This window comes from Mycobacterium sp. 4D054 (assembly GCF_052245755.1).
GTDB lineage: Bacteria > Actinomycetota > Actinomycetes > Mycobacteriales > Mycobacteriaceae > Mycobacterium.
Genome location: NZ_JBQQCF010000035.1, coordinates 1 through 56458 on the forward strand (window position 1 = coordinate 1; position 56458 = coordinate 56458).

General features: G+C 68.9%; 58 protein-coding genes (1 of these 58 cut by a window edge). 27 read left to right on the top strand and 31 right to left on the bottom strand.

The window, feature by feature from the left end; translation table 11 throughout:
• Nucleotides 1-612: 612 nt before the first annotated feature.
• Complete coding sequence (locus tag ACTWP6_RS21775; protein WP_443188736.1) at nt 613-801, top strand: excisionase family DNA-binding protein; 189 nt, start codon at nt 613-615, stop codon at nt 799-801.
• Nucleotides 802-808: 7 nt separating this feature from the next.
• Here ACTWP6_RS21775 and ACTWP6_RS21780 read toward each other — a convergent pair whose 3' ends face one another.
• Nucleotides 809-1966, bottom strand: coding sequence for a tyrosine-type recombinase/integrase (locus tag ACTWP6_RS21780; protein ID WP_443188737.1), 1158 nt, complete (start codon nt 1964-1966; stop codon nt 809-811).
• 322 nt (nt 1967-2288) lie between these two features.
• Here ACTWP6_RS21780 and ACTWP6_RS21785 point away from each other — a divergent pair, with 322 nt between their 5' ends.
• Together ACTWP6_RS21785 and ACTWP6_RS21790 are read left to right on the top strand one after the other, a co-directional pair.
• On the top strand, nt 2289-2582 hold the full coding sequence (locus tag ACTWP6_RS21785) for a hypothetical protein (RefSeq protein WP_260758075.1): 294 nt from the start codon (nt 2289-2291) through the stop codon (nt 2580-2582).
• Between the two features lie 271 nt (nt 2583-2853).
• Nucleotides 2854-3276: a hypothetical protein gene (locus ACTWP6_RS21790; RefSeq protein WP_260751840.1), complete on the top strand. Its 423-nt coding sequence runs from the start codon at nt 2854-2856 to the stop codon at nt 3274-3276.
• A 40-nt stretch (nt 3277-3316) separates the two neighbouring features.
• Here ACTWP6_RS21790 and ACTWP6_RS21795 read toward each other — a convergent pair whose 3' ends face one another.
• Entirely contained in the window at nt 3317-3634 is a 318-nt protein-coding gene (locus ACTWP6_RS21795) for a helix-turn-helix transcriptional regulator (protein ID WP_396884465.1), read from the bottom strand.
• Nucleotides 3635-3748: 114 nt separating this feature from the next.
• Between ACTWP6_RS21795 and ACTWP6_RS21800 the strand changes: the two genes are divergently transcribed.
• The 7 genes from ACTWP6_RS21800 to ACTWP6_RS21830 are packed head-to-tail and all read left to right on the top strand — an operon-like array spanning nt 3749 to nt 7636.
• On the top strand, nt 3749-4228 hold the full coding sequence (locus ACTWP6_RS21800; RefSeq protein ID WP_443188738.1) for an SRPBCC family protein: 480 nt from the start codon (nt 3749-3751) through the stop codon (nt 4226-4228).
• Between the two features lie 49 nt (nt 4229-4277).
• Entirely contained in the window at nt 4278-5000 is a 723-nt protein-coding gene (locus ACTWP6_RS21805; RefSeq protein WP_260751837.1) for a Clp protease N-terminal domain-containing protein, read from the top strand.
• Between the two features lie 35 nt (nt 5001-5035).
• Nucleotides 5036-5518 carry an RNA polymerase sigma factor gene (locus tag ACTWP6_RS21810; RefSeq protein WP_443188739.1) on the top strand — a complete coding sequence of 161 codons (483 nt, stop codon included), beginning with the start codon at nt 5036-5038 and terminating at the stop codon, nt 5516-5518.
• Nucleotides 5515-6138, top strand: a complete 624-nt coding sequence (locus tag ACTWP6_RS21815) for a methylated-DNA--[protein]-cysteine S-methyltransferase (RefSeq protein ID WP_443188740.1) — start codon at nt 5515-5517, stop codon at nt 6136-6138. Before ACTWP6_RS21810 ends, ACTWP6_RS21815 begins: the two co-directional genes overlap by 4 nt.
• An 8-nt stretch (nt 6139-6146) precedes the next feature.
• The gene (locus ACTWP6_RS21820; RefSeq protein ID WP_443188741.1) at nt 6147-6572 is read left to right on the top strand and encodes a PPOX class F420-dependent oxidoreductase; all 426 of its coding nucleotides are present in this window, start codon (nt 6147-6149) and stop codon (nt 6570-6572) included.
• 48 nt (nt 6573-6620) lie between these two features.
• Nucleotides 6621-7115 (top strand): hypothetical protein, encoded by a 495-nt coding sequence (locus tag ACTWP6_RS21825; protein WP_443188742.1) that lies wholly within the window; start codon nt 6621-6623, stop codon nt 7113-7115.
• Nucleotides 7100-7636: a GNAT family N-acetyltransferase gene (locus ACTWP6_RS21830; protein ID WP_443188743.1), complete on the top strand. Its 537-nt coding sequence runs from the start codon at nt 7100-7102 to the stop codon at nt 7634-7636. Before ACTWP6_RS21825 ends, ACTWP6_RS21830 begins: the two co-directional genes overlap by 16 nt.
• Here the strand turns inward: ACTWP6_RS21830 and zapE are convergent.
• Nucleotides 7612-8649 (bottom strand): cell division protein ZapE, encoded by a 1038-nt coding sequence (zapE, locus tag ACTWP6_RS21835; protein WP_260751830.1) that lies wholly within the window; start codon nt 8647-8649, stop codon nt 7612-7614. The genes ACTWP6_RS21830 and zapE overlap by 25 nt on opposite strands.
• A 34-nt stretch (nt 8650-8683) precedes the next feature.
• Here zapE and ACTWP6_RS21840 point away from each other — a divergent pair, with 34 nt between their 5' ends.
• Genes ACTWP6_RS21840 through msrB form a run of 4 tightly spaced genes read left to right on the top strand, consistent with a single transcriptional unit; the run spans nt 8684 to nt 12820 of the window.
• Nucleotides 8684-9472, top strand: coding sequence for a pyrimidine reductase family protein (locus tag ACTWP6_RS21840; protein WP_260751822.1), 789 nt, complete (start codon nt 8684-8686; stop codon nt 9470-9472).
• A 54-nt stretch (nt 9473-9526) separates the two neighbouring features.
• Entirely contained in the window at nt 9527-11086 is a 1560-nt protein-coding gene (locus ACTWP6_RS21845) for an alpha/beta hydrolase (RefSeq protein WP_260751821.1), read from the top strand.
• Between the two features lie 35 nt (nt 11087-11121).
• Nucleotides 11122-12390: an arabinofuranan 3-O-arabinosyltransferase gene (gene aftC / locus ACTWP6_RS21850; protein WP_443188744.1), complete on the top strand. Its 1269-nt coding sequence runs from the start codon at nt 11122-11124 to the stop codon at nt 12388-12390.
• Between the two features lie 10 nt (nt 12391-12400).
• Complete coding sequence (gene msrB / locus ACTWP6_RS21855) at nt 12401-12820, top strand: peptide-methionine (R)-S-oxide reductase MsrB (RefSeq protein ID WP_260751814.1); 420 nt, start codon at nt 12401-12403, stop codon at nt 12818-12820.
• A gap of 38 nt (nt 12821-12858) precedes the next feature.
• Here the strand turns inward: msrB and hemQ are convergent, their stop codons facing one another.
• Genes hemQ through hemE form a run of 3 tightly spaced genes read right to left on the bottom strand, consistent with a single transcriptional unit; the run spans nt 12859 to nt 16037 of the window.
• On the bottom strand, nt 12859-13563 hold the full coding sequence (gene hemQ / locus ACTWP6_RS21860; RefSeq protein WP_260751813.1) for a hydrogen peroxide-dependent heme synthase: 705 nt from the start codon (nt 13561-13563) through the stop codon (nt 12859-12861).
• A gap of 39 nt (nt 13564-13602) precedes the next feature.
• Complete coding sequence (locus ACTWP6_RS21865; protein ID WP_260751812.1) at nt 13603-14976, bottom strand: protoporphyrinogen oxidase; 1374 nt, start codon at nt 14974-14976, stop codon at nt 13603-13605.
• Nucleotides 14973-16037 carry a uroporphyrinogen decarboxylase gene (gene hemE, locus ACTWP6_RS21870; RefSeq protein WP_260751810.1) on the bottom strand — a complete coding sequence of 355 codons (1065 nt, stop codon included), beginning with the start codon at nt 16035-16037 and terminating at the stop codon, nt 14973-14975. Before hemE ends, ACTWP6_RS21865 begins: the two co-directional genes overlap by 4 nt.
• Nucleotides 16038-16122: 85 nt before the next feature.
• Between hemE and ACTWP6_RS21875 the strand changes: the two genes are divergently transcribed.
• A complete protein-coding gene (locus tag ACTWP6_RS21875) occupies nt 16123-16704 on the top strand; it encodes a DUF3000 domain-containing protein (protein WP_396884457.1) in 582 nt (193 codons plus the stop codon).
• Nucleotides 16705-16709: 5 nt separating this feature from the next.
• Entirely contained in the window at nt 16710-18005 is a 1296-nt protein-coding gene (locus tag ACTWP6_RS21880; RefSeq protein ID WP_443188745.1) for an HRDC domain-containing protein, read from the top strand.
• 61 nt (nt 18006-18066) lie between these two features.
• Here ACTWP6_RS21880 and ACTWP6_RS21885 read toward each other — a convergent pair whose 3' ends face one another.
• From ACTWP6_RS21885 to ACTWP6_RS21940, 12 genes are all read right to left on the bottom strand, one after another.
• Entirely contained in the window at nt 18067-20232 is a 2166-nt protein-coding gene (locus ACTWP6_RS21885; RefSeq protein ID WP_443188746.1) for a thiamine pyrophosphate-dependent enzyme, read from the bottom strand.
• Nucleotides 20233-20247: 15 nt separating this feature from the next.
• Nucleotides 20248-21441, bottom strand: coding sequence for an acyl-CoA dehydrogenase family protein (locus ACTWP6_RS21890; protein ID WP_443188747.1), 1194 nt, complete (start codon nt 21439-21441; stop codon nt 20248-20250).
• A 28-nt stretch (nt 21442-21469) separates the two neighbouring features.
• Nucleotides 21470-22705 carry an amidohydrolase family protein gene (locus tag ACTWP6_RS21895; protein WP_443188748.1) on the bottom strand — a complete coding sequence of 412 codons (1236 nt, stop codon included), beginning with the start codon at nt 22703-22705 and terminating at the stop codon, nt 21470-21472.
• Nucleotides 22706-23824: an FUSC family protein gene (locus ACTWP6_RS21900; protein WP_260751804.1), complete on the bottom strand. Its 1119-nt coding sequence runs from the start codon at nt 23822-23824 to the stop codon at nt 22706-22708.
• Nucleotides 23811-24329: a (2Fe-2S)-binding protein gene (locus tag ACTWP6_RS21905; RefSeq protein ID WP_260751803.1), complete on the bottom strand. Its 519-nt coding sequence runs from the start codon at nt 24327-24329 to the stop codon at nt 23811-23813. The genes ACTWP6_RS21900 and ACTWP6_RS21905 overlap by 14 nt, the downstream gene beginning before the upstream one ends.
• Entirely contained in the window at nt 24319-25197 is an 879-nt protein-coding gene (locus tag ACTWP6_RS21910; protein ID WP_260751802.1) for an FAD binding domain-containing protein, read from the bottom strand. Before ACTWP6_RS21910 ends, ACTWP6_RS21905 begins: the two co-directional genes overlap by 11 nt.
• Nucleotides 25194-27452 (bottom strand): xanthine dehydrogenase family protein molybdopterin-binding subunit, encoded by a 2259-nt coding sequence (locus ACTWP6_RS21915; RefSeq protein ID WP_260751801.1) that lies wholly within the window; start codon nt 27450-27452, stop codon nt 25194-25196. The genes ACTWP6_RS21910 and ACTWP6_RS21915 overlap by 4 nt, the downstream gene beginning before the upstream one ends.
• A 44-nt stretch (nt 27453-27496) precedes the next feature.
• The gene (locus tag ACTWP6_RS21920; protein WP_260751800.1) at nt 27497-28306 is read right to left on the bottom strand and encodes an ABC transporter permease; all 810 of its coding nucleotides are present in this window, start codon (nt 28304-28306) and stop codon (nt 27497-27499) included.
• A complete protein-coding gene (locus ACTWP6_RS21925) occupies nt 28303-29151 on the bottom strand; it encodes an ABC transporter permease (RefSeq protein WP_443188749.1) in 849 nt (282 codons plus the stop codon). Before ACTWP6_RS21925 ends, ACTWP6_RS21920 begins: the two co-directional genes overlap by 4 nt.
• The gene (locus ACTWP6_RS21930) at nt 29148-29948 is read right to left on the bottom strand and encodes an ABC transporter ATP-binding protein (protein WP_260751796.1); all 801 of its coding nucleotides are present in this window, start codon (nt 29946-29948) and stop codon (nt 29148-29150) included. The genes ACTWP6_RS21925 and ACTWP6_RS21930 overlap by 4 nt, the downstream gene beginning before the upstream one ends.
• A gap of 44 nt (nt 29949-29992) precedes the next feature.
• Nucleotides 29993-31000: an ABC transporter substrate-binding protein gene (locus ACTWP6_RS21935; RefSeq protein WP_260751794.1), complete on the bottom strand. Its 1008-nt coding sequence runs from the start codon at nt 30998-31000 to the stop codon at nt 29993-29995.
• A 344-nt stretch (nt 31001-31344) separates the two neighbouring features.
• Nucleotides 31345-32334, bottom strand: coding sequence for an LLM class flavin-dependent oxidoreductase (locus ACTWP6_RS21940; protein WP_260751793.1), 990 nt, complete (start codon nt 32332-32334; stop codon nt 31345-31347).
• A 100-nt stretch (nt 32335-32434) separates the two neighbouring features.
• Between ACTWP6_RS21940 and ACTWP6_RS21945 the strand changes: the two genes are divergently transcribed.
• The gene (locus ACTWP6_RS21945) at nt 32435-33037 is read left to right on the top strand and encodes an SRPBCC family protein (protein WP_443188750.1); all 603 of its coding nucleotides are present in this window, start codon (nt 32435-32437) and stop codon (nt 33035-33037) included.
• Here the strand turns inward: ACTWP6_RS21945 and ACTWP6_RS21950 are convergent.
• From ACTWP6_RS21950 to nhaA, 5 genes are all read right to left on the bottom strand, one after another.
• Nucleotides 33018-33482, bottom strand: a complete 465-nt coding sequence (locus ACTWP6_RS21950; protein WP_443188751.1) for a RidA family protein — start codon at nt 33480-33482, stop codon at nt 33018-33020. The two genes, ACTWP6_RS21945 and ACTWP6_RS21950, sit on opposite strands and share 20 nt — an antisense overlap.
• Complete coding sequence (locus ACTWP6_RS21955) at nt 33479-34243, bottom strand: GntR family transcriptional regulator (protein WP_260751789.1); 765 nt, start codon at nt 34241-34243, stop codon at nt 33479-33481. The genes ACTWP6_RS21950 and ACTWP6_RS21955 overlap by 4 nt, the downstream gene beginning before the upstream one ends.
• A gap of 101 nt (nt 34244-34344) precedes the next feature.
• Entirely contained in the window at nt 34345-35535 is a 1191-nt protein-coding gene (locus ACTWP6_RS21960) for an alpha/beta hydrolase family protein (RefSeq protein WP_443188752.1), read from the bottom strand.
• A gap of 2 nt (nt 35536-35537) precedes the next feature.
• Entirely contained in the window at nt 35538-37451 is a 1914-nt protein-coding gene (gene dxs / locus ACTWP6_RS21965; protein WP_260751787.1) for a 1-deoxy-D-xylulose-5-phosphate synthase, read from the bottom strand.
• Nucleotides 37452-37479: 28 nt separating this feature from the next.
• Nucleotides 37480-38793, bottom strand: coding sequence for a Na+/H+ antiporter NhaA (gene nhaA / locus ACTWP6_RS21970; protein ID WP_260758073.1), 1314 nt, complete (start codon nt 38791-38793; stop codon nt 37480-37482).
• A 228-nt stretch (nt 38794-39021) separates the two neighbouring features.
• On the opposite strand from nhaA, the gene ACTWP6_RS21975 reads away from it, so the two are divergent.
• Complete coding sequence (locus ACTWP6_RS21975) at nt 39022-41973, top strand: UPF0182 family protein (protein ID WP_443188753.1); 2952 nt, start codon at nt 39022-39024, stop codon at nt 41971-41973.
• Between the two features lie 7 nt (nt 41974-41980).
• Here the strand turns inward: ACTWP6_RS21975 and ACTWP6_RS21980 are convergent, their stop codons facing one another.
• Both ACTWP6_RS21980 and ACTWP6_RS21985 read right to left on the bottom strand, forming a co-directional pair.
• Nucleotides 41981-43165: a class I SAM-dependent RNA methyltransferase gene (locus tag ACTWP6_RS21980; RefSeq protein ID WP_443188754.1), complete on the bottom strand. Its 1185-nt coding sequence runs from the start codon at nt 43163-43165 to the stop codon at nt 41981-41983.
• Complete coding sequence (locus ACTWP6_RS21985) at nt 43162-45156, bottom strand: APC family permease (RefSeq protein ID WP_443188755.1); 1995 nt, start codon at nt 45154-45156, stop codon at nt 43162-43164. The genes ACTWP6_RS21980 and ACTWP6_RS21985 overlap by 4 nt, the downstream gene beginning before the upstream one ends.
• Nucleotides 45157-45256: 100 nt before the next feature.
• Between ACTWP6_RS21985 and ACTWP6_RS21990 the strand changes: the two genes are divergently transcribed.
• Both ACTWP6_RS21990 and ACTWP6_RS21995 read left to right on the top strand, forming a co-directional pair.
• Nucleotides 45257-45928 carry a potassium channel family protein gene (locus ACTWP6_RS21990; protein ID WP_260751780.1) on the top strand — a complete coding sequence of 224 codons (672 nt, stop codon included), beginning with the start codon at nt 45257-45259 and terminating at the stop codon, nt 45926-45928.
• A 129-nt stretch (nt 45929-46057) separates the two neighbouring features.
• Complete coding sequence (locus ACTWP6_RS21995; RefSeq protein ID WP_260751779.1) at nt 46058-46723, top strand: potassium channel family protein; 666 nt, start codon at nt 46058-46060, stop codon at nt 46721-46723.
• A 6-nt stretch (nt 46724-46729) separates the two neighbouring features.
• Here ACTWP6_RS21995 and ACTWP6_RS22000 read toward each other — a convergent pair whose 3' ends face one another.
• Nucleotides 46730-47431 (bottom strand): DUF3159 domain-containing protein, encoded by a 702-nt coding sequence (locus tag ACTWP6_RS22000; RefSeq protein WP_260751778.1) that lies wholly within the window; start codon nt 47429-47431, stop codon nt 46730-46732.
• On the bottom strand, nt 47428-47799 hold the full coding sequence (locus ACTWP6_RS22005) for an OB-fold nucleic acid binding domain-containing protein (protein WP_260751777.1): 372 nt from the start codon (nt 47797-47799) through the stop codon (nt 47428-47430). Before ACTWP6_RS22005 ends, ACTWP6_RS22000 begins: the two co-directional genes overlap by 4 nt.
• Before the next feature lie 144 nt (nt 47800-47943).
• Between ACTWP6_RS22005 and ACTWP6_RS22010 the strand changes: the two genes are divergently transcribed.
• Nucleotides 47944-48648: an alpha/beta fold hydrolase gene (locus tag ACTWP6_RS22010; protein WP_443188756.1), complete on the top strand. Its 705-nt coding sequence runs from the start codon at nt 47944-47946 to the stop codon at nt 48646-48648.
• Nucleotides 48649-48830: 182 nt separating this feature from the next.
• On the opposite strand, the gene ACTWP6_RS22015 is transcribed toward ACTWP6_RS22010, so the two are convergent.
• Complete coding sequence (locus ACTWP6_RS22015; RefSeq protein WP_396884446.1) at nt 48831-49643, bottom strand: DUF3710 domain-containing protein; 813 nt, start codon at nt 49641-49643, stop codon at nt 48831-48833.
• On the bottom strand, nt 49630-50094 hold the full coding sequence (gene dut / locus ACTWP6_RS22020) for a dUTP diphosphatase (protein ID WP_260751773.1): 465 nt from the start codon (nt 50092-50094) through the stop codon (nt 49630-49632). Before dut ends, ACTWP6_RS22015 begins: the two co-directional genes overlap by 14 nt.
• A gap of 25 nt (nt 50095-50119) precedes the next feature.
• Here dut and ACTWP6_RS22025 point away from each other — a divergent pair, with 25 nt between their 5' ends.
• Nucleotides 50120-50596 carry a DUF3093 domain-containing protein gene (locus ACTWP6_RS22025; protein ID WP_443188757.1) on the top strand — a complete coding sequence of 159 codons (477 nt, stop codon included), beginning with the start codon at nt 50120-50122 and terminating at the stop codon, nt 50594-50596.
• Between the two features lie 22 nt (nt 50597-50618).
• Here ACTWP6_RS22025 and ACTWP6_RS22030 read toward each other — a convergent pair whose 3' ends face one another.
• Entirely contained in the window at nt 50619-50921 is a 303-nt protein-coding gene (locus tag ACTWP6_RS22030) for a DUF4193 domain-containing protein (protein ID WP_260751769.1), read from the bottom strand.
• A gap of 178 nt (nt 50922-51099) precedes the next feature.
• Here ACTWP6_RS22030 and cei point away from each other — a divergent pair, with 178 nt between their 5' ends.
• Nucleotides 51100-51756 carry an envelope integrity protein Cei gene (gene cei, locus ACTWP6_RS22035; RefSeq protein ID WP_260751767.1) on the top strand — a complete coding sequence of 219 codons (657 nt, stop codon included), beginning with the start codon at nt 51100-51102 and terminating at the stop codon, nt 51754-51756.
• Nucleotides 51757-51759: 3 nt separating this feature from the next.
• On the opposite strand, the gene ACTWP6_RS22040 is transcribed toward cei, so the two are convergent.
• Nucleotides 51760-52608: an inositol monophosphatase family protein gene (locus tag ACTWP6_RS22040; protein WP_443188758.1), complete on the bottom strand. Its 849-nt coding sequence runs from the start codon at nt 52606-52608 to the stop codon at nt 51760-51762.
• A 137-nt stretch (nt 52609-52745) separates the two neighbouring features.
• On the opposite strand from ACTWP6_RS22040, the gene ppgK reads away from it, so the two are divergent.
• The 4 genes from ppgK to ACTWP6_RS22060 form a co-directional block, all read left to right on the top strand.
• Nucleotides 52746-53561 carry a polyphosphate--glucose phosphotransferase gene (gene ppgK, locus ACTWP6_RS22045; protein WP_260751765.1) on the top strand — a complete coding sequence of 272 codons (816 nt, stop codon included), beginning with the start codon at nt 52746-52748 and terminating at the stop codon, nt 53559-53561.
• Nucleotides 53562-53798: 237 nt separating this feature from the next.
• A complete protein-coding gene (locus ACTWP6_RS22050; RefSeq protein ID WP_260751764.1) occupies nt 53799-55238 on the top strand; it encodes an RNA polymerase sigma factor in 1440 nt (479 codons plus the stop codon).
• 34 nt (nt 55239-55272) lie between these two features.
• On the top strand, nt 55273-56238 hold the full coding sequence (locus tag ACTWP6_RS22055; protein ID WP_443188759.1) for a tyrosine-type recombinase/integrase: 966 nt from the start codon (nt 55273-55275) through the stop codon (nt 56236-56238).
• Nucleotides 56235-56458, top strand: the start of a protein-coding gene (locus ACTWP6_RS22060) for a hypothetical protein (RefSeq protein WP_443188760.1). Its footprint extends 298 nt past the window's final position; 224 of the gene's 522 nt are visible here — the first part of the coding sequence; it begins with the start codon at nt 56235-56237; the stop codon falls past the right edge of the window. The genes ACTWP6_RS22055 and ACTWP6_RS22060 overlap by 4 nt, the downstream gene beginning before the upstream one ends.

Here is a 56458-nt window from a genome sequence, read left to right on the forward strand (position 1 = left end):
CGACGAGCAAAGGACCCAGGAGCACCGGCGAGACGCAACGCCGGAACCCCAGGCCGCCCACGTCAGAACCGCCCACCCACGCCACGAAAAGACCTCAACTACCCGCCACGTGAAAGATCGAGGCTAGCGCGCCGGGGTCGTGTCCATGTCGTAGTGCGAGTTCGTCCTGATGGTGCAGACCGGCTGGCAGGGGAAGTCCATCTACGGGGTGATCTCGGACCCGATCCTGTCGTTGGCGATCTCGGACCCGGCCCTGTAGTTGGTGACCGAGAAGTAGTTGGTGACCGGGAAGTAGGAGAAGGTCATCTACAGCGGCGGGAGAAGGTGGTCTAGACGTTCCTCGGCGTGTCGACAGCACGGCGTGTCGCCACCCGTGGAGAAGCGTTGCCGCGCAGACGATTACCGTCAGGCGTTCGTCACTCGATGACTAAGGGCAAGCTGGTGAGCTGCGGATACCGGGTGCGTAGAGCGTTGCTAGAGTGCATCCGCTGATTGCCGGTCATGGACACGAAACCTGTTGGTGGACATATGCGTAACAAGATCAGCGAGCTAGTCGGGCGCGGTGTGTACGGTCGCGGCCATCAAGTTCCGCTAAAGCACCGGAGTTTCACAATGGCTCAGCGCCGATACGTCTCGATCCAGGACGCCGCGAAATATCTCGGCGTCACCGACCGCACCATCCGCGCCATGATCAGCGACGGCAGGCTGACCGGATACCGCAACGGCACCCGCCTCGTGCGGGTCGACCTCAACGAGGTGGACGCCAGGATGACGGCGTTCGGCGGCGGGGCGTCGGCGTAGGCAGTCGCTACTGCCCAAGCGCGATCTTGGAGAGCGCCGACGCGATGACCTGGTCGCGCCCCTGCGCCGCGTGCTGGTACCGCATCGCCGCCTGGGGCGTGGAGTGACCCAGACGGGCCATCAGCTCGGCCAGCGTGGCACCTGTGGCGGCAGCCAGTACGGCACCGGAATGCCGAAGATCGTGGAATCGAAGATCGCCACGGTCGGCGGTGTTGCGGGCCTTGTAGTAGTGCCGGTAGAACGTCGCGGGCGCTAGGTGCCCGCCATTCTTGGCGGGGAACAGCAGCGCGTTCGACCCGCCGTTGACATGCACCGCGAGGTGGTCGCGGATCACGGGCACGAGATGGGGCGGGATGGCTACGTCGCGGATTCCAGCGTCGGATTTGGGCGGTCCGATCTCGAATCCATTCTTAGTGCGACTCACGGCGCGTTCTACCCGAATAACCCCGGTGTGGACGGTCTCCCCCTCGGCATCCACGGTCGTCGTCAACACGATGTCTTTGCGGCGCAGCTCGGTCAGCTCACCGAAGCGCAGAGCGCACCACGACGCCAACAGAATCATGGCCTTGTACTGTTCGGGCATCTCCGTGGTGATCTTCTCGATCTCGGGCAGCGCGGCGGGCCTGATCTGCTTGACCCGCTTCGTGCTCCCTGCTCCTCGGATCGCGCACGGGTTGGCGCTGATCTTGCCGTCGCTTGCCGCAGTTCCCAGGATCGTGCGCAGCAGGCCGTAGGTGTGCGACCGCAATGTTGGGGTGCCGGTGGCGAACGTGGCGTACCAGGAACGCACATCGTCGACGGTGATCGAGGTCAACGGCAGCGACCCGAACGGCCCGATCAGGTGGCGCTCCAGCAGCACCTCGTAATGCTCGCGGGTGCGCTGCTTGATGTCGCGCTGCTTGATCCAGTTGCGGGCGTAGTCCGCGAACGTGGTTCGCGTGATCTTCGGCGTGGCCTCCGGTGGCGTCCACGCCTTGCTGATGATCTCGGCCTGGCGCAGCGACAACCAGCCGCGCGCATCGGCCTTCGCCAGGAACGTGGTCGGGGCCTTGTAGCGGCGTCCATCGGGGCCGTAGTACATGGCCCGGTAGCGCCCGCTGGGAAGCTGCTGGACCGTGCCGAAGGTTCCGGCCTGCCTCGTCTTGCGACCCTCACCGCGCGCCATGCTGACCTCCGTGAACTGACCCTCGTCTCGCGTGAACTGAGAGGAACCCAGTTCATCAGTTCATGCACTGAACGTGAACTGACACAGCACACTTTACTGCCGCGTGGTTCCGCATGGTTCCATTAGTCAAAACCTGTGTCAGCCCAGCTCATAGGCAGTTTTTGCTGCTTGCTTAGTACAATCGTAGCAAACGTGAAATAGGATTCAATCCCAGTATCGCGCACCACAATCGGCAACAGGCCCGGGCTCGTCCCGGGCCTTTTTCGTTCCCCGGTCCGACTGCCCTCCACCACATTTCGAACATATGATCGAAGGCGTGGCGATGCAGAAAATCGGGCATGGCGGTCAACCTCTCCGCCCGGTCTTCCGGCGCGTCCACCCCCCACGACCCGTCCTGGTCGACCTGGTCGCACTGTTCCCTCGCGAACCGCACTGCGAGGGTCGCTACCACCCGAACGGCCTGCAGATGGATTCGATCGTCGAGGGCCAGCTCAAGTGCTGGGGGCTCAGCGAGCAGGGCCGGTGGTGGGGACTGGTCACCTACCCCATCAAGCACGGCAGCGAGAAGGATCCGGTGACGCACTGGGTGCCGGCGTCGGTGCTGCGACTCAGATAGTAGAGGACAAGTCGAACTCACCGGTGTCGCCGGCTGAGTTTTCGAAGCAGAGACCTAACTGTCTATTAGGTCTCTCTCAGGTTCGGGCCATAGCTTCGTCAGTGTTCGGTTGATTCAACCGTCAAGACGAACCCGATACGCTCGGCCCGCCACCAACCCCCCGGGTGGCGGGCCGAGATCGTCGTCAGGACCGAAACCTCACAGCGCCCCCGCCCCACCCGCTAATCTCGCGGTACGCCGGTACGGTTTTCTGACGACCCAGGGGTGGAACATGATCCGCGAAACACTCGCAGCAGCCGCGCTCGGTGCTGCGGTCTTCGGCACCGCGCCGGCCGCCTCGGCGGAGCCGGGGCCGATGTATCCCGACAAGCCGGGCCGCTACGACACCGACGTACCGGGCATGGTCTACGACGCGCACCTCACCGCCCCGTGCACCAACATGGACCGCTTCACGTTCGGACGCGGCCCGGGCGGCGAAGCGTTGCAGTGCCGGTGGATTCCGAACCAGTGGCCGCCGATCTACACCGGTTTCTGGCAGATCAGCTACGAACTTGTCGGGGTCCGCGACATCGGCAGCCCCTGCCCCAAGCGGCAATCCGCCGCCCAGGCCCCCGACGGCCGCCCCCTGGTCTGCATGGGCACCCAGGGGTGGCAGGCCGGCAAGTTCAACGGGGTCGGCTTCACGCCGATGTGATCCCGATGGTGCCCTCCGCGCGTCTCCGCGGAGGCGGCCGTCACGACGAGCGCAGCGTGCGACTCGGCTCGATGCCGAACACCTCTTTATAAGCGCTACTGAACCGTCCGGGGTGGCTGAACCCGCACCGCCCCGCGATCGAGGTCACCGTGTCGTAGGCCGGATCGGCGGACTTCAGTTCGCGGTGCGCCCGCTCCAGCCTGATCCGCCTGAGGTATTCGAGCGGCGTGGTCGCCATGTGCTCGCGGAACGCGTATTGGATGGCCCGCGGCGTGACATCGGCCGCGGCGGCGATATCGCGAATCGTGATGTCGTACTGCGCGTTCTCGTGAATGAAGTCCAACGCCCGGCGCAGCATCCGAGGCTCTGTCGAAGATTTCTCGTTGGCCCTCATGGTGATCTCGGGTTCCCGGCTTGTACGCGGTGCGAAACACGAGAGTGACCCGTACCACTGGCATGGCACCATCGAGCGATGACCGATCGCATCGAGGTTTCCCGCACCATCGCCGCGCCCGCCGCCGACATATTCGCCGTCCTGTGCGATCCGCAGGGCCATGTCGCCATCGACGCCACCGGGATGCTGCAGGACGCCGACGGCGAGCCCGTCCGCGGCGCCGGGGACGCCTTCGTCGTGCACATGGACCGCGAGGCGCTCAACGACTATCCCGAACTGGGCCGCTACGACGTGACGGTGCGAATCACCGACTACGAGCAGGACCGATTGATCGCATGGACCATCCTGGGCCGGCTCAAACCGCAGATCGGCCACGTCTACGGCTACCGCCTGGAGCCCGCCGAGCAGGGCACGCTGGTCACCTCGTTCTACGACTGGTCCGACATTCACCAGCAGTGGCGGGACGCCGGCATCTTCCCGGTGGTGTCCGAGCTCGCTCTGCGCGCAACCCTGGGCATCCTCGACCGCACCGTGCGCCGCGGCTATCCGCACCGCTGATCGTCAACAACGGGTTGACGACAACGGTTCGTCAACCTACGGTTGACGCATGAGTGATGCCGCGAAGATCAGCCACCCCGTCCGTCTCGACGACCTCATCGACGTGATCACCCGGGTGCACGACGAGCCGCTTGACCAACTCACCGATGCGGTTCTGGCCGCCGAGGCCCTCGGCGAGGTGGCCGATCACCTGATCGGGCATTTCGTCGACCAGGCGCGTCGCTCAGGCGCGTCGTGGACCGAGATCGGCAGATGCATGGGCGTCACCAAACAGGCCGCGCAGAAACGGTTCGTCCCCCGGACCCCCACCGACACCGGCGCGCTGGACCCCAACGCCGGCTTCAGCCGGTTCACCGACCGCGCCCGCGCCGTGATCGTCGAGGCGCAGAACAGGGCGCACGCCGCCGGCAATCCGGAGATCCTGCCCGCACACCTGATCCTCGGCCTGTTCGCCGATCCGACCGGGCTGGCGGCGCGCCTGCTCGCCGGCCAGGGCGTCGACGTCGCCGTGGCCGCCGGACGTGTCACGCTGCCACCGGCAGTGGCCGACGTCCCGGCGCTGATCCCGTTCGACACCCGCGCCAAGAAAGCCCTCGAGCTGACCTTCCGGCAGGCACTGCGGCTGGGGCACAACTACGTCGGGACCGAGCACCTGCTGCTGGCCCTGTACGAAGAGGAGGACGACGACGGCGTGCTGCACGGCCTCGGCGTCGACTGGAACCGGTTCGAGCGCGAGCTCCGCGACGCGCTGGAGGCGTTCTCCGCGCAGTGATCTCACATCCGCGCCCGACGCGGCGTCTACATGATGTGAAGGTGCGACCGTTCGAAGAGATCGTGGCCCGCCACGGCGCCACCGTGTTGCGGGTGTGCCGAGCGGTCGTCGGCCCGGACGACGCCGAGGACGCCTGGTCCGAGACGTTCCTGTCGGCGCTGCGGGCCTACCCCGGCCTGCCTGAGGACGCCAACGTCGAGGCCTGGCTGGTCACCATCGCGCACCGGCGCGCTGTCGATGCCGGGCGGGCCCGCAACCGACGCGCCGTGCCCGTCGCCGCGCTGCCCGAGCGCGCCGACGTCACGGCCGACCTGGCACGCCGCGACGGGGATCTGTGGGCGGCGTTGCAGCGTCTCCCCGACAAGCAGCGGCACGCGGTGGCCTACCACCACATCGCCGGACTGCCGTTCAGCGAGATCGCCACCATCCTCGGCAACAGTCCCGCCGCGGCCCGCCGCGCCGCCGCCGACGGCATCCGGAACCTGCGGGCGCACTACCGAGAGGACGAAACCCCATGATCGCCACCATGTTCGACCTATCAGCCCCAGACGACGGCGACACGCTGACCCGCCTGCACCGCAGCCTGGCCTCGGCGGCCGATGCCGACGGAATCCTCGACCTCGCCTACCGCACGGTCGACTCCCCCGTCGGCACCCTGCTGCTGGCGGCCACCCCGGCCGGGCTGGTCAGGGTCGCGTTCGACGTCGAGATCCACGACGCGGTGCTGGCCAGGCTCGCCGAGACGCTGAGCCCGCGCATTCTGCACGCCCCGGCCCGGCTGGATCCCGTCGCCCGCCAGCTCGACGAGTACTTCGGCAAGCGGCGCACCAGCTTCGACCTTCCGGTGGACCTGCGCCTGACCGGCGGGTTCCGTCGCGACGTCATCGAGCACCTGCGCAAAATCGGATACGGGCACCGAGAAAGTTATGCCCAGGTCGCCGCCGCCGTCGGCAACCCTCGCGCCGTCCGGGCGGTCGGCACCGCCTGCGCCCGTAACCCCCTGCCCGTGGTTGTCCCCTGCCACCGCGTGGTGCGTTCGGACGGTGGCACCGGACAGTACGTCGGCGGCCCGCGCGCCAAGACCGCCCTGCTCGCGCTGGAAGCGGCCCGGGGAATGAAACCGGACCCCACGCCGTAGAACCGGGCATGAAACTCAACGACGCCGCCCGCGCTCTGATCGGCGACGGCGCGGACGCCACGCTGGTCACCCTGAATCCCGACGGTAGCCCGCAGGTCACACTGGTTTGGGTGGCGCTGCAATCCACCCCCGACGGAGACGAATTGGTCACCGCCCACCTCGCCGAGCACAAGAAGGTGCGTAACGTGCGGCGCGACGCGCGCGTCGCGGTCACGATCCTCTCCCGCGACGGCGTCGGGCAGGCGATGCGCCCGTATCTGTCCGTCAACGGCACCGCGCGCGTGGTCGCGGGTGGAGCACCCGAACTGCTCGCCGGACTCGCCCAGACGCTGGCCGCGCCCGGTACCCCGTTCCCGCCCGACGACGCGCCTCCCGGGTTCCTGACTCGGATCCGCATCGACAAGATCGGCGGCGTCGGCCCCTGGGCGTCCTGACGGGCAAGACCATCCAGTGCCCGGCGCCGGTGTGCGATCATGCCAAGCATGCGTCGCTGGCTCGTACTCCTGCTCGCCACCCTGGCGGCCCTGGGCGGTGTCGCCGCACCGACGGCGTCGGCGGCCGACATTCCGATCGGGCGTCTCGGTGAGACGCTGCGCGTCGAATACGAAGGCCTGGTCGCCGACGTATCGGTGAACAACATCCTGCCGTCGCCCCCGCCGCCCGGGTTCGGCTATCCGCCGCGCGCGCCGCGCTACCAGGTCTACCGGGCCGACATCACCGTCACCCCGATCCAGGTGCCGACGCCGTACGCGATGGCGATCACGTTCTCGTTCCGCGGCGTCACCCCGACCGGCGACGCCTACGAGTCGCGCAACAGCGACGCCCCCGACGCGCTGCAGCACATGATGCAAAGCGCCGTGGCGGGCCGGCCGTTCACCGGCGGAGTCTGGTGGGACTGCTACCGCGACCTGGTGTCCAACGTCGTGCTGCTGGACAAGATCACCGGAACCCGCCTGGCCCAATGGAACGTCGGCTGAGAGTCGAGCCCGCCGGCACCGATCGCGTCGCCGAACTCGCCGACGTCGCCGCGCGCACCTTCCCGCTGGCATGCCCGCCCTCGGCGGAGCCCGACGACATCGCGGCGTTCATCACCGAGAACCTGTCCCCCGAGCGGTTCACCGAGTACCTCGCCGACCCGCACCGAGCGGTTCTCACCGCCGTCGAGGACGGCGGGATTCTCGGCTACGCCATGATGATCCGCGGCGTGCCCGACGACCCCGACGTCGCGGAGGCGGTCACCGCCCACCCCACGGTGGAGCTGTCCAAGATGTACGTGCTGCCCGAGGTTCACGGCGCGGGCACCGCCGCCGCGCTGATGACCGCGGCGCTGCGGCACGCGGACACGCTCGGCGCGGCGTCCGTGTGGCTCGGGGTGAACCAGCGCAACGAACGCGCACAGCGCTTCTACGCCAAGCACGGCTTCGCCGTCGCGGGCACCAAGCGGTTCCGTCTCGGCGCCCATTGGGAGCAGGACTACGTGATGGTGCGGCCGGCCTGACCGGCCGCGGTCAGCGCCAGCAGGCGGGACGTGGCCCGCAGGTATTTCTTCCGGAAGCCGCCCGCGAGCATCTCGTCGCTGAAGATGGTGTCGAGCTTGGTGCCCGACGCGACAACCGGGATGCCCGCGTCGTAGAGGCGGTCGGTCAGCGACACCAGCCGCAGCGCCACGTTCTGGTCGTCGATCGGGTGCACCCCGGTGATGAACACCGCCGCCACGCCTTCGATCAACGTCAGGTACCGGGACGGGTGCATCGTGGCCAGGTGTGCGCACAGCGCGTCGAAGTCGTCGAGCGTCGCGCCCGACACCTCCGCGGCCCGCTCGGCCACCTCGGCGTCGGTCCGCGGCTCGGGCGCCGGCGGCAGATCGCGGTGCCGGTAGTCCGGGCCCTCGATCCGCACGGTGGTGAACATCGCTGCCAGCGTGTGGATCTCGCGCAGGAAATCCTGCGCCGCGAAGCGCCCCTCCCCGAGCTGCTCGGGCAGCGTGTTCGACGTCGCGGCAACCGACACGCCGCGCTCGACAAGCGCGGACAGCAGCCGCGAGATCAGCGTGGTGTTGCCAGGGTCGTCGAGCTCGAACTCGTCGATGCACACCAGCACGTAGTCGGAGAGCAGGTCGATGCACTCGATGAAACCGAACACCCCGGCCAACTGTGTTAACTCACCGAACGTCGCGAACGCCTTCTGGCCGGACACCGCGTAGTAGGACGAGGCCAGCAGGTGGGTCTTGCCGACGCCGAACCCACCGTCGAGGTACACCCCGACCCCGGGCAACACCTCCCGCTTGCCGAACAGCTTCTTCTTGCCGGCGCGCCGCTGCTCGGCCTGCTCGCAGAACTGCCGGCAGGTCTGCACCGCCGCGGCCTGCGTCGGTTCGGCTGGATCGGGGCGGTAGCTGTCGAAGCTCACGTCGGCGAATGTGGGCGGCGGGATCAGCTGAGCGATCAGACGTTCCGGTGTGACGCTGGGCTGCCGATCTACCAGATGTGCGACATCACTGGACCCGTGCATGCACGCACCCTATCGGCGTGCTGTGATTCTTCGTATGTCCGGCGACGCTGACGGGACGCAGTTCACACTGTTGGGCCGCGTGGGGGAACTCGGTCCGGCCGATCTCGCAGCGCGCTACACCTACCCCGACGGGCTGCGGTCCTGCTGGGTGCGCGCCAACATGATCGCCTCCGCCGACGGCGGCGCGACCAGCGGCGGTAAATCCGGCGAGCTCGGCGGTGCCGGGGACCGCGCGCTGTTCGCGGCGCTGCGCGAACACGCCGACGTCATCCTGGTGGGGGCGTCCACGGTGCGGGTGGAGAACTACTCGGGCGCGCAGCTCGGCGCCGCCGCGCGCCTCGAGCGGCAGCGCAGGGGTCAGTCGGAGGTGCCGCCGATCGCTGTCCTCACCCGCTCCGGGCAGCTCGACCATGACCTCAAGCTCTTCCACCGCACCGAGGTGACGCCGCTGATCCTGACGACCTCCGACGCACTCGACGACACCCGCCGGCGACTGGGCCGGCTCGCCGAGGTGCTCGACGCCTCCGGCGCCGACCCGCGATCGGTGGACCTGCGCACCGCGCTGCAGATGCTTGCCGAGCGCGGTCTGCTGCGGGTGCTCACCGAAGGCGGTCCGGCCATCCTCGGCATGTTCACCGAGGCGGACCTGCTCGACGAACTGTGCCTGACGGTCGCGCCGGTGCTCGTCGGCGGCGAGGCGAACCGGATCGTCACCGGCCCCGGCGAGGTGCACAGCGACATGGAACTGCTGCACGCGCTCACCGACGACCGCGGTTATCTGTACCTGCGCTACATCCGCGACCGGCTCGGCCGCGGCAGCTAGATTCGCGGCTCGGCCGCGGCAGCTAGATACCCGCCGGTCAGTACTGTGGTGCCCATGCGTCGTCTGGTGCCGGCTGTCGTGCTGTCGATGGCCGTCGTGCTCCCGCTGGCGGCCTGCTCCCCCGGCCTGGCCGCCAACCCCCGCTTCGCGACCGACTCCGGCGCCGGCCCCCAGGGTGAGCCGCAAACCAGCGACCAACCCGCCGGACCGCCCGCCGTCGAGGCTCCGAAGAACGACCTCTCCTGGCGGGACTGCACCTCGCGGGTGTTCGCCGCCGCGGCCGTGGAAGCGCTGCCGGGGGTGAAGCTCGACTGCGCCAGCTACGACGCGGACCTGGATCCGATCAACGGCGCCACCGGCACCGTGAGCATCGGCGTGGTGCGCGCGACGTCCGTGCAGACCCCCGCCGACGCCGGCCCGCTCGTGATGACCACAGGCTCGGACGTGCCGTCATCGGTGCAGCTGCCGGTATGGCTGTCCCGGGCGGGCGCCGACGTCCTCGCGAGCCACCCGATCGTGTCGGTGGACCGCCGCGGCATCGGCATGTCCGGGGCGCTGGACTGCCGCGACCTGTTCGACCGGCAGGAGATGTTCGAGCAGGCCCAGTTCCAGGCCGGCGACGATCCCGTCGCCAACCTGGCAGCGATCACCATGACCGCGACGACCAGCTGCACCGACACCATCGCCCCGGGTGACTCGGCCTACGACAACGCGCATGCCGCCGAGGACATCGAACGGCTGCGCACCACCTGGGACGTGCCCGCACTGGCCCTGCTCGGCATCGGCAACGGCGCCCAGGTGGCGCTGGCCTACGCGGGGTCGCATCCGAACAAGGTCGCCCGCCTGCTGCTGGACTCGCCGCTGCCGCTGGGAATCTCGGCTGAAGCCGCGACCGAACAGCGGGTCAAGGGCGAACAGGCCGCGCTCGACGCGTGGGCCACCCAGTGCCTGGCCACCAACTGTCCGGCCGGGCCCGATCCGTTGGGTGCGGTCGACGCGCTGCTCGCCGACGCGCGCGCGGGCCGCGGACCCGGCGGGGCGTCGGTGGCCGCGGTCGCCCACGCCATCTCGACCGCGCTGGGCTACCCGCGCGCCGGCCGCGTCGACGCGGGCAACGAGCTCGCACTGGCCGTCGCCGACGCCCGCAACGGCGACACCAACCGATTCAACAACCTCATCAACCAGGCCGAGACCCTGCGCCAGACCGACGGACAGTTCGTCAACACCTGCAGCGACGCACTGAACCGGCCCACCCCCGATCGGGTCCGGGAACTCGTGGTCGCGTGGGGCAAGATGTATCCGCAGTTCGGCACCGTGGGTGCGTTGGACATGGTCAAGTGCCTCAACTGGCCCAGCGGCAGCGCCCCGAAAGAGCCCAGCGGCCTGGAGATCCCGACCCTGCTGCTGGGCGTGCAGAACGACCCGATCGTCGGCAACGAAGGCGTCGCGGCCGTGGCCGCCACCGCCATCAACGCCGGCTCGGCGAACCGGCGGGTGATGTGGCAGGGCATCGGACACGGCGCGACGATCTACTCGCCCTGCGCCCTGCCCCCCGCGATCGAATACCTCAAGACCGGTCAGCTTCCGTCCACCGACACGTACTGCCCGGCCTGACGGTTCCCTGGGAACCCTGCGGTACGGTGCGGGGCGTGCGCGATCTTGTTCTGACGGTTTTCCGGCCTCGCACGACACCTCCCACCACGGCGTCGGTGCTGCGATCCATCCTGTGGCCGTTGGCCATCATGGCGGTGATCCACCGCAGCTACGTGCTCGTCTTCAACCGCTACATCACCGACGACTTCGCGCCCGTCTACCGGGCTGTCATCAACTTCAAGTTCGGCTGGGACATCTACAACGAGCACTTCGACCACGTCGACCCGCACTACCTCTATCCCCCGGGCGGCACGCTGATCATCGCGCCGTTCGGCTATTTGCCCGAGGTCGCGTCGCGCAACTGGTTCATCTTCTTCAATACCGTCGCGATCATCCTGGCCGGCTATTTCCTTCTGCGGCTGTTCAACTACACGCTGTCCTCGGTGGCGGCGCCGGCGCTGCTGCTGGCGATGTTCTGCACCGAAAGCGTCACCAACACACTGGTGTTCGGCAACATCAACGGCGTCATCCTGCTGCTGGAGGTGCTGTTCTTCCGGTGGCTGCTGGACGGCAACCGCAGCCACGAATGGTGGGCCGGGGTAGCCATCGGCCTGACCCTGGTGGTCAAACCGCTGATCGCGCCGCTGCTGCTGCTGCCGCTGCTGAACCGGCAGTGGCGGGCGCTGGTGACCGCGTTCCTGGTGCCGGTCGCGTTCAACCTCGCGGCCTGGCCGCTGATCAGCGACCCGATGAACTTCGTTACCCGCACGGTGCCGTACATCCTGTCCACCCGCGACTACTTCAACAGCTCCATCCTGGGCAACGGCATCTACTACGGCCTGCCGATGTGGCTGATCATGGCGCTGCGGGTCACGTTTGTGGTGCTCGGCGTGATCGCGCTGTGGCTGCTGTACCGCTACTACCGAACCCGCGATCCGTTCTTCTGGATGCTGACCTCGTCCGGAGTGCTGCTGGTGACCTCCTGGCTGGTGCTGTCGCTGGGGCAGGGCTACTACTACTCGATCGTGCTGTTCCCGTTCCTGATGACCGTGGTGCTGCCCAATTCGGTGATCCGCAACTGGGTGGCCTGGCTGGCTGCGTACGGGTTCCTGACCATGGACCGCTGGCTGCTGTGGCAGCTTCCGTCGACCGGGCGCGCACTGGAATACCTGAAGATCACCTTCGGCTGGTCGCTGATGGCGGTGGTGATCTTCTCCGTGCTGTTGTTCCGCTACCTCGACGCCAAACGGGACGGCCGCCTCGACGAGGGCATCGATCCGCCGTGGATGAAGCAGCTGGCCCCGGCGGTCAAGTCGTCCGAGTAGCCTGAAACCCATGACAGGTCCCAAGCTCGAACTCACCGACGACCAATGGCGCGAACGGCTGACGCCGCAGGAGTTCGCGGTGCTGCGGCGGGCCGGTACCGAGCGTCCGTTCACCGGTGAGTACACCGACACCAAGACCGAGGGTGTATACCAGTGCCGCGCCTGCGGCGCCGAATTGTTCCGCAGCACCGAGAAGTTCGAGTCGCACTGCGGCTGGCCGTCGTTCTTCGACCCGGCCGATTCTGACGCGGTGATCCTGCGGCGCGACGACTCGCTGGGCATGCGCCGGGTCGAGGTGCTGTGCGCCAACTGCCACAGTCACCTGGGCCACGTCTTCGAGGGTGAGGGCTACCCGACCCCGACCGATCAGCGCTACTGCATCAACTCGATCTCGCTGCGGCTGGTGCCGACGGAGTCACAGCAGTCCTGACACCTGGGCCGTCGTGACGGCGATGGCCGGCTGCCGCATCAGGGCAGCGCGGCCACCAGCTGCTCGACCGACACCCGCGGGCCGGTGAAGAACGGCGTCTCCTCGCGCACGTGACGGCGCGCGTCCGTGGCCCGCAGATCCCGCATCAGGTCGACGATGCGGTGCAGTTCCGGCGCCTCGAACGCCAGCAGCCATTCGTAGTCGCCGAGCGCGAACGCCGGCACCGTGTTTGCGCGCACGTCCTTGTAGCCGCGCGCGGCCATCCCGTGCTCGGCGAGCATGCGGCGACGCTCGTCGTCGGGAAGCAGGTACCACTCCAGGGACCGCACGAACGGGTAGACGCAGATGTAGGCGCCGGGCTCCTCGCCGGCCAGAAACGCCGGGATGTGGCTCTTGTTGAACTCGGCCGGCCGGTGCAGCGCCACGTTGCTCCACACCGGGGCGGACGCCCGGCCCAGCGCGGTGGTGCGCCGCAAATCCGAGTAGGTCTTCTGCAGAGCCTCGACGGTCGGCGCGTGGGTCCACATCATGAAATCGGCGTCCGCGCGCATCCCGGCGACGTCGTAGAGGCCGCGCACGACCACTCCCGAATCCTCCTGCCGTTTCAGGAAGGTCGCGGTCTCGTCGACGACGGCTGCCCGGGCGTCATCCGCGGTGTCGAGCACACCCGGTTTCACCGCGAACACCGAGAACATCAGGTAGCGGATCGTCGAGTTCAGTTCGTCGTAATCGAGCTTGGCCATGCGCCTATCGTGCCACGCACACGGCTGTGATCCAGCACGTCATCGGGCGGCGGGCGCTGGGCCGACCATCAGCGCGGCCACCGCCCGGGTCGCCGCCGCGACACACGCGGGCACACCGATGCCGTCCAGGTAGGCGCCGGCGACCGCGAGCCCCCTGGGCAGCCCGGCGCGCAGCTCGGCGACCAGCGCGGCGTGCCCCGGACCGTACTGCGGCATCGCGTCGATCCAGCGGACCACGCGCGCGTCGACGGGTTCCACCGTGATGCCGAACAACGTCGTCAGATCCTGCGCCGCCCAGGTCAGCAGGTCCTCGTCGCCAGTGCTGCCCGCGAGATCATCGCCGAAGCGGCCGTAGGACAGCCGCACCATCTCCACGTTGGCCCGTCGTCCCCACTTGCGCGACGACAGCGTGACCGCCTTGGTGCGCAACCGGCCGGGGCCGGCGACGAGCACCCCGGACTGTTCGGGCAGTGGGGTGCCGCCCGGCAGCGCCAGCGCCACGACCGCCGCCGACGCCACCGGGATCCGGCGGGCCGCCGCCGCGGTCTGCGGGGCGAGGTCGGCGATCAGCGCCGGCAGCCGCGGTGCGGGCACCGCGAGCACCACGGCGTCGGCCGGCCAGCGGACGCCCTCGTCGTCGACCACCTCCCAACCGCTGCCCGCCGGGCGCACGGTGTGCGCCGCGACCTGCGCCCAGTCCAGATCCGCCTGCCGCACCAGTTCGTCGACCAGCACCTGGTAGCCGCCGTCGATGGCGCCGAACACCGAGCCGGGCTGGGGCGGCGGCAGCGCCAGCGACACCGCCTCGGTCAGATTGCGCGCCCCGCCGTCGAGGGCCGCGGCGACCGTCGGTGCGCCCGCGCGGATGCCGATGGTCGCCGCGGAGCCGGCGTACACCCCGCCCAGCAGCGGGTCGACCGAGCGGATCACGACCTGCTCGCCGAACCGGTCACCGACGAGCTCCGCCACCGACGGGTCGGCGCCCTGCCGCCAGGTGAAGGGTCGCCGCGGCTCGTCGAGCATCCACCGGATGGTGGCGTCGTCGACCAAACCGGTCAACGCGGTCGGCCGCGACGGAATGCCCTGCACGGTGTCCGCGGGCAGCTGGTGCAGCCTGCCCCCGCTGTAGATCAGCGGCCGTGCACCCGAGGTGGCGATCTGTCGGCCGGCCAGCCCGAGCTCGTTGAGCAGAGCCGGCACTTCCGGTCGACGGGCGACGAACGCCTCCGCGCCGACGTCGAGGAGTTGCCCGCCGACACGTTCGGTGCGCAGCACCCCACCCAGCCGGTCGGCGGGGTCGAGCACCGTGATCGACGCATCGGGGCCTGCGGCGACGCGCAACCGGTACGCCGCGGCCAGACCCGAGATACCGCCGCCGACGACGCAGTACCGCAGCGGAGCCGCCGCGCTCACAGCTCGTGCACCAGCGCCACGGCGTCGGTGATCACGGCGGGATCGGTGGCCGGCAGCACGCCGTGCCCAAGGTTGAACACATGCCCGACCGCGCCGGCGTCGATCGCCCGCCTGCCGTCCTCCACCACCGCGCGCACCGCACGGTCGACCACGGGCCAGCCGGCCAGCAGCAGCACCGGGTCCAGGTTGCCCTGCAGCGCAGTTCCGGGCCGCACCCGCGTCGCGGCGTCGTGCAGCGCCGTGCGCCAGTCGACGCCCACCACGGCGGGCACTCCATGACCGGTGACAGCCTCGGACATGGCGCCCAGCAGCTCGGCGGTGCCGACCCCGAAGTGCGTCATCGGCACCCCGTACCCGGCCAGCGACGCGAACACGCGCGCGCTGTGCGGCAGCACGTACGCCCGGTAGTCCGCCAGCGACAGCGTGCCCGCCCACGAATCGAACACCTGGATGGCATCCACCCCGGCCTCGACCTGGGTGCGCAGGAACGCGATCGTGACGTCGGTCAGCGCGGCCATCAACGCGTGCCATGTGTCGGTCTCGCCGAACATCATCGCCTTGGTGCGTTCGTGGTTGCGGCTCGGCCCGCCCTCGACCAGGTAGGACGCCAGAGTGAACGGCGCGCCGGCGAACCCGATCAACGGGACGTCGCCCAGCTCGGCGACCAGCTGGCCCACCGCGGTGGCCACCGGAGCCACCTGGCCCGGTTCCAGCGGGCGGATCCCGGCGACGTCGCCGGCCGTGCGGATCGGATGCGCGATCACCGGTCCGACGTCGGGGACGATGTCGAGGTCGATCCCGGCGGCCCGCAGCGGAACCACGATGTCGGAGAACAGAATGGCCGCATCGACACCATGCCTGCGCACCGGCTGCAGCGTGATCTCAGTGATCAGGTCGGCGTCGAAACAGGCCTGCATCATGGTGTTCTTGGCCCGCAGTTCCCGGTACTCGGGCAGCGACCGGCCCGCCTGTCGCATCAGCCACACCGGCACCCGGAGCGGCTTGCGACCGGCGACGGCGGCCAGGTACGGGGATTCGGGCAGCTCACGGCGCGTGTTCATCGCCCACCATGCTGCCATGCCCGCTAATGCCCGAATCGGCGCGCCATGAGCACAGACCTGGCCGAATCCGCTAGCGTCAAACGACGTGACCACCGCCGAACCGGCTCCATTCCGTGAAGCGGTGGCGGCGATGAATGCCACCACCGTACGGCCGGAGATCGAGCTGGGCCCGATCCGGCCGCCGCAACGCCTGGCGCCGTTCAGTTATGCGCTGGGCGCCGAGGTCAAGCACGCCGAGACGGCGATCATCCCCGAACGTTCCGAGGGTGACGCATTCGGCCGGCTGATCCTGCTGCACGACCCCGAGGGCGCCGACGCCTGGGACGGCACGATGCGCCTCGTTGCCTACATCCAGGCCGACCTGGACTCCTCGGAAGCCGTTGATCCGCTGCTGCCCGAGGTGGCATGGAGTTGGCTCGTCGACGCGCTCGCCGCGCGCGGCGACCACGTCACCGCGCTGGGCGGCACCGTCACCGCGACCACGTCGGTGCGCTACGGGGACATCTCGGGCCCGCCGCGTGCCCACCAGTTGGAGCTGCGCGCCTCCTGGACTGCCACCGACCTCGAACTCGGCCCCCATGTGGAGGCGTTCTGCGAGGTGCTCGAACACGCCGCGGGACTGCCGCCCACCGGGGTGACCGACCTGAGTTCCCGCACCCGCGCCTGAACCATATGTCCGATTCCGACACGCCAGGCTCGTCGCTGGACGCCGACGACGCCCACCACACCGACGGCGCCGACGAGCAGGTCCCCGATGCCGAACCGCTGCTGACCCCCCGCGAGGGCGTGCCCGGGGTGTCCGTCAGCCGCTACGAGATCGCCGAGGCCGCGGATCGGCTGGCCGCCGGGCACGGACCCTTCGCGATCGACGCCGAGCGGGCCTCGGGCTTCCGGTACTCCAACCGCGCCTACCTGGTTCAGATCCGGCGGGCGGGGGCGGGCACGGTACTGATCGACCCGGTCAGCCACGGCGGCGACACCCTCGAGGTGCTCGCGCCCGTGGCGGAAGTGCTCGCCGACGCCGAATGGGTGCTGCACGCCGCCGACCAGGATCTGCCGTGCCTGTCCGAGATCGGCATGCGGCCCCCGTCGCTCTACGACACCGAACTGGCCGGACGGCTGGCCAACTACGAACGCGTGAACCTCGCGGCGATGGTGCAGCGCCTGCTGGGTCTGCAGCTGACCAAGGGCCACGGCGCGGCGGACTGGTCGAAGCGCCCGTTGCCCGACGAGTGGCTGAATTACGCGGCGCTGGATGTCGAAGTTCTCGTCGAACTGCGCCACGCGATCGACGAGGTGCTGCAGCAGCAGGGCAAGTCCGAGTGGGCGGCCCAGGAATTCGAGTTCCTGCGCACGGTCGAGCCCACTCCGACGCGCCGCGATCGCTGGCGGCGGACCTCGGGCATCCACAAGGTGCGCGATCCGCGCGCGTTGGCCGCGGTGCGGGAACTGTGGACCACCCGCGACCAGATCGCGCGGCGGCGCGACATCGCCCCCGGCCGCATCCTGCCCGACAGCGCGATCGTCAACGCCGCCACAGTGAACCCGGACAGCGTCGAAAAGCTCACGGCGCTACCGATTTTCGGTGGATCCAAGCAGCGGCGCAATGCTCAGGTGTGGCTGGACGCGTTGGCCCGGGCCCGGACCGGCGACCTGCCCGATCTCCAGGAGCCGTCCAACGGTCCCCCGCCGGCGTCCCGGTGGGCACGTCGTAAGCCCGAGGCCGCGGCCCGGCTGGAGGCCGCGCGCACCGAACTGTCCGCACTCGCGCAACAGATCTCGGTGCCGGTCGAGAACCTGCTGGCACCAGAGCTCGTGCGCCGGTTGTGTTGGGACTGGCAGCCTGTCGACGGGACCGAGGCCACCACCGCCGCGGTGGACGCTTTTCTGCGCGGATCGGCTGCGCGTCAGTGGCAGCGTGAACTGACCGTGCCCGTGCTGGCGAAGGCGCTCACGGCTGCCGGCTGACGACCGTGTCGACGTCGTCGACGAAGTGCCACCACCCCTCGTCCGGTGCTTCCAGGTGCGGTCAGCGGCCGGTCGACACCAGCTTGATCGCGGCCGCTTCCACGGTCTCCTCGGACAGCAGCACCTCCAACGCAGCGTCGCCGAGCGGAATGTAGCTGTCGTGGCTGGCCACCCGCGCCAGCGCGCCGGTGTAGCCGTGGTCGATCAATGCCGTCAAGATGCCCTCGCTGACGCCGCCGCTCTCGCGGGTCTCGTCGACCACGAGCACCCGACCGGTCAACTCGGCCTCGGCGAGCATGTCGGCCAGCGGAAGCGGTGCCAGCCAGCGCAGGTCCACCACCCGCACGTCGATGTCGCGTGCGGCGAGTCTGCGCGCGACCCGCAGGCTCATCCGCAGCCCGTTGCCGAAGGTGAGGATGGTCAGATCGCGGCCGGCGCCGTAGCCCCGCGCCCGTCCGATCGGCACCGCGCCGCCACTGTCGGGAGCAAGCCATCGATCGTCGCCGTCGTCGTGCAGGTCGCGGGTGTGGTACAGCGCGATCGGTTCGAGGAACAAGCACACCACGCCGGCCGCCCGCGCGGCCGCCACACACGTGCGCATCATCGCCGCGGCATCGTCGGGCCGGGCAGGTGACGCGACGATCACGCCGGGCAGGTCGCGGATCGCGGTGATCGAGTTGTCGTTGTGGAAGTGTCCGCCGAACCCTTTCTGGTAGCCGTAGCCGGCGATGCGCACCACCATCGGGTTGCGGTATTGCCGGTCGGAGAAGAACTGCAGCGTCGCGCCCTCACCGCGGATCTGGTCGGCCGCGTTGTGCAGGTACGCCAGGTACTGGATCTCGGGAATCGGCAGCAGCCCCGAGATGCCCGCGCCCAGCGCGAGCCCGAGAATCGACTGCTCGTCGAGCAGGGTGTCGAACACGCGGGCGGTACCGGCCCTGGCCTGCAGCCCGCGCGTCACGCCGTAGACGCCGCCTTTGCGGCCCACGTCCTCGCCGAAGATCATCGCCTCCGGGTACCGGGCCAGCACATCGGCCAGCGCCCGGTTGATGCCCTGGGCCACCGTCAGCGGCGCCGACTCCGTGCCGACGGGTTCGGCCTCCGCGGCGGCGCGCCCGGCCCGCACCGCCTCGTCGAAAGCGTCGGTCAACGGCGCCATCACCGCCCGCGGACTGTCCAGTTGCGGCAGGTCGGCGACCTCCTCGGCCACAGCGAGCACTTCGGCGCGCTTGGCCTCGCAGCGGTCCAGCACCTGCGCGGGGGTGAGCACGCCCGCCTCGACGAGGAGGCGCGCGGTGCACAACACCGGGTCGCGTTCGTAGTCGGCAGTGATTTCGTCGTTCTTGCGGTAGCCGGGCTCGTAATCCGAGCCGGCATGTCCCATCAGTCGCACGGTGCGCAGATGCAGGAATGCCGGACGGCGTTTGGCCCGAACGTATTCGGCGGCCTGCCCGGCGACGGTCAGCACCTCGGGCAGGTTCGTCCCGTCGGCGGTGAAGTACCTCAGGTCCTCGCGGCCGCGATAGGTGCGCGCGATCCAGCCCCGCGGGGTCTTGACGCTGATGCCGATGCCATTGTCCTCGCAGACGAACAGCAGCGGCAACGGCATGCCCTGGTAGGCGGTGTGCATCGCGGTGTTGATCGCGCCGACGGCGGTCGAGTGGTTGGCCGACGCATCACCGAAGCTGCACACCGCCAGCGCGTCGGCAGGCCATGCGCTGTCCGCCTGCAGCTTGCGCGCCCGCACGATCGCGAACGCCACGCCGACCGCTCGCGGCAGGTGCGAGGAGATGGTCGACGTCTGGGGGATCACGGCGAGGTCGTGTCGGCCGAACACCTTGTGCCGTCCGCCCGAGATCGGCTCGTCGGTGGACGCGACCATCCCGAGCAGCACGTCGCGCAGCGGATCGCTGCCCGGCACCTGCTGTGCGCGGGCCAGGAAGAACCCGCCGGAACGGTAGTGCAGCAGCGCCGGGTCGGTGGGGCGCAGCGCGGCCGCGACGGCGGCGTTGCTCTCGTGACCGGAGGAACCGATCGTGTAGAAACCCTTGCCCTGGGCGCGCAACCAGCGGGCGGCCAGGTCCAGATGCCGGCTACCCAGCTGCGCGTCGAACACGTCGATGCAGTCCTGGGCGCAAACCCCCTGCAACGCATCGTGTTTCCCGGCGTCCGGCGCGGTCAGCGACGAGACGACCGTGGTGAAATACTCGTCGATCGGTTCTGCCACAGCGACTCCTGGCGATCAGCGGAACGCGGCGACGCCGGTGAGGGCCTGCCCGATCATCAGCGTATGCATCTCGCTGGTGCCCTCGTAGGTCAGCACCGACTCCAGATTGTTGGCGTGGCGCATGACCGGGTATTCGGCGGTGATGCCGCTGGCTCCCAGAATGGTGCGTGAGGTCCGGGCGATCTCGATGGCCTCGCGGACGTTGTTGAGCTTGCCCAGGCTCACCTCTTCGGGGCGCAGACCGGTGGCGTCCTTGGCCCGGCCCAGATGCAGGGCCAACAGCAACGCCTTGCCGTACTCCAGCGTCATGTCGGCGAGCTTCTGCTGGGTCAGCTGGAAGCCGCCGATGGGCCGGTCGAACTGCTCACGCGACTGCGCGTAGTTCAGCGCGCTCTCCAGGCAGTCCCTGGCCGCGCCGACGGCGCCGAAGATGATGCCGAACCGGGCTTCGTTGAGGCAGCTCAGCGGCGCCCGGAGGCTGGTCGCGCCGGGCAGCCGGGCGCTGTCGGGAAGGCGGACACCGTCGAGCACCAGCTCGCTCGTGACCGACGCACGCAGCGACATCTTCGCCTTGATGGTGCGGGCGGTGAACCCCGGGGTGTCGGTCGGGACGGCGAATCCGCGGATCCCGTCCTCGGTGCGCGCCCACACGATCGCGACGTCGGCCACCGAACCATTGGTGATCCACATCTTGGTGCCGTCGAGGATCCAGTCGTCTCCCGAGCGGGTGGCGCGGGTGCGCATGCCCGACGGGTTGGATCCGAAGTCGGGTTCGGTCAGTCCGAAGCAGCCGATCTTGTGCCCGGTGGCCATCTCGGGCAGCCACTGCTGCTTCTGCTCCTCGCTGCCGAAGGCGTGCAGCGCGAACATCGCCAGCGAGCCCTGCACGCTGACCAGCGACCGGATTCCGGAGTCGCCTGCCTCGAGTTCGAGGCAGGCCAGGCCGTAGGCCACCGCCGAGGTACCCGCGCAGCCGTAGCCCTGCAGATGCATGCCGAGCAGTCCGAGGTCGCCGAGTTCTACGGCCAGTTCACGCACGGGCAGTTCGCCACGCTCGTACCAGGTCGCGATGTCCGGGCTGATGCGCGCTTTCACCAGCGCGCGCACGGTGTCTCGGATCTGGCGCTCCTCGTCGTCGAGCAGGCTGTCGACGCGCAGCAGCACATCGGGGGTGGTCGGACCGGTGTGCGGCGAAAGCTGGCCGGACATGGTGTCTCCTTACATCGTGGTGGGGTGGTCAGCAGCAGCCGGAGCTATGCGCTCCGACGGGCACGGGGCGCCCGGACTCTGGTCGTGGCCGAGTGCCTCGCCAGGTCACGGAGCGGCTCGGCGGCGGGGTCTGCTCGCTGCGGGTGGCGACCAGCGGGACGCCGTCGACCAGCACCGTCGCGATACCGGGAAGGTCGCCGAGGGCGAAGGACTCCAGCGCATCGGTGGCCATCGAACCCGTGATCGGGCCCAGCACCAGCAGATCGGCCGGTCGGCCCTCGGCGATCACCCCGGTGTCCAAGCCGTGGGCGGCCGCGGTCTGCCCGGTCGCCGCGGCGACGGCCGCCACCGGGTCGACCCCGCACACCGACGCGAGATAGCAGACCGCGCGCAACATCCCGCGCGGGATGACGCCGGTGCCGCCGGGGGTGTCGGTGCCGAGGGTGAGCCGGTCCAGCCTGCCGAGCCGCGTGAGTTCGTCGACGACGATCCCGGTGGCCCGGTAGTTGTTCGAACTGCAGACCTCGACGTGGGTGTCGGGCAGACGATCGATGATCGCCAGGATATCGGCGTCCGGTGGCGGGATGGGGCCGCCGGAGATGTGCCCGACAACGTCGGGACCCACGGCCGTCACCACGTCGGCGCCGGCGACCCGGCTCGACCCCGACCGAGACACGCCACCGGAGTGCAGCTTCACGGTCATTCCGCGCTCGTGCGCCCAGCGGACGTAGCGCTGGGCCTCGCCGTCGCCCAACCTGCTCCAGTCGTAGAAGATGAACTTGAGCTGGTCGATGCCCTCACGGTGGGCCCGGTCGAAGTGCTCTTCGGTCATCCCCGGCACCAGCAGCACCGTGCCCGCGTTCACCTTGACCCCGGACGGCCGCATCCTTCCGGTGGTGTGCTTGGACGTGATCGCGATCGACAGCACGAGTTCGGGGGTGAGGGCGTCGAGCGCCAGCCCGGGGATGTGCAGTTCGCCGGCCGAGACCATCGAGGTGGTCCCGCCGTGCAGATAGTTGTGGATCCAGCCGATCGCATCCTGGGCCGGCGTCCACTCCCCGAAAGTGGGGTGGACGTGCCCGTCGACCAGACCGGGCATCACCGTCAGCCCGCCCGCCGAGAGCACCTGGTCGGGTGCTGCGGCGCTGACCCCGATCCCGGCCACCACCCCGTCCTCGACGAGCAGGGTGGTGTCGCGCACCGGGGCGACCCGCGGGTCGCCGTGCACCAGGAGGCCGATGTCCTCCACGAGCAGGGTCGTCACCTAGCGCCTCCTTGATTGGATTTTGTATACACTATCGTCCTGCCCCGTCTTCTGGGAAGTCATCGTCGTCGCCCCCGTGCGGAATGTCCTGCGCGTCAACGCCGGAACGGCGAAGACCACCACCAGCACGATCACCGCGCCGGCCAGGTTCATCGCGAGCCGCACGCCTCCCTCGTACCAGGGGAAGAGCTCCGGGTACTCGCTGATCACCAGGAGCACCGGCGGACCCGTCACCGCCCACCAGGTGTAGTTCACCGGCCGCAGGGCCATCGCCAGCGTGAACAACACCACGCTGACGACCGCGACCATCGGTATCGACGGATGCGTCCCGAGCAGCACCGCCGCGATCAGGGCCCCCACGGCATTACCCGAAAGTCGCTGCGCCAGGCGCATTCCCGTGTCCCCAGCCGCGGGCTGCACGGTGAGCACCACGCTGGTGACAAGCCAGTGTCCGCCGACCAGGTCCTCGGGCAGCAGACCGGCGACGCTCACCGCCACCGCGACGGCCACCCCCACCCGCACCGCGTGCGGCCATGACTCACGCCAGCCCCGCTCGGCCGCGGGCGCCGTGGGGGCCGCCGTCCCGCGCCGCCGGCGCAGCGCCTCGGCACACACGAACCACGCCGTCCACGCGACGGCCACCACCAGCGCGCCGGCCGCATAGGGCAACAGCCGTTCCGCGCCACCGTCGTCAGGCACGTCGACCGCGACCAGCACCACCGCCAGCGCGGCCGTCGGGCCGACCCGGGCCAGCAGGCCACCGCACACCGCGGCCGCGACGGTCACGCCCGCCAGCGCCGTCGGGTGACCGACCGTCAGCACGGCCAGCGCCGCGCCGGTCAGCACCGCCAGCGCGCGGATCGCGATGGTCGCGAACGCCGCCCGCCACGTCGGCGGCAGCGACGGCACCGCGGTCAACACGAATCCCAGCCCCATCGCCGACCCGAGCTCGGCGTGTCCGACCGCCGCGGTGGCCACGAGGATCGCGCCGAGCCCGGCCGCCAGCCAGGCCGCCATCCCCCACCGGCTCGCGCCGACCGGCCTCAGCAGCTCGGCGGGTCGTCGACGCCGCAGGGCGGGCGGCACCGCCGAGGTGGGCTCACCGTCAGGACTCGGCACTGTCCGCGCCATCGGCGGGCGCCGCCGCGGCGTCCAGTACCGCCGCCACGATGCCCTGATAGCCGGTGCATCGGCACACGTTGCCCGACAACGCTTCCCGCACCGACTCGGCGGTCAGCGGTTTCTCCGCATCCGGGTCGCGGAGCAACTCGACGGCGCTGACCAGAAATCCCGGGGTGCAGAACCCGCACTGCAGCCCGCCGCAGCGGGTGAACGCCTGCTTGAGGCGCGCGGCCTCCTCGAACTGGTCGAGTCCCTCCACGGTGTCGACCCGCAGTCCGTCGGCCTGCACCGCGAGCATCAGGCACGCCCGTCCGGAACGACCGTCGATGAACACCGTGCACGCCCCGCAGACCCCGTGTTCGCAACCCAGATGCGTTCCGGTGAGCCCGAGTTCGTCGCGGAGGAAGTCGGCGAGTGTGAGCCGCGGCGCCACGGCGCGGGAGATCTGCCTGCCGTTCACGATCAACGAGATGGCCACCTGCGCGGGTGTGTCAGCGTGCATCGTGCTCCCTTCCGGCCGTGCAGGCGCGCCGGTGCGCAGCGGTCATCGCCTCGGTCAGTGCGGACGCGCAAAGCCGCCGCGCATAGTCGGTGTCGTCGGCGACCGGTTCGGTGCCGCCGGCCCACCGCCGGCCCAGCTGCTGCCACAACCGCTCGGACGGCAGCTCGCCGACGACGTCGTCGCCGCCGAACAGCAGCGGCCGGTCGGCCACGCTCAGCACGCCGGCACGCAGCGCCGAGACCCGCCCGTCCGGTCCGAGGGTGAGCATGCAGCCCGCGCCGGCCAGGCCGTAATCACCGTGCTGGTGGGCATATTCGATAAAACCCCAGCCCTGGTCCGGTCGGATCGCGGGCACCGAGATCCAGGTGATCATCTCGTCGGGCGCCAGCGCGCTGGTGTAGAACGACACGAACATCTCGTCCGCGCCGACCGTGCGCCGCCCGGACGACGACGACTCGACATGGAAGGTCGCGTCGAGAACCAGTGTGGCCAAGGGCATTTCCGCGGCAGGGTCGGCGTGCGCGACCGAACCGCCGATGGTACCGCGGTTGCGGATGCCGACGTGCCCGATGTGCCGCGCCGCCTCGGCCAGCAACGGGGCGCGCGCCGCGATCAGTGGGTCCACCTCGACGGTGCGGTGCGTCACCAGCGCGCCCAGGATCAGGTCGTCGGTGTCGTCGAAGACCCGGTTCAGCTCGGTCAGCCGGCCGATGTCGATCACCGCCGAGGGCCGGGCCAGGCGCAGGTTCATCAGCGTCAACAGCGACTGGCCACCCGCCAGCAGTTTGGCGTCGGGATCGGCGGCCAGCAGATCCAGTGTTCCGGCGACGGTTTCGGGCCGGTGGTAGTCGAAGGGCGCCGGCTTCACGACGCCACCCTCTGCATCGCCCGGCACAGCTCACCGGTCTGGATCGGCGTGCTGGTGACGTGCAGGCCACCGCCGACGGCGTCATCGACGGCCCCGGCCACCGCCGAGTACACGGCGATGGTGCCGCTCTCCCCCGCACCGCGCACGCCGAGCGGATTGACCGGGGTGGCGACGGGCAGGTGGTTCACGATCACGTCCGGCACATCGGTGGTCAGCGGAAGGTGGTAGGCCGCGAAGGTGGTCGACGTCGGCTCCCCGGTGGGCGAATACCGCCACGCCTCGAAGAGCGCACCGCCGATCCCCTGGGCCACGCCGCCGATGATCTGGCCCTCGACGATGCGCGGGTTGATCTCCCGGCCTCCTTCATGGGAAACCGCGTAGCGCAGCACCTTCACGATCCCGGTGCGGCGGTGCACACCCACGATCACCGCGTGCACCCCCATGGTCCAGGTGACCGTCTCGACCCGGTACACCGATGTCACGTCGAGCGCCGCACCGCCCTCGCCGGCACCCCCGACACGGCTCGCCGCGGCCAGCTCGTCCCAGCCCAGCACCTCGCGGCCCGCGGTGAAGCGGCCGTCCGCATAGTCGGCGTGCCCGACGCCCATCAGGTCCGCGGCCCGCGCCGCGCCGAGCGCGACCAGCTCACGGCACGCCTGGTGTACCGCCGAGCCCGCCAGGACTGCCGACCGGCTGGCGAACGTGCCCACCCCTTCGGGGAGGCGCTCGGTGTCCGAGGCCACGTAGCGCACCCGTTCCAGCGGGACCTCAAGCGCATCCGCGGCCACCTGCGCGAAGACCGTCTCGTGTCCCTGGCCCGCCGAGGCCGCCCCCGCCGTGACCTCGAACCGGCCGTCGGGCAGCAGCCGCACCCGCCCGGTCTCGTGCGGCCCGCGCCCGGTGGCCTCCAGGTAGGACGACAGCCCGTAACCGATGCGGTGGTCCGGATTTTGGAGGGCGCACACGTCGGCCTCCGACGGCGGCAGCGCTGCCAGGACCGACTCCAGGCACGCGAGGTAGTCGCCACCGTCGTAGACGATCGGGACCCCGTCGCGGTACGGGATGGGCCGCGGATAGGGCATGTCGGCGGCGGTCAGCAGGTTGCGCCTGCGGATCTCGGCGCCCGAGATGCCCAGCGCGGCGGCGGCCGCGTCGAGGCTGCGCTCCAGCGAGAACGTCGCCTCGGGCCGGCCCGCGCCGCGGTACTGCGCCACCAGCGTCTTGTTGGTCAGCGCGGCCCGGCCGCGCACGTGCATCGCCGGGACACGGTAGGGGCCCATCAGGTGCACCGCGGTGTTGGCCACGATGCCTGCGACCCAAAGACTTCCGGCGCCGAGGTCGACGACGAAGTCGACGTCCCAGCCCAGGATCCGCCCGGTCGCGTCGACGGCCAGCCGGACGCGGTGCGTCTGGTCCCGGGCCTGCGCGCTGGACACCAGATGTTCCTGCCGGTCCTCGACCCAGATCAGGCGGCGCCGAACATGTTCGGCGAGCACCGCGAGGACGACCTCCTCGGCGTACACGTTGGCCTTGGTGCCGAAGCCGCCGCCGACATCGGGCACGCTGACCTTCACCTGGTCGCGCGTCCAGCCCGTCACCGAGCAGATCGCGTTGCGCACCATGTGCGGGATCTGGGTGGACGTGGACACCTCCACACGCCCCGGTGTCGCGGCGTATTCAGCCAGCACACCGCGACATTCCAGCGGCACCGCACCGTGGCGCTCCATCCGGTAGGTGTCCTCGACCACGTGGGCGGCCGCCTCGAACGCCCGCCCGGGATCACCGAACCCGTACTCCAGCCGGGCCGCCTCGTTGTGGCCCAGGTGATCGAACAGCACGGGAGCGGCGGGGTCCAGCGCCGCCTCGGCGTCGACGACCGGCTCCAGACTCTGATAGGACACCACGACGTGCTCGGCGGCATCCTCGGCCAGATACCGGTCGTCGGCGACCACGACGGCGATCGGCTGGCCGACGAAGTGGACGTGGTCCGAGGCGAGGATCGCCAGCCGCTGCTGCGCGAGCACGAGGGAGGTGGCCGCGGTGAAGTCCGGATCCGGCGTGGTCAGCGACGGGATCGGCGTGTGCTCCAGGCCGAGGTCGGCGGCGGTGAAAACGCCGTGCACACCGGGCATCTGCTCGGCGACGGCGGTGTCGATGCCGGTGATCCGGGCGTGCGGTTGGGTGGACCTGATGAAAACGACATGCTTGGCGCCCGCCGCGTGATCGGCCAGGAACCGTCCGTTCCCGGCCAGCATACGGTCGTCTTCCCGGCGCCGTACCGAGCTCCCCACCGATCGGCTCAATGTAGCCGTTTCTCCCACTGCCACAAGGCGATCGAGATGCCGAACGAGATGGTGATCAGCAGCATGATGGTGGCCACCATCGACGGGTAATCACCGTGGCTGTAAGCCTGCAGCACCACCCTGCCCAGACCGCGCCGGGTGGCGAAGAACTCCGACAGCACGACGCCGACCACCGCGAGGCTGACGGCGAGCCGGATCCCGGTCAGCATCGGACGCCGGATGGCCGGGAAGATGATGTGGGTCAACATCTGCCAGGCATTCGCGCGGACCGAGCGTGCCAGTTTCCAGTAGACCTTCGGGATCTCCTGCACGCCGGTGGACACGTTGATCAGCACCGGGAACAGGGCGAACAGCACGCCCATCACGACCTTGGAACCCGACAGGCTGAAGATCGGCAGCAGCACCGGGTAGAGCACGATCTTGGGAATCCCGTTGAGCACGATGATGAGCGGTTCGAAGATCGTCCGCAGCCGGCTCGACAGGCCCAGCATCAGGCCCAACCCGCCGCCGGCGGCGGTACCGACCACGAACGCCATCAGCACTGACTGCGCGGTGACCCGCAGGTCGAACAGGTAGGCGGGGTCGGACAGATTCTCGAACAGCACCACGATCGTCTGCACCGGTGACGGGATCACGAACGTCAGACCGGACATCACCTGCCAGGCGAGCACCACCACCACCGCCAACAGGCCGGCCCCGACCGCCTGGCTGGCCAGCAGGGACCGCCACGAGAAACGGAGTGGCGCAACGGTTTCGGATGCGGTGTCCGTCGAGGTCGGTTTCGGGGCCGGCATGGTGGCGGTCACGCGTTCCTCCCTCGCAACAACACCCGCTCGACGGTGGCCAGCGCGACCGTGAGCAGGCACGAGAGCACCAGCACGACCACGATGTAGGCGAACATGCCGACGTTGTCGAAGATTTCGTAGAGATACCGGATGCGGTACCCCAATCCGGCCTGGGCCGTCGTGAACTCCATCGCGATGGTGCCGATCAGCGCGTACACCACCGCCAGCCGCAGACCGGCGACGATGAACGGCCCGGCAGCCGGGATGGCGATGGCGAACAGCGTCTGCCGCGGCGAGGCTCTCAGTGAGCGCGCCAACTTCATGTACACCGGCGGCATCTGATTCAGGCCCACGGCGGTGTTCAACGCCATCGGGATGGCCGCCATGATGGTGGCCAGGATGATCACCGACATCGAGTTGATACCGACGAGCACAATCATCACCGGATAGAACAGCACCAGCGGTACGGCATAGAACGAGACCAGGTAGGGCTCGAACACCCGGCCCAGCAACGGCACCTTCCAGAACAGCAGGCCCGCGGCGAACCCCAACAAACAGCCGAACAGGATCGACAGCGCCACCTCGATGCCGGTGCGCTGCGCATCAAGCCAAAACTGCGATTCGGTGAGCAGCACACCCAGCTCGGCGACGATCACCGACGGCGCCGGCATCACATGGTCGTTCCACCAGCCCGCGGCGGAACCGATCTCGGCGAACGCGGTGAACGCCAGCAGCAGCAGCACTGTCGACCCCGCGCTGTAGGCCAGCTTTCCGAACCGTCGCCCGCGGCGCTGCGGTCCAGCCGGCGTGCCGGGCGGCGTGGCCTCGGTGGGCAGGTCGTCGGTGGCTGCGAACGAGGTGCTCACGTGGCCGCCGTCTCCTGCTGCTGGAAGCCGCGCATCGACTCGGCCTGCAGGGATCCCCAGATCCGGTTGTGCAGCTCGTTGAACCGCGGCGTTGAGACCACCCCGGCGTCGCGCTCCCCCGGCAGGTCGATGTCGACGACGTCGATGATGGTGCCGGGACGGTAGGACATCACCCAGACCTGTTGCGAGAGCAGGATCGCCTCGGAGATGTCGTGGGTGACGAACATGATCGTCTGCTTGGTCCTGGCCCAGATCTGGCGCACCTCGGCACCCAGGAACAGCCGGGTCTGCTGGTCCAGGGCTGCGAACGGCTCGTCCATCAGCACCACCTCCGGCTGCACGGCCAGCGTGCGCGCCAGCGCGACGCGCTGCCGCATACCCCCGGAAAGCTGTGAGGGATAGGACTTCTCGAATCCGCTCAAGCCCACCAGGTCGATGGCCTCCTTGGCCCGCCTGCGCCGCGCCTCCTTCGCAACCCCGATCATCTCCATAGCGAAGCTGACGTTTTCCTCGACGGTGCGCCAGGGAAGTGTCGAGTCCTCCTGGAACACCACGCCGATCTTGGGGTCGGGGCCGGTCACCGGCTTGCCGGCGACGCTGACGGTGCCGGTGGTCGCCTTCTGCAGCCCCGCAACCACCGCGAGCAGCGTCGACTTCCCGCATCCGCTCGGTCCGACGATGGACACAAAGCTCGCATGCGGAACACTCTGGTCGATACCGGTGACCGCCGTGACCCGGCGGGCGGGAGTGTCGAATACGACTGACACTCCGGTCATCTCGATGCCTGGTGAGTTCAAGTCGCTACCTTTTCGCTCGGTCGTGGGCTGGAGTCGACGGTCGGTCAGAAGGTGGCGCGGTCGTCCTCGGGCAGGTACTGCTGGTCGAGCACGGTGGCCCAGTCCACGGGCTGGTCGATCTGACCGGCGGCCAGCATCAAGTCGGAGAGGTTGTTCAGGCCTTCGGGATCGACCTTGAGCGAGTAAGCCTTGGCCAGATCGGGGCTGTTGCGCAGGGCGGCCTGCATGACCTCCGGGGAGACCCCCACCAGCGGTCCGATCTCGGCGCCGGCCTCGTCGGGGTTGGACACGACCCACTCGTTGAGCCGGTCGGCGACCTTGAAGAACTTCTTCAGGTTCTCGGGGTTGGCCTCGGCGTAGTCGGTGTTGACTGCGACCAGGTCGGCCGGCAGGTCGCCCAGCACGTCGCGGGAGTTGATCAGGACCTCGGCGTTCTCGCTGGCCTGCTTCTCGGCGATGAACGGCTGCATCGCCCAGCCCGCGGTGATCTGATTGGCCTTGGCGGCGGTCCAGTTGTCACCCATCTGGCCGACGGCCTGGGCCCGGACGCCCTGGCCGAGTTCGCGTTCCAGGCCCTTGACCAGAAGCTCGGTCGACGAACCGGCCGAGCTGAAGCCCAGCACGGCGCCCTCGATCGAACGCCCGGGTGGGCTGATCCACGAGAAGTCATTGACCTGGAACCACGGCGCGACGACCTTGAGGTTCGAATTCGGTTGCTGCGCAGCCAGAAGTACCGAGCTGTTGCCCGCGATCGCCATGTCGGCGTCACCGCTGGTCACCACGCGCAGCGTATTGCCGCCGCCACCCCCGGAGAACAGGTCAACCTTGAGCCCCTCCTCCTCGAACCACTTCTTGTTGATTCCCGCGGTCAGGATCGCCATGAAGGGCAGGCTGTCGACGCCGGTCGCCGAGATGCTCAGCGTGTCGGTCGTGGCTCCCGCGCTGCCACCGGCGTCGGCCGGTCCGGCAGATTCGTCAGCGCACGCGGTGGCGCCGACGAGCAGTGCGGACGTTGCGACGATTGCACCGATGACCTTGGGAAACCGTGACATGTGGGACGCCTCCAGAAGGGGTTTGAATATTGGATACACTATACGAAGAAGTGTGATGTAGAGCAATATTTAGGGGCGATGTCGCCTGGATAACATTGCCGCCAATTCCAGCCCGGCCGCGACACCCAACAGCACCGAGGCAGCACGCAGACCGGATCCGTGCGCCGATTCCGCCGTCTGCTGCTCGCGCCGCACGTCAGCATATTGGGAGACGACCGGCGGTGCAGGCCGAGAGTGCACGACGCCATCGGCCGGGGTGAGCGCGCGCTTCAAAGCCGGCGGAGCCCCGGGCACGGCACTGCCAGGCGCCGGGTACGGGCGCAGATCCGCGGCGTCGGAGCGGCTCACCCCTGGCGGCCGCTGACGATGTCGGCGAAGGCGCGGATCGTGCCCTCGCGACTTTGCCCGGGCCGCACGAACGGCACGATCGACACCTGGTCGACTCCGAGCGACTCGATCTCCTTGAGTCGCTGGGCGCACTCTGCCCTCGTGCCGGCCAGCGCGAAGAGATCGACGAGTTCGTCGGGCACCAGATCGGCGTGCGCGGCCTCGGGGTTCATGTGCTCGTAGTAGTTGTACTGTTCCCTGATCCGGTCGATGGCCTTTTCCAGCGAGGGGTCCACCTTGGCCGGCAACGGGCGGATCGCGACCCGGGAGACGTGTGCGCGCACCAGATCTCGCGCCTCGGTGCTGTCTTCGCCGATCGCCGTCGGGGTCCACAGCACGATGTGGAGGTCATCGAGCGTGCGCCCACTCTGCCGCGCGCCCCGCTCGATGGTCCGCAGCGCACCCTCGATGAACTCGGGTGCCGTGCCTACCAGCACGATGACGCCGTCGGCGATGCGGCCGGACATCTCCAGGATCTTGGGCGCGGACGCGGCGATGTAGATCGGGATGTCCACCGGGCCGCTGAGGTAGTTGAGGTGGTACTCGGCCCCGCTGGTGGGTTCGGCGACCTTCTCGCCGCGGAACAGCGCGCGCAGGTCCGTGATGGACTTCTCCAGTTCGGCGAGCTTGAGCGGCTTGAGGCCCATCGTCCGCAACGACGAATCCCCGGTGCCGATACCGAGAGCGACTCGGCCGCCGGTGAACTCGGCCAACGTGGCCCACGTGGAGGCCAGTAGCGAGGGGTGTCGGGTGACCGCGTTGGTCACCCCCGTGCCGAACACGATCCGCTCGGTGCCGACCGCGGCGGCGCCCATCACCGTCGAGGACTCCCGCCAAATGTTCTGGGAATCGCCGAACCAGACATGGTCGTACCCGAGGTCCTCACAGAGCCGGACATAGGAACACATCGCCCCCGCCGGTTCGGTCGGGAACAGTCCTGCACCCATGCTCAGCATTCGGAAAGCCTCCTCGGGGCGAGTGTGCGATTGCTGTATATCGTATCCAATCGTAGGGTTAGGTGGTCGGAATCACAACCGGAGGCAGTGAATGAAACTCATGAACGAGTTCACGGTCGACGCGCCACTGGACGACGCATGGGCGGTGCTCACCGACATACCGACCGTCGTGCGGTGCGTCCCGGGTGCCGAGCTGGACCGTCACGAGGGCGCCGACTACCACGCCCGCGTCACCGTCAAGGTCGGACCGATCGGAATGACGTTGGCGGGCAAGGCGACTCTGGTCTCACAGGACGACGCGGCCAGGGAGATGGTGGTCTCGGGCACCGCCGCCGACCGCAAGGGCAACGGGTCGACCGAGGCCACGGTGCGCCTGGTGGCCCGCGAACAGGCGGGCCGTACGGTCGTCACCGTCACCACCGACGTCGAGCTCAGCGGCCGCATCGCGCAGTTCGGCAAGAGCGCGATCGTCCCGGTGAGCAACCGCATCATCGGCCAGTTCGTCGAGCGACTCGACGCGGTGATCGCCGGCGGTCCCGCGCCCGCGCCCGGCGCGACCGGCGAACGTCCGTCGCACCCGGCCCCGGTGCCGCTTCCGGAATGGATCACCTTGGCGGTCAACGGATTCGCTGGGCTCGCGCTGGGCCTGGCGATAGGGCGCTGGCTGGAGCGCCTCAGGCCGGTGCGACGCTGACCACGAGATCGAGCTCCACGCACGCCCCACCGGGCAACGATGCGACACCGATCGCGGTCCGCGCGTGCGCACCGACGTCGGCGCCGAACACATCGATCAACACCTTCGATGCTCCGTCGATGACCGCCGGGTGAGCGTCGAACTCGCCGACCGCGCGCACATAGCCGCGCAGGTGGATCACTGTACTCACCGCGTCCAGCCCCACGGCGGCCTCGATCGCGCCGAGAAGATTCAGCGCGGCCAGCGCCGCCTGCTCCCCGGCAGTGTCGACGGTCACGTCGTCGCCCACGACCCCGCGCAACGCGGGCACGCCGGCGCGGCGGGCCGTCGCTCCGGAGACCCAGAGCTGGTCGCCGCACCGCCGGCTCGGGGAATAGGCACCCTTCGGGGGCGGCGCTGCAGGAAGTGACAAGCCCAGCTCGCGCAGCCGGTCGGCGACCGTCACGCCGGCGTGTCGGGTTCGGAATCGAAGATCCGGTGGATCGGCTCGATCGCGTGGGCGCGGTGCTCGTGGTTGAGCGCCACCATCCGTTCGACGTCGCGGGCGGCCATCGCCTCGATCATCGCCACATGCTCGTGGCAGACCTTCGGCATGTCGAGCAGCGGCGAGTACATCGGCCGGTAGGCGTCAGCGGTGTTCCACAACTGGGTGACGATGCGCTTGGTGCGGGCCATCCCACTGGCGTGGAAGGTCAGGAAATGGAACTGCCGGTTGAACACGCCCACCGAGATCAGATCGCCGTCGGCGAGCGCTTTGTCCATTTCGGCGTTACAGCTGCGCATCTCGTCGACGATCTGGTCGGTGACCCCGGGCATCGCATCCCGGATCAGCGCCTCCTCCAGGATGGCGCGTAGCGTGAACACCTCGACCAGGTCGCCCAGGCTGAGTTTGGTGACGCGGTAGCCGCTGTGCGGCACATAGGTGATGTACTCCTCGGCCTCCAGCGTCTTGAGTGCTTCGCGGATCGGGATGCGCGACATGCCGAACTGTTCGGCCACGGCCTCCTGCACGATCCAGCTGCCGGGTGCCAGCTTGCCGGTCGTGATGTCGTGCCGCAGCGCCTCCACGACAGCCTGCTGGGCGGTTTTGGGGCGGACGAAGTCCGACCGGCGTCCGCGGTCGGCACCCGCGGCCGAGGCCGTCGACGCGTCGCGCTCGTCGTTGTTCCGCGATGCAGAACGTTTGGTTGCGGTGCGCGGTGACATCGGCTCTCGCTTTCAGGTGATTGGATACACTATGCGATCACCTGGGCCGACGAGTCAAACCCCGGCCGGCATACCGCGGTTCGGCCACTGACGGGCGGCGCTCAGGCCAGCGCCCGTGCCAGGAACGGCGTCGAGTCGGGAATCGAGGCCAGCACGGTGCCGCTGTGGTCGGAATCCGGATACACCTTCAGCGTCACGCCCTGGCCGTTGTCGGTCAGCCGTTCGGAAAACCGCAGCGTCAGGTTCGGCGGGACGTCACGGTCCTGCATCCCGACGCCGAGGAACACCGGGCGGTCGTATCCCGTTGCGGGGACGCCCATGTACGCGTCGATCGCCTCAGGGGCGCCGGGGATCGACGCGATCGGCGCGGTGAAGAACTCCGGCACTTTCAGCCCTTCGAGTGCACCGGGAAGCTCTGCGGCGCAAACAGTTTCGGCCTTGTCCGCGGCGGCCCGGCCTTCCGGGGTCAGCACCTGGTCCAGATCGAGGTCGGGACGGGCCTCTCGCAGCGCGGCGACGATGTAAGCGGTGTAGGCGCTGCCCATCGGGCCCAGTTCGGGCGGGACGGCCATGTCGGGGCCGGCCTGTTTGACGATGTTCTCGACGTTGGCCGGGGTGCCGGTCGCGACGACGCCGCGGTAGTCCAGCCCGCGACCGGCGCTGAACTCGGTGGCCCACCGGGCTGTCGCGACGGCGGCTCCCCCGCCCTGCGACTGTCCGACGACGGCCCACTTCGGCGACAGATCGAGATCCATCTGGCGGGCCGCGATCACCGAGTCCACCACGGCGCGTGCAGTGCTCCGGCTGTTCAGATAACTCATCAACCCCGGTGTGCCCAGACCGGTGTAGTCGCTGCCCACCACCGCGTAGCCCTGGTCGAGCCAGTGCGACAGATACTCCTTGTCGCGGCCGCTGCGTGGCAGCGCCGACGGGGTGCAGTCGTCACCGAGCCCGACGGTGCCGTGTGCCCACGCGATCACCGGCCACCCACCCTGCGGGGCAGCGATGCTGGGGGTGAACACCACCGCGGTGCTGACCGCGGGGCGGTCGTGTTGGTCGATGGTGGAGTACAGGATGCGGTAGGCGGCGCCGGCCCCCGGCACCGACAGCGCCGGGTCCAGCGGCACGGTGTCCAGCAGGGTGCCGGGTGACGCGGCGGGCACCTCCAGCGCCCGGGCGTCCAGGCCGGACCACATGGGTGTGGCGGCATCCGCGGTCGGAGCACAGCCCACCAGCGCAGCGATCGTCAGCACGGCGCCCGCCGTGAGGCGGGCGGAGTGGGTTTTCGCCATCGTCAGTCGACGCGCTCGCTGACCTCGCTGTCACCGGCGGCGGCGCCGAGCGCGGCCACCCAGCCGGTGATCTGGCGGGCGATGCTCTGTTCGGTCAGCCCGACCTCGGCGAGCACCTCACCCCGCGAGGCGTGGGCGAAGAACTCCTGGGGCAGCGCGGCGTCCCGGCACGGCACATCGATCTCGTTGCGACGCAACGCACTCGACACCGCCGATCCGACCCCACCGTGACCGCCGTTGTCCTCGATGGTGACGACGAGCTTGTGCCGGTCCGCCAGGGTCGCGATCTGCTCGGGCACGGGCAGCACCCACCGCGGGTCCACCACGGTCACACCGATGCCTTGGTTGCGCAGTCGTTCGGCGACCGCCAGCGCCATCGCGGCGAACGGACCGACGGCCACCACGAGCACATCCTCGGACATCCCCTCGGCAGGAAGCGTGAGGATGTCCACCCCGTCGCGACGTTCGATCGCCGGGATGTCTTCGCCGACATCGCCTTTCGGGAACCGTACGGCGGTGGGGCCGTCGTTGACCTCGACAGCTTCGCCGAGTTCCTCCCGCAGGCGCGCACCGTCGCGTGGTGCGGCGACCCGCATGCCGGGCACGATGCCCAGGATCGACAGGTCCCACATGCCGTTGTGGCTGGCGCCGTCCGGTCCGGTGATCCCGGAGCGGTCCAGCACCATGGTCACCGGCAGCTTGTGCAGCGCGACGTCCATCAGCATCTGGTCGAACGCGCGGTTGAGGAACGTCGAGTAGATCGCCACCACCGGGTGCATGCCGCCCATGGCCAGCCCCGCGGCCGACGTCATCGCGTGCTGCTCGGCGATACCGACGTCGAAGAAGCGATCGGGGAAGCGTTCCCGGAACGCGCTCAATCCGGTGGGTCCGGGCATCGCGGCGGTGATGGCGACGATGTCTCGGCGCTTGCTCGCCAGCCGGATCAGCGCCTCGGAGAACGTCGACGTCCAGCCGGGCCCGGGCACCGAGGTCGCCAGACCGGTTTGGGGGTCGATGACACCGCACGCGTGCATCTGATCGTCGACGTCGTTCTCGGCGGGCGCGTAGCCCATGCCCTTGCGGGTCACGACATGCACCACCACCGGGGCGTTGAACGCGCGGGCGTGCCGCAGCGCGCTTTCCACGGCGTGCTCGTCGTGACCGTCGATGGGCCCCACGTACTTCAGGCCGAGATCGGTGAACATCACCTGCGGTGACAACGCATCCTTGATGCCGGCCTTGATGCTGTGCATGCACTGGTAGCAGAACTCGCCGATCATCGGCACGCCACGGACCGCCTTGCGGCCCTCCTCCAGGAAGCGCTCGTAGCCGGGCTGCAGCCGCAGGCCGGCGAGGTGTTCGGCGAAACCGCCGATGGTCGGCGCATAGCTGCGGCCGTTGTCGTTGACCACGATCACGATCGGGCGACGCGACGCGGCGATGTTGTTCATCGCCTCCCAGCACATGCCCCCGGTCAGCGCACCGTCCCCGACCACCGCCACCACGTGCCGGTTGCGGTGCCCGGACAGCTCGAACGCCTTGGCCAGACCGTCGGCGTAGGACAGCGCTGAGCTGGCGTGGCTGGACTCGACCCAGTCGTGCTCACTCTCGGCGCGCGACGGATAGCCGGACAGGCCGTCCTTCTTGCGCAGCGAATTGAAGTCCTGGCTGCGACCCGTGAGCATCTTGTGCACGTAGGCCTGGTGCCCGGTGTCGAAGAGGATCGGGTCGTGCGGGGAATCGAAGACCCGGTGCAGCGCCAGCGTGAGCTCGACAACGCCGAGGTTGGGTCCCAGATGCCCACCCGTCGCCGCGACCTTGTGGATCAGGAAGTCACGGATTTCGCGGGCCAGGTCCTCCATCTGCGCCTGCGACAGGTGCTGTAGATCTGCGGGACCGCGGATCTGTTCAAGCATCCCGTCAGTCTACGCACGGCCGAGATGGTCAGTCCTGTCGAGTCTGGTAGACATCGGGCACTCCGTCGCGGTCGGCATCGGCCGTTTCTTCCTGGTATATCCGCCGGTAGACACGGTTTCTGGTGAGCAGGATGCCGGCCGCCAACGTGGCCGCCAGCAGCGAGCCGGACAACACACCGATCTTCACAAATTCGTCACGTTCGGACCCCATGCCGTAGGCCAGGTCGCCGATCAACAGCGACACGGTGAACCCGACGCCGGCCAGCATGGACATCCCGAGCACGTCCACCCACCGCAACGACGAATCCAGGCTGGCCCGCGTCACCGCCGACAGGACACGGGTGGTGAGCAGGATCCCGATCGGCTTGCCCAAGACCAGGCCGAGCACGATTCCCAAGGTGATCGGATCGCCGAGTGCCCGGGTCAGCCCGCTGAGACCACCGATGCTCACACCGGCGGCGAAGAAGGCGAACACCGGAATCGCGACGCCGGCCGAGATCGGACGGAACCGGTGTTCGAAATACTCGGCCATACCCACCCGGTGCTCCGGCTCGACTTCACGTCCCCGCTGTGTCGCCGATCGCCGCACCGGAACCGCGAAACCGAGCAGCACGCCGGCCACCGTGGCGTGCACACCCGACTCGTGCACCAGCACCCACACCGCCACCGCCAGAGGGACGAGCACCCACCACTTCTGGACGCCGCGCTGGACGCACACTGTGAAGAGCGCCAGCGGAACCACCGCCAGGGCCAACGCCCACCCGTTGATCTCCTGGGTGTAGAACACGGCGATGACGGTGATCGCCAGCAGGTCATCGATGACGGCCAGCGTCAGCAGGAACGTCCTCAGCGCGGACGGCAGATGGGTGGCGATCACGGCGAGCACCGCCACCGCGAACGCGATGTCCGTGGCAGTCGGGATCGCCCAGCCGCGCAACGCCCCGTCCCCGGTGTTGAGGTTCACCAGGACGAAGATCAGCGCGGGCACCACCATGCCGCCGACCGCGGCAGCGATCGGCAGCGCCGCCCGACTCGGATCCCGTAGATCGCCGGCAACGAACTCCCGCTTGAGCTCAAAGCCGACCACCAGAAAGAAGATCGCCAGCAGCCCGTCGGCGGCCCAGGCCCCCAGCGTGAGGTTCAGGTGCAGCCCGAACCATTCGCCTCCCAGCTCGAGATCGCGCAGCGCGAAGTAGCTCTGCGCCCACGGGGAATTCGCCCAGATCAACGCCGCAGCGGCGGCCACCAGGAGGATGGCGCCGCCGACGGTTTCCTTGCGGAGAATTTCGGTGACCCGGCGGGTCTCCGCCCAGGAACCTCGTGAGAAGACCGGGCGGCGCATCGGCGAGAACGGGCTGGTTGCCAAATCGAGAGTCCCATCATTTGTGGTCGTCAAAGCAAGGCCGACCAGACTTCCCGGCACACCAACTACGATCAATGTAGGCCATTCGCCACTCGCGCACTCGCCGAGCCGGGTCCGACCTCTGTCGGCGTTCTGCCGGGAGACTGGCCGCACCGGTGCCTCGGTATGCCCGGATCGACGGCACATCACCGCGATCGGAGCGCCCTGATGAAGACTGCGCCGTCGGCCAGGTTCGCACACCTCCCCCGCCGCACCCGCGCCGCGTTGTTCGTCGCTGCGGGGTGCGTGACGCTGCTCATCGTCGGCCCCCGCGCTGTCGACGCCTACGTCGATTGGTTGTGGTTCGGAGAAGTCGGCTACCGATCGGTCTGGGTGACGGTGTTGCTCACCCGGCTGGGGATTTTCATCGCCGCCGCGACATTGGTCGGGGGTGCGGTGATGGCCGCTGCCCTGCTGGCCTACCGCACCCGCCCGGTGTTCGTGCCGGCTGAGATCAGGTCAGAACCGCTCGATCCGTACCGCGCGGCCGCGATGGCGAGGCCCCGGCTGACCGCGTTCGGCATCGCGGCCATTGCGGGTCTGCTCTGCGGACTGATCGCCCAGCTGCGCTGGACGACGGTGCAACTGTTCCTCCACGGCGGCGCGTTCGGCATCGCAGACCCCGAGTTCGGCCACGACATCAGCTTCTACGTGTTCGATCTGCCGTTCTACCGCATAGTGCTGAACTGGTTACTCGTGGCCTGCGTGATGGCGCTGCTGGCCAACCTGGCCGCGAACTATCTGTTCGGAGGGCTGCGCATCGGCGCCGGCAAGGGCACGCTGACCCAGCCGGCACGCGTGCAGATCGCGGTCCTCGCGGGCACGGCGATCATGCTCAAAGCGGTGGCCTACTGGTTCGACCGTTACGAACTGCTCTCCGCGGACCGCAAAGAGCCCACGTTCACCGGCGCCGGCTACACCGACATCCACGCGGCGCTGCCGGCCAAACTCGTGCTGTTGGCGATCGCCGTGCTGTGTGCCGTGTCGTTCTTCGCCGCGGTCTTCCTTCGCGACATGCGGATTCCGGCGATGGCCACCGCGCTCCTGGTGCTCTCGTCGCTGTTGGTGGGCGGCGCCTGGCCGATGTTGATGGAGCAGTTCTCCGTGCGGCCCAACGCCGCCGATCTCGAAGCGCCCTACATCGACCGCAACATCGATGCCACCCGCGCGGCCTTCCGACTCGGCCGCGACCATGTCGAATACCGCGACTACCCCGGTATCGGCACCACCTCTCCCGTCGACGTGCCGGCGGACCGGACCACCATCGCCCAGGTGCGCCTGCTGGACCCCAACATCCTGTCGCGGACTTTCACTCAGCAACAACAGCTGAAGAATTTCTACAGCTTCCCGGAGGCCCTGGACATCGATCGTTACCGCATCGACGGTCAGGTGCAGGACTACATCGTGGGTGTGCGTGAACTGTCCCCGGATTCGCTGACCGGCAACCAGACCGACTGGATCAATCGCCACACCGTCTACACGCACGGCAACGGGTTCGTCGCCGCGCCCGCGAACCGGGTCAATGCCGCGGTGCGTGAAGCCGCCGAGGCCTCGGAGAGCAACAGCGGCTACCCGATCTACGCCGTCAGCGACATCGCCACGCAGGCGTCAGGCCACCAGGTCATCCCCGTCGAGCAGCCGCGCATCTACTTCGGTGAGGTGATCGCCCGAGCCGATCCCGATTATGCGATCGTCGGCGGCGCCCCGGGGGCGCAGCCTCGCGAGTACGACACCGACACCTCGACCTACACCTACACCGGAGCCGGCGGCGTTCCCATCGGAAACTGGTTCAACCGCAGCGTTTTCGCCGCCAAGTTGACCGAGCGCAACATCCTGTTCTCGCGGGCGATCGGCGCGGAGTCGAAGTTGATCCTTCACCGGGATCCCAAGAAGAGGGTCGAGCGGGTGGCGCCGTGGCTGACCACTGACGCCAACACCTACCCCGCGGTCGTCGATGGACGCATCGTATGGGTCGTCGACGCCTACACCACGCTGGACCGGTATCCGTACGCCGCCCGCGCCTTGCTGGAACAGCCGGCGCTCACCCCGAGCGGGTCATTCCGGCAGGGCAATGCGGTGGGGTACGCCCGCAACTCGGTCAAGGCGACCGTCGACGCGTATGACGGAACCGTCACGCTCTATCAATTCGACACCGACGACCCGGTCCTGGCGGCGTGGATGCGCGCGCTGCCAGGCACCGTCACGAGCGCAGACGACATTCCCGACCAGCTGCGGGCGCACTTCCGCTATCCGGAGGACCTGTTCCGCGTGCAGCGCGATCTGCTGTCGAAGTACCACGTGGACGAGCCCCGAGAATTCTTCACCACCAACGCTTTCTGGTCGGTCCCGAGCGATCCCACCAAAGACGCCACCTCGGCGCAACCACCGTTCTATGTGCTCATCGGCGACGAGGAGACCGCAGAGCCGTCGTTCCGGCTGGCCACGGCGATGGTGGGCTACAGCCGGGAATTCCTGTCGGCCTACATTTCCGCCGGCTCCGACCCGCACGATTACGGGAAGCTCTCGGTACTGCAGCTACCGACCGACACCCTCACCCAGGGCCCGCAACAGATCCAGAACTCGATGATCTCCGACACCCGGGTGGCTTCCGAACGAACCCTGCTGGAGCGGTCGAACCAGATCCACTACGGCAACCTGCTCACCCTGCCGATCGCCGACGGCGGCGTGCTGTACGTCGAACCGCTCTACACCGAACGCATCTCGACGAATCCGAACAGTTCGACCTTCCCGCAGCTGTCCCGGGTGCTGGCGAGTTTCCGCGAACCCGGAGGCGGCGGCGTGCGGGTCGGGTACGCCCCGACCCTGTCTGAGGCGCTGGACCAGATCTTCGGTTCGGGTACGGGCCGTGTCGCCACCGCGCCGGGCGGAGATGCCGCCTCGGTCCCGCCTCCCTCTGCCCAGCCGCCTTCGGCCCCGGGACCGACCGATCCGCTCCCAGCACCCGAAACCGCGCCGGACGCGCAACGCGCGGTTCCGCTTCCCCCGGGCTCCGACGGTCCGATTTCGGCGACAGAGCTTCGCGAAGCGCTCGATCAGATGCGTGAGGCCCTCGACCGGATGGAACAAGCCGTCGATGCTCTGGAGCCTGCGCAGCCCTGAACCTGTCTCACCTGCGCAGCACGGCGACGCACTCGACATGGTGGGTCAGCGGGAACGAGTCGAACACGCGCAGCTGCTCGACCGCATACCCGTGCTCCACGTAGAGACCTACATCGCGGGCGAACGACGCTGCCTCGCAACCGATATGGACGATGCGCGGCACCTCGGCACCGGCCAGCAAACCGATCACCTCGCGGCCGGCGCCGGTGCGGGGCGGATCCAGCACCGCGACGTCGGCGCGCCGGCGCTGCCCGCTCAGCGCGCGGCGCACCGAATCCGTCAGCACGGTCACGTTGCCCAGGTCCGCCAGTGCCGCGCGTGCCGACCGCGACGCGCCCCTGGAGGTGTCCACGGTCAGCACCGAGCCGGTGTCGCCGACCTCGCGGGCCAGCGCCGCGGCGAAAACCCCTGCGCCGCCGTATAAGTCCCAGGCGGTCATGCCCGGTTCGAGCGCGGCCCACTGCGCTACCAGCCCGCTGTAGAGCGCGGGTGCGTCCCGGTGCGCCTGCCAGAACGCGGTGACCGGCACCCGCCAGGACCGCCCATGTACCCGCTGCACCGCCTCGTAGTCGCCTTCCACGACGGTGGTGCGGCGGCCGCGCCCGGCATGCGCGACGTGCCGGTTACCGTCGTCGTCGATGACGACGTGGACGGCGGCCCCGGCCGGCCAGCGGGTGTCTGCCAGCCCGTCGAGCATGCCTGCGGGCAGCTGTGCGCAGTCGAGCCGATGCACCAGCTCGGCGCTGTGATAGCGGTGGAAACCGACGCGGCCGTCGGGCGAGGTATCGAGGCGTACCCGGGTCCGCCATCCGGTCGCGGCACCGTCGCCGACCGGCTCGGCGGAGGCCTCCGACTCGTCTAGCCAGCGGTGATTGCCAAGCCGGACAAGTTGATTGGCGACCACAGCACCCTTGATCCGGCGCGCCGCGGCGGGGTCGGCGAACGCGAGGTCGCAGCAGCCGGAACCACCTGCGCCCGCGATCGGGCAGAGGGTGTCGACGCGGTCCGGCGACGGTTCGAGCACCTCGACCGTCTCGGCGTTCCAGTACGACCCGCGCTCGTCGACGAGCCGGGCGCGGACCGTCTCCCCCGGCAGCGCGTAGCGCACGAACACCACCCGACCGTCGTGGCGCGCGACACAGCTGCCGCCGTTGGCTGCCGCGGTGGTGGTCAGCACCAGGTCGTCACTCAATCCAGGAACCCCTTGCGTGCGTCTCCGGGTGCGGACTGCGGCGCCAGCTTCTTCAATCGCTCCGACGAACTCAGCTGCCAGGGCACCGACGTCACCATCACGTTGGGTTCGAACAGCAGGCGGCCTTTCAGCCGCAGCGCACTCTGGTTGTGCAGCACCTGTTCCCACCAGTGGCCGACGACGTACTCGGGGATGAACACGGTGACCACCGTGCGGGGCGAGTCCTTGCTCACCCTCTTGACGTAGTCGAGCACGGGGCGGGTGATCTCCCGGTACGGCGAGGCGATCACCTTCAGCGGCACGTTGATGTCGCTGTGCTCCCACTTGTGCACCAGCTGGCGGGTCTCGGCATCGTCGACGCTGACGGTGACCGCTTCCAGCACGTCGGGTCTGGTGGCCCGGGCATACGCAAGCGCGCGCAGCGTGGGCATGTGGAGGTTGGAGACCAGCACGATCGCGTGGTTACGGCTGGGCAGCACGATGTCCTCGGTCTCGGCGGCCTGGGCGTCCAGCTCCTGGCTGACCGCCGCGTAGTGCCGGTGGATCAGCTTCATGATCCCGAACAGCGCGGCCATCGCCAGTATCGCGATCCACGCCCCGACGAGGAATTTGGTCACCACGACGATCACCAGCACGGTTCCGGTGCAGACCAGCCCCACGGTGTTGATCACCCGCGCCCGCATCATCCGTCGGCGCGCGGCCGGATCGGTCTCGGTGCGCAACAGCCGGGTCCAGTGCCGGACCATCCCGACCTGGCTGAGGGTGAACGACACGAACACCCCGACGATGTAGAGCTGGATCAGCGCGGTGACCTGGGCCTGGAACGCCACCACGAAGGCGATCGCGCCGAACGCCAGGAACAGGATCCCGTTGGAAAACGCCAGCCGGTCACCGCGGGTGTGCAGCTGACGCGGCAGGAAGCGGTCCTGAGCCAGAATCGATCCCAGCACCGGGAAGCCGTTGAACGCGGTGTTGGCGGCCAGCACCAGGATCAGTGCGGTGACGCCGGCGATCAGGTAGAGCCCCAGCGGGAAGCCATGGAACACCGCCTCGGCCAGCTGCGCGATCAGTGTTTTCTGGTGATAGTCGGGCGGCGCGCCGACGAGTTGTTCATGGGGACGTTCGGCGATCTTCACGCCGGTTGCCTTGGCCAGCATGATGATGCCCATGAACAGTGTGATCGCGATCACGCCGAGCAGCAGCAGCGTGGTTGCGGCGTTGCGCGACTTCGGTTTACGGAACGCGGGCACACCGTTGCTGATGGCCTCGACACCGGTCAGCGCCGCGCTGCCGGACGAGAACGCACGGGCCACAAGGAACACCAGCGCGAAGCCGACGACGTCGCCGTGCTCGGAATGCATCTCGAAGTCGGCCGACTCCGCCCGCAGCGGGATGTCCAGCGCGTAGATCTGGACGAAGCCCCACACCAGCATCAGGTACATGCCGATCATGAACGCGTAGGTGGGAATCGCGAACGCGGTGCCGGACTCGCGGATACCCCGCATGTTCAGTGACGCGAGCAGCAGGATCGCGATGACGGCGAACAGCACCTTGTGGTCGTTGACGAACGGTATCGCGGACCCGATGTTCGACATCGCCGAGGACATCGACACCGCGACGGTCAACACGTAGTCGACCAACAGCGCGCTGGCCACCGTCAGCCCGGCGGTGGGGCCGAGATTGGTGGTCACCACCTCGTAGTCGCCGCCGCCGGACGGGTAGGCGTGCACGTTCTGCCGGTAACTGGCGATCACGACCAGCATCACCGCGGCCACGGCCAGCCCGATCCACGGCGCCATCGAGTAGGCGGCCAGGCCGGCCACCGACAGCACCAGGAAGATCTCCTCGGGCGCGTACGCCGTCGAGGACAGCGCGTCGGAGGCGAAGACCGGCAACGCTATCCGCTTGGGTAGCAGGGTGTGCGACAGCTTGTCACTGCGGAACGGCCGGCCCAGCACCAATCGCCGGGCGACGGTCGAAAGCTTGGACACGAGTGCCAAGAGTAAGCCCGACGGCCCGCAACCGTCGGAAAGCGGTAGCGTTCCGCGTGCATGGGTTTTGCAGCGACCTCGGCCGGGAAAGGACCGTCAGGTGCGTGTAGTGGTGATGGGGTGTGGCCGTGTCGGCGCATCGCTGTCGGACAGCCTGGCCAGGATCGGCCACGACGTCGCGGTGATCGACCGCGACGCCACCGCATTCCACCGGCTCTCCGCGGAATTCCCGGGTGAGCGGGTGCTCGGCATGGGTTTCGATCGCGATGTGCTGATCCGGGCGGGTATCGAGGGCGCCTCTGCGTTCGCTGCGGTGTCCTCGGGCGACAACTCGAACATCATCTCCGCGCGGGTGGCGCGCGAGACGTTCGGCGTGCAACGGGTGGTGGCGCGCATCTACGACGCCAAGCGCGCGGCCGTCTACGAGCGGCTCGGCATCCCCACCGTGGCGACCGTGCCGTGGACCACCGATCGGCTGCTCAACGTGCTAACGCGGGAGACCGAGACCACCAAGTGGCGCGACCCTACCGGCAACGTCGGGGTCACCGAGCTGGCGCTGCACGAGGACTGGGTGGGCCGCCGCCTCACTGAGCTGGAGTCCGCGACGTCGGGCCGGGTGGCGTTCTTGATCCGCTTCGGCGCCGGGCTGCTGCCCGACGCGAAGACCGTCATCCAAGCCGGAGACCAGGTTTACATGGCCGCGGTGTCGGGGCACATCGCCGAGGCGCTGGCGATCGCCGCGTTGCCGCCCAGCGAGGACCCGGAGGGCTGATGCGGACGCGAGGAGCAGTTTCACTGATGCGGACGCGATGGAGCAGTGTGATGACGCGGACGCGATGGAGCAGTGTGATTACGCGGACGCGAGGAGCAGTGTGATGACGCGGACGCGAGGAGCAGGGTGATGAAGGTCGCGATCGCCGGGGCAGGCGCGGTGGGCCGGTCCATCGCGCGCGAGCTCGTCGAGTCCCACCAGGTCACGCTGCTGGAGCGCAATCCCGATCACATCGACGTCGAAACCGTTCCGGCCGCGGTCTGGCGCCTGGGCGACGCGTGCGAGCTGAGCCTGCTCGAATCGGTCAAGCTGGAGGAGTTCGACGTCGTCATCGCCGCCACGGGTGACGACAAAGCCAACGTTGTGGTCAGCCTGCTGGCCAAGACGGAGTTCGCGGTTCCGCGTGTGGTGGCCCGGGTGAACGACCCGCGCAACGAGTGGCTCTTCGATGAGTCCTGGGGCGTCGACGTCGCGGTCTCCACGCCGCGCATGCTGGCGTCGCTCGTCGAGGAGGCGGTGTCGGTCGGCGACCTGGTGCGGTTGATGGAGTTCCGTAAGGGCCAGGCCAACCTGGTCGAGATCACGCTGCCCGACGACACGCCGTGGGGCGGTAAGCCGGTCAAACGTCTTGACCTGCCCAGGGACGTGACGTTGGTGACGATCCTGCGGGGTCCCCGGGTGATCGTCCCGGAGCGCGACGAGCCGCTCGAAGGCGGTGACGAGCTGTTGTTCGTCGCGGTCACCGAAGCCGAAGACCAGCTGCGTGAGTTGCTGCTCAATCCGCAGCAGCGGTGAGTTCTGTCAGTTCGGCTCGTGGGCCGCGTCGTCGCGGGGTTCGGGGGTGGCCGGCTCGTGCAAGCCGCGTTCCCGTAAGGCTCGCTGAGCGCCCCGTATCGCGATGTAGGTGACCACCGCGGCGACCGCCGTCAGCGGCCATCCCATCGCGATCCGCGCGACGCCGAGCCAGCCCGTCTGATCGGCGTCGTAGAGATGCTGCTGAACCACGAACCGCGAGGTGAACACCGCCGCCCATACCAGTGTGGCGACGTCGAACGCACGCACCGCCCGGCGCTCCTCGCGCCAGCGCCGGTCGCCGGTGTGCACCCAGCCCCAGATGTAGCCGACGACCGGGCGACGGATCACCACCGACGCCGTGAACACCACGGCCCAGAACAGCGACGTCCAGATGCCGAGCAGGAAGTACCCCTTCGACGCACCGACGAGATAGGCGATCAGCGCGCTGATCCCGACGGCGAAGAACCCGGAGATCGCCGGCTGGGCGGTCTCCCGGCGGACCAACCGCCAGATCAGGATCACGGTGGCCACCCCAAGCGCGGCAGCGATTGCGGGCATCAGCCCGAAAAGGGAAGACACCGGGACGAACACCACGACGGGCAGCGAGGAGTAGATCAGGCCGCTGACGCCGCCCATCTGTTCCAGGACGGCGGCGCCGCGTGCCGGAGGGGTCTGGTGCGTACCCGGATCGGTGCCCGGGTCGCTCACTTCTGGATCTCGTAGTGGGGGTTGTAGATCGCCTTGGATCCGTTGTCCAACTTGCCGACTCGGCCGTGCACCTTGAGGGTGCGGCCCGACTCGATACCCGGGATGCGACGCTGCCCCAACCAGACCAGCATCACCGAGTCAGTACCGTCGAACAGTTCCGCCTTCACCCCGCCGGCGCAGCTCTTGCCGTTGCACTCAACGCTGCGCAAGGTGCCGATCATCGTGACTTCCTGACCGCGCTGACAGTCGATCGCCTTCTGGGCGCCCGTACCGGCGGCTTCGTCGTTGAGTTCTTCGACGTCGAGTTGTTCAGGATCTTCGGTCAACCGGCGGGTGAGCCGGCGAAGATATCCCTCGGCCGTGGCCATGGCCTCTCCTGACCTTCTGCCAATCCAAATGGATGCTGTTAAACCAACGCCACGGTAGACCTCTTGGTTCCCAGATGCTAACTACAGCGCGAGTGGTGTTGGGGTCGCGTCGATGTGAGTTCCACGACAGGGCACGATCAAAACATGACGGTCACTCTGCGCGGCGTCACCGCGGTCCTGCTCCCCGGAACAGGGTCCGACGACGATTTCGTCTACCGGGCGTTCTCCCCCGCGCTGCACGACGCCGGTGCGGTGGTGGTGACCCCGCCCCCGCAGCCCGAGCGTCTCGTCGACGGCTACCGCGACGGGCTGCGCGATACCGCCCGGTCCGGACCGATCGTGGTGGGCGGTGTGTCGATCGGCGCGGCGGTGGCCCTGGAATGGGCGCTGGCCCACCCGCAGGACGTTGTGGCAGTGCTGGCCGCCCTGCCCGCCTGGACCGGGGACCCCGACGCGGCGCCGGCAGCGATGGCCGCTCGCTACTCGGCCGAGACGCTGCGCCGCGACGGGCTGGCGGCGGCCACCGCGCAGATGCAGTCGAGCAGCCCGGCATGGCTGGCCCGGGAACTGACCCGATCGTGGCTCGGACAGTGGCCGGCGCTGCCGGACGCGATGGAGGAGGCCGCTCGGTATGTCGCGCCGACCAGTATCGAGCTGGAGTACCTGGGCGTCCCGCTCGGCGTGGTGTCGGCCGCCGACGACCCGGTGCACCCGCTGGAGGTCGGCATTGAGTGGGCGACCGCCGCGCCGTGCGCGGCGCTGCGCACCGTCACCCTCGACGCGATCGGCGCCGATCCTGCTGTACTCGGCGCCGAGTGTCTGGCGGCGCTGCGGGACGCCACCGCTTGATCGTCATCCGCCGGCCTGATTGGCGGATTCCTCAACGCGGCTCGTCCCTCACCGCTTGATCGTCATCCGCCGGGCCTGATTGGCGGATTCCTCAACGCGGCTCGTCCCTCACCGCTTGATCGTCATCCGCCGGGCCTGATTGGCGGATTCCTCAACGCGGCTCGTCCCTCACCGCTTGATCGTCATCCGCCGGTGATGGTCCGCAGCTGTTGCATCGCCGAACCCTGCGTGGAGCGGCGTGCATTGGGCTGCGGCGGCTCCTGCTGTTGCGGCGTGGCCGGGGGCTGAGGCGGCTGCGGCGCGCCGCCCTGCTGCTGGGCCATCGCCTGCTGGGCCTGCTGCGCCGCCTGCTGCTGCGCGGCAGCCAGCTGCGCGGCCATCGGCTCCGGCAGCTGCACCGGAAGCGGGGTGCGCACCGGCAGCGGCGTGTCACCACGGCGAACCACCGTGTCGGCCAGAGCGTTTCGGGCTTCCTCAGCCAGCTCGCTCACCCGCTCGTAGGGTCCGTTGACCACACAGCGGACCATCCAGCGGTACCCGTCCACGCCGATGAAGCGCACGACGGCCGCGCCCTCTCCGGCCGAGCCGACAACCTCACGGCCCCACGGGCCGTCTTCGATGCTGACCCGCGGAGCGTCTTTGCGCAGCGACTCCGCCAGCTCCGAGGCCACTTCCCGCCACAAGCCGGCGGACTTGGGCGCCGCGTACGCCGCAATCGTGAAACGGCCGTTGGGAGTCACGACCCAGATGGCGCTCGGCGCCCCGGCCTCGTTGAGTTCCACCTGCACCTGGCCGTTCTGGGGCATCGGGATCAGCACCGAGCCCAGGTCCAGCCGTGCCTGCACGGCGACCGACGGATCGTCGAAGTCGTCGATGTCGAAGGGGCCTTCCAGCTCCTCGTCGTCGGTGTCCACCGACGTCACCTCCTCGGGTGTTTCAGCGCTGTCACTGTGGTGTCTTCCCACTTTGGTGTCCTCTCCCCTACAGACTGGCATGCCCGCCCGACGAGCCGTGACCACCGTCACCGCGCGTCGTGTCGGCCAATCCGGCCTCATCGAAAGACGTCACCTCGATCAGATCGGGCAACTCGACCCGCTGCACCAGCAGCTGGGCGATCCGGTCACCGCGGCGGATCACGATCGGAACCGCGGGATCGAGGTTGATCAGCGATACCTTGATCTCCCCCCGGTACCCGGCGTCGATCGTGCCGGGGCTGTTGACGATCGAAAGCCCAACGCGGGCAGCAAGTCCCGAGCGCGGGTGGATGAGTCCGACCATGCCGTGCGGAATGGCCACCGCCACCCCGGTCGGCACCAACGCCCGCTGGTGCGGTGCGAGTTCGACGTCCTGAGCACTGTAGAGGTCGACTCCCGCGTCGCCGTCGTGCGCCCGGCTGGGCAGCGGGAGGTCGCGGTCGAGTCGCACTACCGCCAAAGAGGAGGACACGACGTCAGAGATTACTCTTGGCCACGTGTCAGACACGCGTGCCACTGCCCGAACCGTTCGCTACCGCGAGCGGCTGCGGGTCCCGCTGTGGTGGTGGGTGCCCGGGCTCGGGGTCGCCGCCCTGATCGCGCTCGAGGTGGATCAGGGCATCAGCGCGTTGCCGAGCTGGCTGCCCTACGCGGTGCTGTTGCCCGTGGCCGCCGTCGTGCTGCTCATGCTCAGCAGGACCGAACTCAAGGTAGTGAGCAGCGGCGCTGAAAATGAGCTGTGGGTGGGCAACGCGCATCTACCGGCCTCGGTCATCTCGCGCACGGCGGAGGTCCCACGCTCGGCCAAGTCGGCGGCGTTGGGACGCCAGCTCGATCCCGCTGCGTACGTCGTGCACCGGGCCTGGGTCGGCCCGATGGTGCTGCTGGTATTGGAGGATCCGGATGATCCCACCCCGTACTGGCTGGTCAGCGCCAAGCATCCGGACAAGCTCCTCGCTGCCCTGCGCGCCTGAGAACAGGCGCGTAGCTCACGCGTCAGGCAGCGCAGTCGGTGCAGATCATCTGGCCGTTCTTCTCAGTGGCCAGGCGGCTGCGGTGATGCACCAGGAAGCAGCTTGAGCAGGTGAACTCGTCGGCCTGTTTCGGGATCACCCGGACCGACAACTCCTCGCCGGACAGATCGGCACCCGGGAGTTCGAAGTTCTCCGCGGATTCCGACTCGTCGACGTCGACGACAGCCGACTGAGCTTCGTTGCGCCGCGCCTTCAGTTCCTCCAGTGAATCCTCGGAAACGTCGTCGGTCTCAGTGCGCCTTGGGGCGTCGTAATCGGTGGCCATAACGTGTCCCCTCCGTGAAGCTCGTTGCAGCGTTGCTTTGTACCAGCGTCGAACGCATCCGCCAAATAATTCGTGCCCGGATTGACACCGGTTCTCATGTGATTTATGTCACACTCCCGGCCGGGTCGTCGTCGCCGCCGGTCGGAGCCCTGCCGGTGGTGGCTCTAGAGTGCTGGACGTGGTCGCGCAAATCACCGAGGGCACGGCGTTCGACAAACACGGGCGCCCCTTCCGCCGTCGCAACATCGTGCCCGGGATCGTGCTGTTCGCGTGCCTGGCGGTCGCCTCGACACTGGTCTGGGTGATCGCGCTGTCGCGGCCGCCGGAGGTGCCGCAGGCCGCGGTGTGCAATCCTCCCCCGCCCCCGGCCGAGCCGGGCGCCCCGGCACCGAACCTCGGCGAACAGGTGTCCCGCTCGACGATGCTCGACGTGACACCGGCCAAGCTGGCCGATGCCAGGGTTCGGGTGCTCAACGCCAGCGGACAGGGCGGGCAGGCCGGTGAGATCGCAGGAGAACTGCGTGATCTGGGCTTCACCGAACCCGAGGCCGCCAACGATCCGCTGTACACGACCGCGCGACTGCAATGCCAGGGTCAGATCCGGTTCGGGCCGGCGGGCCGCGCCGCCGCAGCGGCAGTGTGGCTGGTGGCGCCCTGCACCGAACTGTTCCAGGACGGCCGCACCGACGACACGGTCGATCTGGCGATCGGCACCGACTTCGCCGAGCTGACCCACAGCGACGACATCGACGCCGTGCTGGCGAGCCTGCTTCCCGACGCCACCGCACCCGCCGACCCCGAGCTGCTCACCAAGGCCCACACCGGGACCTGCTGACACTCAGCGCGCGATCGCCCCGCAGCGGATCAGAGCCTCGTCGAAGGAGGCGCTGATGCCGGGCGCAGCGGCCACCATCAGCCCCGGCTCCGCCACCGACGCGGGTGCACGCACGTGCGCGCCCGCCTCTGCGGCGATCAGCGCTGCGGCCGCCCAGTCCCACAGATGCACGCCGTCTTCGAAGTAGGCGTCGAGTCGCCCCTCGGCGACCATGCACAGATCGAGTGCGCACGAACCCTGCCGTCTGAGGTCACGGACGTCGGGGAGCAGCCGGGCCACGATCTCGCCCTGTCGGCGACGGTGCTCGCGGTCGTAGGAGAACCCGGTGCCCACCAGCGCCATCGACAGATCTGTGGCGTCGGTGCACCGCAATTCGGTGACGACTCCGCCGCGGCGCACCGTGGCGCCGTGCCCGAGCGCCGCCGAGTACACCGCCCCGCCCGCGACGTCGGCCACGGCACCGGCCACCGACGCGCCGTCGCGCCGCACACCGACCGAGACCGCATAGGCGGGTAACCCGTACAGGAAGTTGACAGTGCCGTCGATCGGGTCGAGCACCCAGGTCAGCCGTCCGCCGGCGGCGTCGACCGCTCCGCCTTCCTCCTCGCCGACAATCGCGTCGCCGGGCCGCAACACCGCCAGCCGCTCGCGCAGCAATCGTTCGGTCTCGGTGTCGACCACGGTGACCGGATCGGTCGGGGTGCTCTTCACGCGCACTGCGGGCGGGGTGTCCTCGGTCACCGTGCCGGGTCCGAACACCTCGGGCCGACGCCTCCGGACGAACTCGGCGGCTTCGGACGCCAGCTGCTCTGCCACCGCACGCAGACCTGTGGGCTCGCTGTCGGAATTCACATGTCCATCGCAGCACACCCGCGGGATGCGCGACTGGCCCCCATCGCAATTGGCGAGCCGATAGGGTGTCAAACGCGCCCCGGCGACCCCCGCCGCGCCGAGAGCACCGGTGCCATCACCTGCGCAGAGGAGCCTGCATGACAGCCGACGCGTCACCCCCGCCGTCTGACACCCCCGCCCCGGGCTTGAGTTCACCGCGGCGCGGATTCGGCATCGACGTCGGCGGAAGCGGCGTCAAAGGCGGCATCGTCGACCTGGACACCGGCCGGCTCATCGGGGACCGGTTCAAGCTGCCCACCCCCCAGCCGGCCACGCCGGACGCGGTGGCCAAGACCATCGCCGAGGTCGTCGCCCACTTCGGCTGGGACGGCCCGCTGGGGGTGACTTACCCCGGCGTCGTCACCGACGGCATCGTGCGCACCGCCGCCAACGTCGACAAGGGCTGGATCGGACTCAACGCCAGGGAGGTCATCGGAGGGGCGCTGAACGGCCAGCCGGTGACGGTGCTCAACGACGCCGACGCCGCCGGCCTGGCCGAGGAGAAATTCGGTGCCGGCCGGGACAACACGGGGGTCATCGTGTTGCTGACCTTCGGCACCGGGATCGGCTCGGCGGTGATCCACAACGGGGTGCTGCTGCCCAACACCGAGTTCGGCCATCTGGAGGTCGGCGGCAAGGAAGCCGAACACCGAGCGGCCAGCTCCGTCAAGGAACGCAAGGACTGGAGCTACGAGCGCTGGACCAAAGAGGTCACCAAGGTGCTCGTGGCCATCGAGAACGCCATCTGGCCGGACCTGTTCATCGTCGGCGGCGGCATCAGCCGCAAGGCCGACAAGTGGGTGCCGCTGCTGGAGAACCGCACCCCCGTGGTGCCCGCCGCGCTGCAGAACACCGCGGGGATCGTCGGCGCGGCGATGGCCGCGGACTTCGACGTCACCGCCACCGGTAAGTAGCCGGCGCCCGCGGCGAGGGCGGCAGGCACCGGACGCGCGCGTGCGTCAAATTTGCCGCTGGGCACAGCGCCAATCCGCACTGTCGTTACAATGGTCAACGGCGGCCGCCTACTGAACAGCAGCGGAGTATCCCACCTTGAGATGACGCTGTGAGATCGACGCCGACATTCCCCATAGCCGACACAATCGGTGGCGCATGTGTGCCCGCCGACGACCCGCACGACCGAAAGGGTGTACGTGGCAGCGACCAAGGCAAGCCCGGCAACCGACGAGCCGGTGAAGCGCACCGCCGCCAAGGCCCCCGCGAAGAAGGCGCCCGCCAAGAAGGCTGCCAAGAGCGCGCAGGCGAAGGCCACCAAACGCGCCGCGAAACCCGGTGACGCCCCGGCGACCCGAGGCCGCGCCAAGAAGGCCACGTCGGCCGAGGCCGATGACGATCTCGCCGCAGAAGACGTCGACGGCGCCGAAGATCTCGACGCCGAGCCGGGCGAGGATCTGGACGTCGAGGACACCGACATCGAGCTTGACGACATCGACGTCGATGACGACGCCTCCGGCGACGACGACGCCGACGACGCGGAGTCCGACGACGAAGCCGCCGATGCCGCCCCGAAGGCGGCCGGCAAGGCGGCCAAAGACGGCGACGACGACGCCATCGCCGAGCCGTCCGAGAAGGACAAGGCTTCCGGCGACTTCGTCTGGGACGAAGAGGAATCCGAGGCCCTGCGCCAGGCCCGCAAGGATGCCGAGCTCACCGCCTCCGCCGACTCGGTGCGCGCCTACCTCAAGCAGATCGGCAAGGTCGCGCTGCTCAACGCCGAGGAGGAGGTCGAGCTTGCCAAGCGCATCGAGGCCGGCCTGTACGCCACCCAGCTGATGAACGAGCTCGCCGAAAAGGGCGAGAAACTGCCAGCCGCACAGCGCCGCGACATGATGTGGATCTGCCGCGACGGGGACCGCGCAAAGAATCATCTGCTGGAGGCGAACCTGCGGCTGGTGGTGTCGCTGGCCAAGCGTTACACCGGCCGCGGCATGGCGTTCCTGGACCTCATCCAGGAAGGAAACCTCGGCCTGATCCGCGCCGTCGAGAAATTCGACTACACCAAGGGCTACAAGTTCTCGACCTACGCCACCTGGTGGATCCGTCAGGCCATCACCCGAGCCATGGCCGACCAGGCCCGCACCATCCGCATCCCGGTGCACATGGTCGAGGTGATCAACAAGCTGGGTCGCATCCAGCGCGAGCTGCTGCAGGACCTGGGCCGCGAGCCCACGCCCGAAGAGCTGGCCAAGGAAATGGACATCACGCCGGAGAAGGTGCTGGAGATCCAGCAGTACGCGCGTGAGCCGATCTCGCTGGACCAGACCATCGGCGACGAGGGTGACAGCCAGCTCGGCGATTTCATCGAGGACAGCGAGGCCGTGGTGGCTGTGGACGCCGTGTCGTTCACGCTGCTGCAGGACCAGCTGCAGTCGGTGCTGGAGACGCTGTCCGAACGCGAGGCCGGCGTGGTGCGCCTGCGGTTCGGTCTCACCGACGGCCAGCCCCGCACCCTCGACGAGATCGGCCAGGTCTACGGAGTGACCCGCGAGCGGATCCGCCAGATCGAGTCCAAGACGATGTCGAAGCTCCGGCATCCCAGCCGCTCTCAGGTGCTCCGCGACTACCTGGACTGACGGACACTCCGTTTTATTGTCCTGACCTGCAGTTATGCAGGTCAGTCAAGAAATAGTAGACATGCACAGCGCTGCCAGTCAAGATATTGTCATGGCGCGCCACAAACCCACACCACTCGATCTGGCTGCCTTGCTGCCCTCGTGGGAGCTCGCGCTGCGCGCCGAGCAGAAGTCGCCGCAGACGCTCAAGTCCTACGGCGACGGCGTCAGAGGGTTCCTGCGCTGGTGTGACGAGCACCACAAGACCCCGGCGCTCGATCGCGACATGGTGCGCGCGTGGATCGCCGATCTGCTCGACGGCGGCGCAGAACCCACGACCGCCCGCGCGCGCCAGCTCGCTCTGCGCCGATTCAGTGCGTGGCTTGAGGAAGAGGGCGAGGTCGACACCGATCCCCTAATCGGTCTCAGGGCACCCAAGCTCGATACGAAAGTCACGAACTCGCTCACCGAGCCTGAGATCAAGCGACTGATCAAGGCTTGCACTGGCCCCGACTTCCGGGACCGCCGCGATGAGGCGATCGTGCGGCTGATGATCGAGACCGGTATGCGCGCGGGCGAGGTCGTCGGCCTGGCAGTGGCCGACGTCGACCTGGCAGCCGGGCTGGCCACCGTTCGCCGCGGCAAGGGCGGCAAGGGTCGGATCGCGCCATTCGGTCCGCAGACCGCCAGAGCCATCGACCGGTACATCCGGCAGCGACGAACGCATCTGCTCGCCGACACGACTCCCCTATGGCTCGGCGACCGCGGCAAGGGCTTCAACTACGACGGTCTGCATGCCACGCTGAAGTACCGAGCGGGGCTCGCTGGACTAACCGGATTCCATCCCCATCTACTACGCCACACCGCCGCGTCGCGCTGGCTGGCCGCCGGCGGATCCGAGGGCGGCCTGATGGCGGTGGCAGGTTGGGCGACTCGGGACATGATCGACCGTTACACCAGGGCCACGGCCGCCGAGCGTGCGGCGGCCGAGGCGCGCGCGCTTAACTTGGGGGAACTATGACCGGACCGTTCGAAAGCACAGGCCTGGACAAGTCGGGCGAGATTACCGTTTTCTGCGATGCCGAGTCACATCCATTGTGGGAACATACTTTTGAGCGACGAGGTGACGGCCCGTGGGAGCCGGAACCATTCCAGTCTGTAGGTGGCAGCGGTACGGGCTACGACGCCGGACTCGACGGTGCCATCACAACACCACGCAGGGGCGGCGGGATCGAGTACAT

Coding starts and splice junctions, on each gene's coding strand:
- ACTWP6_RS21790 (WP_260751840.1), top strand. CDS start 2,854: ATGATCCGCGAAACACTCGCAGCAGCCGCGCTCGGTGCTGCGGTCTTC.
- ACTWP6_RS21775 (WP_443188736.1), top strand. CDS start 613: ATGGCTCAGCGCCGATACGTCTCGATCCAGGACGCCGCGAAATATCTC.
- ACTWP6_RS21880 (WP_443188745.1), top strand. CDS start 16,710: ATGTCCGATTCCGACACGCCAGGCTCGTCGCTGGACGCCGACGACGCC.
- ACTWP6_RS22010 (WP_443188756.1), top strand. CDS start 47,944: ATGACGGTCACTCTGCGCGGCGTCACCGCGGTCCTGCTCCCCGGAACA.
- ACTWP6_RS21995 (WP_260751779.1), top strand. CDS start 46,058: ATGAAGGTCGCGATCGCCGGGGCAGGCGCGGTGGGCCGGTCCATCGCG.
- ACTWP6_RS22055 (WP_443188759.1), top strand. CDS start 55,273: ATGCAGGTCAGTCAAGAAATAGTAGACATGCACAGCGCTGCCAGTCAA.
- ACTWP6_RS21915 (WP_260751801.1), bottom strand. CDS start 27,452: ATGCTGGCCGGGAACGGACGGTTCCTGGCCGATCACGCGGCGGGCGCC.
- ACTWP6_RS21780 (WP_443188737.1), bottom strand. CDS start 1,966: ATGGCGCGCGGTGAGGGTCGCAAGACGAGGCAGGCCGGAACCTTCGGC.
- ppgK (WP_260751765.1), top strand. CDS start 52,746: ATGACAGCCGACGCGTCACCCCCGCCGTCTGACACCCCCGCCCCGGGC.
- ACTWP6_RS21935 (WP_260751794.1), bottom strand. CDS start 31,000: ATGTCACGGTTTCCCAAGGTCATCGGTGCAATCGTCGCAACGTCCGCA.
- ACTWP6_RS21830 (WP_443188743.1), top strand. CDS start 7,100: ATGGAACGTCGGCTGAGAGTCGAGCCCGCCGGCACCGATCGCGTCGCC.
- hemE (WP_260751810.1), bottom strand. CDS start 16,037: ATGAACACGCGCCGTGAGCTGCCCGAATCCCCGTACCTGGCCGCCGTC.
- ACTWP6_RS21785 (WP_260758075.1), top strand. CDS start 2,289: ATGCAGAAAATCGGGCATGGCGGTCAACCTCTCCGCCCGGTCTTCCGG.
- msrB (WP_260751814.1), top strand. CDS start 12,401: ATGACAGGTCCCAAGCTCGAACTCACCGACGACCAATGGCGCGAACGG.
- ACTWP6_RS21825 (WP_443188742.1), top strand. CDS start 6,621: ATGCGTCGCTGGCTCGTACTCCTGCTCGCCACCCTGGCGGCCCTGGGC.
- ACTWP6_RS21945 (WP_443188750.1), top strand. CDS start 32,435: ATGAAACTCATGAACGAGTTCACGGTCGACGCGCCACTGGACGACGCA.
- ACTWP6_RS21940 (WP_260751793.1), bottom strand. CDS start 32,334: ATGGGTGCAGGACTGTTCCCGACCGAACCGGCGGGGGCGATGTGTTCC.
- nhaA (WP_260758073.1), bottom strand. CDS start 38,793: ATGCGCCGCCCGGTCTTCTCACGAGGTTCCTGGGCGGAGACCCGCCGG.
- ACTWP6_RS21845 (WP_260751821.1), top strand. CDS start 9,527: ATGCGTCGTCTGGTGCCGGCTGTCGTGCTGTCGATGGCCGTCGTGCTC.
- ACTWP6_RS21800 (WP_443188738.1), top strand. CDS start 3,749: ATGACCGATCGCATCGAGGTTTCCCGCACCATCGCCGCGCCCGCCGCC.
- ACTWP6_RS21890 (WP_443188747.1), bottom strand. CDS start 21,441: ATGTCCGGCCAGCTTTCGCCGCACACCGGTCCGACCACCCCCGATGTG.
- ACTWP6_RS21795 (WP_396884465.1), bottom strand. CDS start 3,634: ATGCTGCGCCGGGCGTTGGACTTCATTCACGAGAACGCGCAGTACGAC.
- ACTWP6_RS21840 (WP_260751822.1), top strand. CDS start 8,684: ATGTCCGGCGACGCTGACGGGACGCAGTTCACACTGTTGGGCCGCGTG.
- ACTWP6_RS21905 (WP_260751803.1), bottom strand. CDS start 24,329: ATGCACGCTGACACACCCGCGCAGGTGGCCATCTCGTTGATCGTGAAC.
- dxs (WP_260751787.1), bottom strand. CDS start 37,451: ATGCTTGAACAGATCCGCGGTCCCGCAGATCTACAGCACCTGTCGCAG.
- ACTWP6_RS22015 (WP_396884446.1), bottom strand. CDS start 49,643: ATGCCAGTCTGTAGGGGAGAGGACACCAAAGTGGGAAGACACCACAGT.
- ACTWP6_RS21820 (WP_443188741.1), top strand. CDS start 6,147: ATGAAACTCAACGACGCCGCCCGCGCTCTGATCGGCGACGGCGCGGAC.
- ACTWP6_RS21960 (WP_443188752.1), bottom strand. CDS start 35,535: ATGGCGAAAACCCACTCCGCCCGCCTCACGGCGGGCGCCGTGCTGACG.
- ACTWP6_RS21805 (WP_260751837.1), top strand. CDS start 4,278: ATGAGTGATGCCGCGAAGATCAGCCACCCCGTCCGTCTCGACGACCTC.
- ACTWP6_RS21815 (WP_443188740.1), top strand. CDS start 5,515: ATGATCGCCACCATGTTCGACCTATCAGCCCCAGACGACGGCGACACG.
- ACTWP6_RS21955 (WP_260751789.1), bottom strand. CDS start 34,243: ATGTCACCGCGCACCGCAACCAAACGTTCTGCATCGCGGAACAACGAC.
- ACTWP6_RS22005 (WP_260751777.1), bottom strand. CDS start 47,799: ATGGCCACGGCCGAGGGATATCTTCGCCGGCTCACCCGCCGGTTGACC.
- hemQ (WP_260751813.1), bottom strand. CDS start 13,563: ATGGCCAAGCTCGATTACGACGAACTGAACTCGACGATCCGCTACCTG.
- ACTWP6_RS22030 (WP_260751769.1), bottom strand. CDS start 50,921: ATGGCCACCGATTACGACGCCCCAAGGCGCACTGAGACCGACGACGTT.
- zapE (WP_260751830.1), bottom strand. CDS start 8,649: ATGCACGGGTCCAGTGATGTCGCACATCTGGTAGATCGGCAGCCCAGC.
- ACTWP6_RS21975 (WP_443188753.1), top strand. CDS start 39,022: ATGAAGACTGCGCCGTCGGCCAGGTTCGCACACCTCCCCCGCCGCACC.